Consider the following 54,826-nt stretch of genomic DNA (forward strand, 5'->3'; position numbering starts at 1 on the left):
CGCTGCCCATTTTCGCCAGTGACCCACTGTCGTCGGTCGCCTACGCCACGCAGGAGATCCTGCTCATTCTGACCCTGGGCGGTCTGGCCTACCTCCACTTCACCCCGGTGGTGGCCGCGGGCGTGGTGGTGCTGCTGGCGGTGGTGGCGCTGTCGTATCGGCAGGTGGTGCAGGCGTATCCGTCCGGCGGCGGCTCCTACGAGGTGGTGGCCGAGAACCTGGGAGCGCTGCCCGGCCTGGTCGTGGCGGCGGCACTGCTGGTCGACTATGTCATGACCGTCGCGGTATCGGTGGCCGCCGGAGTGGACAACATCATTTCCGCCATTCCGGATCTGAATCCGTACCGGGTGGCCGTCAATCTCGCATTCATCGTTTTCCTGACCGCGATGAATCTGCGCGGCGTCCGGGAATCCGGGCGGGCTTTCGCGATTCCCACCTACGGATTCGTGCTCGGCGTGTTCGCGCTCATCGTGGTAGGGCTGGGCCAGACACTGCTCGGGCACACGCCGGTGGCGGAGAGCGCGCACTATCAGATTCACGCCGAGCAGGTCGGGCTCTCGACCGCGGGCGTGGCGTTCCTGCTGTTACGGGCGTTCTCCTCCGGATGTACCGCGCTGACCGGCGCCGAGGCCATCTCGAACGGGGTGCCCGCGTTCCGGAAGCCCAAGGCGCTCAATGCCGCCCGCACCATGACCGCCATGGGCGTCATCGCCATCGCCATGTTCTCGGGCGTCACGGCGCTGGCCATGATCACCAAGACCCGGGTGGTCGAAAATACCTGCGATCTCATCGGATTCGAGGGCGACTGCCGGACCGACGCGCAGAAGACCGTCATCGCGCAGATCTCGGCCGCGGTGTTCGGCGGGCACAGCATCGCCTTCTACTACCTGATGGTGACCACGGCGCTGATCCTGGTCCTGGCCGCCAACACCGCCTACAACGGCTTCCCGCTGCTGAATTCGATCCTGGCGCAGCGGCGCTACATGCCGCGGCAGCTGCACACCCGCGGGGACCGGCTGGCCTTCTCCAACGGCATCATTCTGCTGGCGGTGGTGGCCGGCGGGCTCATCTACGCCTTCGACGGGTCCACCACGCGACTCATCCAGCTCTACATCATGGGCGTGTTCACGTCGTTCACACTGTGCCAGACGGGCATGGTCAGGCATTGGAACAAGGAGCTGCGCACCGTCGACAGCCGGGCCGAGCGCCTGCGAATCCACCGGGCGCGCTTCATCAATGCCTTCGGCGCCTGCTTCACCGGGGTGGTGCTGGTGGTCGTCATGATCACCAAATTCACCCATGGCGCGTACCTGGTGGTCATCGCCATGCCGGTGCTGGTGGCGATCATGTGGCTGATCCACCGGCACTACTCGTCGGTGCGGGTCGAACTGGAGATCGACCGGGACGATCTGGAGACGCTGCCGGGGCGGGTGCACGCGCTGGTACTGGTGTCGGGCTGGCACAAGGCGACCCAGCGTGCGGTGCAGTTCGCGCGCGCCACCAGGCCCGACACCTTGACCGCGGTGACCGTGAACGTGGACGACGCCGACACCCGCCACCTCGCCCAGGACTGGGAGACCTACCAGGTCGGGATTCCGCTGAAGGTCATCGAATCGCCGTATCGCGAAATCACCCGGCCGGTGCTGGAAGAGATCAAACGCCAGCGGAAGTCGCGGCCACGCGATGTGGTGAGCGTGTTCATCCCCGAGTACGTGGTCGGGCGCTGGTGGGAGAACCTGCTGCACAACCAGAGTTCGCTGCGGCTCAAGGCGCGGTTGCTGTTCGAGCCGGGGGTGATGGTGACCAGTGTGCCGTGGCAGTTGCGTTCCTCGCACGCGCGGGCCATGCCGCGGGAAGCGCACACGGCCGGTGAGATCCGGCGCGGTATCACCGGATCCGGCGACGCGGCCTGAGCGCTAGCGCGCGAGCAGCTGGGAGACCGTGACGAAGCGGTAGCCCTGATCCTGCAGCGCCCGGGCGATGCGGGGAATGGCGGCGAGCGAGGGACCGCCGGTCGCATACATGGTGTGCAGCAGGATGATCGAGCCCGGGCGCACCTTCGACAGGGTCTCCGCCACGATCTGGTCGGTGGTCGGCGCCTTGCCGGAGTCGGGCTCGACGTCCCAGGTGACCGTGGTGCGATCGTGGCGGGACAGATACCAGGGCAGGGCGAAGAGCTTCTTGCCGTTGGGCGGCCGGAACGTGATCGGGCCCCGGTAGCCGGTTTTCGCGATCTCGGCGTCGGTGCGCTCCACCTCGTCGCGGACGAAGCCGGGGGTCACGAAGACCATGCGCTGGTGGTGGTAGGTGTGATTGCCGATCTCGTTGCCGGAGGCGGCGATGGCCCGGCCCTGGTCGGGATGGGCGGCCAGTTCGCCGCCGATGAGGTAGAAGGTGGCCGGAATGCCCGCGTCGGCAAGGGTTTTCAGGATCTCGGGGGTGCGCTCGCCGGGGCCGTCGTCGAGGGTGAGGGCGACGATCTTGTCGGTGGTGTCGACGCGCGGCACGATGCGGCCGGTCACCTGGTAGGTGCGTGAGTTCATCAGGGTGTACAACCCGACGGAGATCAGGGCCAGCACCACCAGCGTGAGCGCGCCGCCGATGAGCAGCCTGCGTTTCATCCCGTTCCTACGCCTCGTCCTCGCCCCCCGCGCGCTCGAGGCTACCTGCCCAGCGCTCCGACCACCGCCAAACCCGTGCCAGGGCGTCGCCCAATTCCACTCCGGCAGTGGTCAATTCGTAGGACTTGTCCGGCTTCTTGTCCACCACACCGGCTTCCACCAGCCGCTGCAGTCGCACCGACAGCATGCTCGACGAGCAGTTGCCCATGCGCCGGCGCAGTTCCAGGAAACCGAGTGGGCCGGGCTCGAGTTCCCAGATCACGCGCAGCATCCAGCGCTGGCCGAGCAGGTCCATGGCGGCCAGTAGCGGGGTCGCGGAGGCGTCTGCGCGGCTGTTGGCGGGGGGTGGCTGACTTGCGCTTCTCATTTCGAAGTACCAATCTAGTGCTTCTGGATTAGAAGCAACTCACTGGATGGAGGTCGCTGATGGCGACAACGGATACCCGGCGGCGCATCGTCCTGGTCACCGGAGCCTCCCGGGGCATCGGTGCGGAAACCGCGAGGGTGCTGGCCGCCCGAGGCGACCACGTGGTGATCAACTACCGCGAGAAGCGCAAACGCGCGGAGACCCTGGCCGCCGAGATCGCCGCCGCGGGCGGCAGCGCGTCGGTGGCAGGGGCGGATATCGCCGACCCGGACAGCGCGCGGGCCCTCATCGACGGGGTGATCGCCGAGTTCGGGCGGGTGGATGTGCTGGTGCTCAACGCCTCCGGCGGATTGGAACGCGACGCCGCCCCCGGCTACGCCATGCTCCTCAACCGCGACGCCCAGACTCGCCTGACCCGGCTTGCGCTGCCGCACCTGCCCGAGGGCGGTCGCATCGTCTTCGTCACCAGCCACCAGGCCCACTTCTCCCCCACCCGCGAGGTCCCGCCCGGCTACGAGCCCATCGCCGCGAGCAAGCGCGCCGGCGAGGACGCCCTGCGGGCCATGACCGGCGAATTCACCAGCCGCGGTATCGGTTTCACCGTGGTGTCGGGCGACATGATCGACGGCACCATCATCGTGCGCCTGCTCGAACGCCGGGACCCCGATGCCGTCACCGCACGGCGTGACCAGGGCGACCTGCCGACCGTCGAGGACTTCGCCACCGCCGTCGCCAACGCGACCACCCTCGAAACCCCATCCGGCCACACGGTGTACGTCGGCGGACAGGACTATCTCTCCGAGGCAGTCAGCGCACAGGCCACCTCGCAAGGCTGACTCTTCGTCCGCGCCGCGGCGTGGCGATCCGCCCGCGCCCGAGGCGGCACAGCAGGCCTACATGTCCCGAAGCGGCGCATCAGGCCGGATGCTCGGAGGGACGAGGTGGCGCGCACCGGAGCATGGCAGACGGCGGCGAGGGTCGGGGTCCGGCAGGGCGAATGATGGCGTGTCGTGGCGAGACTCGCCGGTTGGGGTGCGAAGTCGGCTCGTGCGGCGGAATCCGCTGGCCCGGCCGGGGCGGCGGTGACAGCATCGACGGATGCCGCATTGGATCGAAGTACTTCCCGCCTTCACGCTCGCCTGTTTGATTCTGGCTGCGCTGCCGGGTCCGGCGACCGCGCTGTTCCTGCAGCGGTCGGTGCGGGACGGCCGGGCCGCCGGGCTGGCGGCGGTGGCGGGCAATGAGATCGGCATCTTCGGCTGGACACTGGCGGGCGGCGCGGGGCTGTCGGCGCTGCTGGTGGCCAACCGGGTGCTGAATGTGGGCATCCATCTGCTCGGAGCGGTCGTGCTGGTGTGGCTCGGCATCCAGGCCTGGCGCGGATCGCGGGGGGACGACGCCTTCGGCGCCGCGCTGACCTCGGCCCTGCCCGGCGGCCGCACCCCGGCCTCCGCCTTCCGGGCATCGCTGATCTCCATTGCCGCCAACCCGAAGGCCGCGGTCTTCGGCCTGACGATCCTCCCCCAATTCCTACCCGCGAGCGGACCGGTCCTCCCCACGGTCCTGATCCTGGCCGTCATCCAGCTGGCCATCGACACCACCTGGTGCATCGGCGTCGTCCTCGCCGCCGACCGAGCCGGAACCTGGCTGCGCCGCACCGGAATCCGCCGCCGCATCGAACGCACCCTCGCCGCCATCCTCGTCGGCCTGGGTCTCGGGCTGGCCGCCGACGCCCGCTGACCACGCACCCCGCCGGCGCGGCAGCATCCGGTGGAGCTCAGGGGGGCGAATCACACGGGACGAAGAGGTGGTGTTCGGCGTGGCAGGGGGTGGCGTGCAGGACGACCATGGTGGTATCGGCGGGTGCGGATCGGGCGCTGAGCGGAGGTGGTGTGGTCATGGTGAACGATGTGGAGAAGCGGTGGAATGATCCCTCGATGTTGCGGCATGCGACCACCTATGTGCTGGCCGTGCTCGGCGGGACCGCGGTTGTCGCGGTCGTCGTGCTGGTTTGGGCGGCGGCGCGGCCTGCGTGCCTGAATGCCGGGTCGAGTCTGTGTGATGGCACCTCGCGGGTGGTGGTGGGGCTGGGGCCGGGTGGGGTTTTGCTGTTCGGGGGGATCGGGGCGTTGGTGATCGCGTTCCGGGCGTGGCGGGCGGAGCGAGCGTGGCCGATCTGGCAGGGGGCGGCGTGGTTTTTGTTCACGATCATGGTCGTGTACCTGAGCATTGCCGGGACGCAGGGTTAGGGATCAGACGGGGCAGTGGGCGGCTTCGGCAGCGGTGTCGTGGTGGTCGAAGGGCGTGCCCCGGATGCCGACGCGGGCGGCGAGGTAGCGGGCCAAGCGCCCCACGTTCGCCGGAGCATCGCGCGGACCTGGGCGTGCATGAGCCGGACCCGGACGGTGTGGTCGGCCATCATCCGGGCGCGCGGGGTGTCGGCGGGCTCGGGGCGCACGTCGATCCACGGACCCAGCATGGCCTTTCGCGGTCGGAACCACAGCTCCGAGGGCACGGCGCGCGGCGGTGGCGGGCGCAGCGGCAGACCCGGGCGGTAGTAGTAGTCGCAGGGATGCGACGGTGTCGCTTCGAGACCCTCGGTCATGGCGTCAAAACCCTGTCAGCTGGCGGAATCTGGTGATCGAGTCGGCGCCGCGGTCGGCGTGGACCGGGCAGTAGTGCTTGCGGTCTGCGCGGTGTCCGGCGGCGGGCCATAGCATTTCGGGTGCTTCGGGCGGCGGCAGCCACGCGGGACGTTTCCCGGCCACGCGGCGGCGAGCGGCGTGGATGCGGGGGAAGAAGTATTTGACCGAGTCGGGTGTCACCCGGTTCATGGCCGACAGTGTCCGGCACAGCCGGTCGAAGCGGCGCTGGTCGCGGGCGGTCCAGGTGAACCCCATGGTGTGGCGGATCTCCGGATCGCACAGGCCGATGGTGACGAATCGGTAGAACTGTCCGCCGGCCGGGCGGATCAGGTGTTCCCACAGCGGTTTCGGCAGCCGCCGGACCAGCGGGAACGGCGGCACCGGCACGGTGTCCACGAGATGGAAGACATCCCGGGCGGCCTTGGTCGGTTCCAGGGTGTCGCGGCACATGTCGCGCCAATAACGTTGGAAGGCGGGCCAGCTCGGCGGCACCACCCGCATGCTCATGCCGTACAGCTCGTACCAGCGGTAGTGCTCGCGCCAGAGTTGTTCGCGGCCGGCCTCGCTCAGCCCGCCCATGAACAGGTCTGCGGCGCGCAGGTTCTGGACGAAGAACACCGCGTGCGCCCAGTAGAAGGTGCCGGGATCCAGGGCGTGATATCGGCGCCCGTGCGCGTCGACGCCCTTGATGTCACGGTGGTATCCGACGATCTCGCGTGCCGTGTCGCGGGCGCGGTCACCGTCGAACACCACCCCGTAGATCGGGTACAGCGAGCGCAGGATCCGCTGATAGAACTCGTCGTGGATCTCGGAGTGGAATTCCACGCCGGCCCCGAGTCCGGGATGCATGTTCTGCACCATGCCGACGAACAGGGCGCTGGGCAGAAAGTACAGCGACCCGAAGGTCTGCCAGGTCAGCGTTTCCGGCCCGAGCGGCAAAGGATCGCGTCGACGAGGGTGCGCCGGTTCCTTGCCCTGGTCCGACACCGCGCTGTGTGACACCATGTTTCCACGCTGACACGACTATTCACTCGCATTCAATTCGCATTCCGAATCTCGCCCCGAACGCCATGCCATCGAAGCGCCGCACCCCGAAAACGCCCGCGCCACCGCCGCGCCGCACCCCGCAGCAGGAACGCTCACGCGCCATGGTGGCCCGCATTGTCGACGCCGGGCAGCAGGTGCTGATCATCCACGGCTACGACGGCGCCTCCACCAATCGGATTGCCGCCGCGGCGAATATCAGCCCGGGCTCGCTGTATCAGTACTTCCCGAACAAGGACGCGGTGGTGGCGGCGGTGATCGAGCGCTACACCCGCGACGTGGCCGAGCGGGTCCGGGCGCGGGTGCTGTCGAATATCGGCAGACCGCCGGAAGTGTCGGTGCCGGAGACCATTTCGTATCTGATGGACGCCCTGGGCAATGACCGCGAGCTGCTGCGCGCAGTCGTCGAGCAGACTCCACGGCTGGGTGCGGACTGGCCGGTGGTGGCGTTCGAGCAGCAGATCGGTGAGCTGGCCCGGGTGGCGCTGTCCCTGCGGCCGTATCCGATTCCGGCCGAGGTGGACGCCGATGCAGCGGCCTGGATGCTGGTGCGCACGGTCGAGCATCTGACCATCCGCTACCTGCTCGACGCTCCGCCCATTCCCCGTGAGCGGTTCCTGGCCGACATCACGCGGCTGATCCTGAACTTCTTCCGGGAGCCGCCGGTGCGAGCAGAACGCGAGTAATCAAACCGCTTGGCCGACACGGCGGGCGGCGGGCAGGGCCAGCAGCAGATCCACGGCCTTCGCCGCGCTCTGGGCGGCACTCTCCATCGTTGCCGACCAGTCGGTTCGGGTCCAATCCCCCGCCAGCACCAGCGTCGGCACCGAGGTGCGCTGCCCCGGCCGCAGCCCATCGGTCCCGACCACCTGCGAGAACGTGGCCCGTGGCATCGGAACCACCTGTGCGTGCACCACTTTCGAGTCCGCGGCGTCGGGATAGTAGCGCCGCAGCAGCGCCATCTGCTCGTCCACCACCGCGTGGTGCGGCTTGTGGATCTGCTCGTAGGCGCCGCTGGTGGTCAGGCAGTACAGCCAGCCATCGAGGGTGCCGCGTCCGTGCATGCGCTGCCGGTCGAACACCTCGTCGATGATCCCCGCCCCGCCGATGAGCGCCTCCATGGCGGCCTTGGTGCCGAGTGGGCGATCGAGGTAGAGGTTGGTGCTGACGATCGGGGTGTAGCCGAGTTTGTCGGCGGCCGAATAGATCCGGTCGTGCTCGGGTAGCTCGTCGAGCAGGCCGCCGATGTAGGAGTTGGGCACGGCGCACACCACCGCGTCGGCGGGCTGCACCTCGCCGCCGGCCAGCACCACACCGGTCACCGCGCCGTCCGCAATGCGAATGCGCCGGGCCACCGCCCGGTGTCGCACCTGCACCCCGTGCCGGTCGAACACCCGCTGCGCGCCGGAGACGAGCAGGGTGTCGAGGTCGGTGGTGGGATAGCCGATGCCGACGGGCCGCAAATGCCTGACGCCCAGCCGGATTCCGGTGGCCAGTACGTCGGCGAACACCTTGGCCGATTCCTGCCGCACCGGTTCGGCGGCGATGCCCAGCGCCAGCCAATCCCACAGCGCCTCCCGCGCGGTGGCGGGCATGCCGAGCCGCCGGAACCACTGGTCGGTGGTGAGGTCGGCCAGATCACCGGGCTGACGCAGGCATTGCCACCCCATCCGGAGGGTGGCCGTGGCCGCGCGCAGCCGGTCGCCGGTGCTCGCGTCGGGATGCGCGCCGAACAGGGCCCGCAGCGCGGGAAAACCGGTGGTGCCCATGATCGCGGTGCGCCCGCCGGGCCAGCGCAGGACGCCCTGCTGCGGGAAGGTCACGTACTGGCGGGTGCCGACGCTGGTCAGGTATCGGAAAAGATGCTCGTAGCCGCTGGCGATCACATGCTGGCCGTTGTCGGGGATGTCGCGCAGCGGTGCGACCTCCAGCGCGTGGGTGCGGCCGCCGAGGCGTCCGCGCCGTTCCAGGAGCGTGACCTGCTTGCCGGCTTCGGCCAGCCAGACCGCCGACGCCAATCCCGCCAGTCCCCCGCCGATGACCACGTAGCGCCGCGGATCGTTCATGTTCGCCCCTCGAACCATAGCCTGCACCAAGAAAGCTACGCCCGCCGTGCCCGGGGCATGCGCGAATTCGATTACCTCACACAGGGAATGCCGCCGGTATCCATCTGCGACAGGTCGGTGGCCTCGGGCGCGTTGGCGCCGGGGGCGGTGGCCGCGACCGGGACGGGCGGGGTGGTGGAGGTGGCCGGTGTCCTGGTGCGGGTGGCCGAGGTGGTCGGATCGGTCTGGTCGACCGGCACATTCGCGAGGGGTCCGCTGCGGGCGTCGCTGCCGAGGGTGAGCTGGACGGACTGGGCTTCCACGACCGCCGAACCGGTGGCGGTGAGTCCGAGTTGGGCCGCGAGGGCGGTGGCGGCGGATTCGGCGCCCGCGCCGTAGGTGAGCGTGGTGGTGTCGCGGGCCGCGCCGGTGGTCGCGGCGCCCTGCGTGAAACCCCGTGTGGCCAGGGCCTGTTCGACCTTGGCGGCCAGGCCGTTCTCACCGGAGCTGTTGACGACGTTCAGCACGATGCCGGTGGCATCCGAGATGGTGGTGGTGGCGGGCGCGGGCGTGGTGGTCGTGGTGGTGCCGGAGTCGCCCGGGGACAGCAGGTTTCGCACGATGCCCTTGATCTCGTCCGTATCCACGATATTGATCGACTCCCCCGCGTCATCGGTGCCGAAGTCCTTGACCGGCAGCGTGTACAGCGACAGCCCGTCGTCGAGCAGCGCGGAGGCGCGTTGCGCGAACGACAGTGGGTCCAGGCCGCTGTCGATGGCGGTGTTCTGCTTGGCGATATCCAGCAGCGCGCGCAGCTTGCCGGGACTGCCGAGGGTGCCGCCGTCCTGCAGCTGCCGGGCCAGGGACACGATGAAGGCCTGCTGGCGGCGGGTGCGGTCCAGGTCGGTGAACAATGGCTGATCCGGGTCGCGACGCTGGCGCACGAAGGCCATGGCCTGCGCCGCGTCGATCTGCTGCTTGCCCTTCTTGAAGTTGGCGCCCGAGTAGCCGTCGGAGGTGTCCTCGTTGAGGCACACGGTGATCGGCTGTTCGGCCTCGGCGATCTGGAAGAAGGCGGCCAGGGTGATCTCGACGAAATGGTCGACGGGCACATTGCCGAGGAACTTGCCGACCGTATTGCTCTCGGCGAGGCGGCCCGCGTCGCGGGACTTCTGATCGAGTTCCAGTGGATCCTTGACCCCGGCGGCCGCGAGCTTGTCCTTGGCCCGCGCGTAGGCGAATCCGTACGCCTGCTTGATCTTTCCCTTACACGGGGAGGTGGCGCAGGACGCGGGATCGAGGGTGACGTAGTCGTCGCGGGGAATGGAGATGGCGGTGGATTTGGAGCCGTCGCCCGGAATGTGTACCAGGATCAGCACATTCGCATTGAAGCCGCCCTCGCTGTCGTCCCCCGCGTGCAGCGCGTCGTACATGTCCTGGGGCAGTGGATTGCCGTGCTCGTCGAGGCGGCTGTCCAGGCCCATGACGAGGATGTTCTGGGTCTTGCCGCTGGATTTGGGGCCGTCCGGAGTGACACCGGAGATGGTCAGCCCGCTCAATTCCTGATGGTATCTGCGCCAGGCCGCGCCGGTGGCGGTCAGCGCCGCGACCGCCAGCAGGGCCATTGCCACCCGCCCGGCCGCCAGCGCCCGGCGTGTTCGCTCGGGGCGTCCACGAGGGCGGCGGGCGGTGGGCGGGCGGGGTCTGGACCGGCTGGGTCTCGTCGACCTGCTGGGTCTCGTCGGGCGTAGTGGCACCGTGGCGGGGTCGTACGCCGCCGATTGCCTCCCCCGACGATCTCGAGCATGCGTCATGCCCACCGAGACTAGCTGTTAAACAGCGCTCGCCGAGTGCTTGCGGGAAAGCAGGGGGTACCCGGCGCAAACCAGGACGCCCCAGACCAGGCCGACTACGAGGGCGCTGCGGCCGTCCTCGGTGAAGAACAGCAGGACGACGACCACGGCCAGGAAGGCCAGGGCGAGCACCGTGGTGACGGGTGCGCCCGGCAGGCGGTAGTCGCTGCCCGGCAGCACGCCCTGCTTGACGCGGAGGCGGTAGAGCAGGTGGCAGACCAGGATCACGCCCCACACGAAGATGATGCCCATCGTGGACACCGACGTGATGTAGCCGAATGCCTTGTCGGGCGAGAAGTAGTTCACCGCCACGCCGATCACCATGACCGCCGCCGAGACCGCGATACCGGCCGCGGGCACCGATCGGCCGCTCAGCGAGCCCAGGGCGGCCGGGGCCTCCGCGCGCTGCGACAGGCTGCGCAACATGCGGCCGGTGGAGTAGATGCCGGAGTTGCAGGACGACAGCGCCGCGGTCAGCAGCACGAAATTGATGATGCCGGCCGCGCCCGGGATACCGATCTGCTCGAAGACCTCCACGAACGGGCTGCGGCCCGCGTGGAAGGTGCGCCAGCTCGACACCGACATGATGACCACGAGCGCGCCGACATAGAACAGGCCGATGCGCAGCGGCAGGCTGTTGATCGCCTTGCGCAGCGTGCGCTTGGGGTCACGCGCCTCACCCGCGGTGACGCCCACCAGTTCCACACCGACGTAGGCGAATACCACGATCTGCAGGGCCAGCAGCGCCTGCCCGAAGCCGTTGGGGAACACGCCGCCGTCGTTCCACAGGTTGGTGACGGTCGGGTTGGTGGCGTGGCCGAAGTGGAAGATCAGCACGCCGACGCCGATCACGATCATGGCCACGATGGCGGTCACCTTGATGGCGGAGAACCAGAATTCGCCCTCGCCGAACAGCCGCACCGACACCAGGTTGGCGATGAACATGATGCCCAGCACCACCAGTGCGGTCACCCACTGCGGGATGTCGAACCAGTACTGCACGTACTTGCCGGCCACGGTGATCTCGGCCATGCAGGTGGCCACCCAGACCGCCCAGTAGGTCCAGCCGGTGGCGAAACCCGCGAAGCGGCCCAGGAACTCATTGGCGTATTCGGCGAAGCTGCCGGTGACGGGCCGGTAGGTGAGCAGTTCGCCCAGGGCCCGCATGATCACGAAGATGGCCAGACCGGCGGCCAGATAGCAGAGAATGAGCGCCGGGCCGGCCTTCTGTATCGCGCCGCCCGCGCCGTAGAACAGGCCGGTGCCGATCGCGCCGCCGATGGCGATCATCTGAATGGTGCGCGGCGACAGGCCGCGGGAATACCCCTCGTCGTCCGTGCGTGCGGTACCGATGTCCGGTAGCTGCCTTTCCGAGGCTGTCAAATGCGGTTCCTCTCGCGTGCGTGCGGCCGGAACCCGCCGTTCGTGATCGGGAGCCACCGGCCGCGCCGAGCCTGTCGGCGGTTTGCCGGGCTCGGTCCAACGGCGTGTCACGCTACCGGAGCGGTATGCGCGGGGTCACAGTCACCACCGCACGTGGCGTGTGGTCAGCTGCCCTCGTCGATCAGCTCGAGGCCGGTGACGACCTCGGCCTCGATGCGGATGACATGATCCATCGGCAGGTTGATCCAGGGGTCGAGCAGCGTCTCGTAGCGCTGCACCTGCTCGGGATCCATCACCACCCGCGCGACCCCGGTGACGATCACGCTCCAGCCCTGCCGGGTGTGCTCGTCGAACGAGTCGGCCTCGTACGCCACCACCTGGCCGTCACCCCGCAGCAGGCTGGCGCCCAGCTGTGCCCGCACCACCACCACATCCTCTTCGACGATGTGATTGACCGGCCGGATGATCGGAAGTCCACGGCGCGAGTACACAATTCGCCCGAATTGCGCGCCGGCCAGCCGTTTCAGTGACTCGGCAGCCGGGAGCTCGCGTAGCTTTCGTGCCCCAACGCCACCCATTCCTTCAATTGTGGTCGATCGCTTGCGATTACGCCAATTGCCTTGTCGCATCTCATAGTTCACTCCCAGCATCGCCGCTGCCCCGGCACCGCGCCAGCGAACCGGCGGCACCGTTCCGGCGCGGGGGGCGACATCGCCCTCGCCGGTGCACATGTCGATGCGGACTCGCTGCTCGCAGAGCGGCAGCACGGACACCAGTTCTTGGTTTGATGGATCGGAGTCTCGGATCACCGGTCGAAAGTCGAGCTGAGGGAGGTATTCGTGACCTCGCCCGTGCGGCAGTCGCCCATCGACCCATCGCGCGTCCCGTGAAATCCGGACCATCGGCGGCTCGGCGAGCATCCGCGGCGCGCGCCCGGGCCGCTATCCGCTGGTTACGCGCCACACCTGTCGGCCGGACAGCATGGCGCGTGGCCGGAACCCTCGTCGAGATCGAGCTCGTCGATCGAGCACTGGCGTTGGCAGCGCAGATCTTCACCTCGGTGCTTCCGGTGATCATCGCCGCGTCGGCGTTCAGCGGCTGGCAACCGACCACCGACACCATTCGCGATCAGTTCGGCTTCGACCCCGCCGTCTTGCACACCGGGGATGCGGCCACGTCATCGGATCGGTCACTGACCGCGTTCGGTGTGGTCGGGCTGCTGATGATCATCCTCAGTGGCACCTCGTTCGCTCGGGCCCTCGGCCGGGTCTACGGGGCGGTGTGGCGGGTGCCGTCGATGGGGCCGCGGGATGCCTGGCGGTGGTTGACCGCGCTGCTCGCGGTGGCGTTGTCGACCGCACTCGTCGAGCAGACCCGTGATCTGACCCGGATTCGGGTCGCGGGGCAGCCGCTCGCGCTGCTCGGTGAGGTCGCGGTGTGGACCCTGGTGTGGGCGTTCGCACCGTTCCTGCTCACCAAGGGCGCGCTGACCGGGCGGGTGCTCTGGACGACCGGCGTCCTGACCGCGATCGGGCTGACCGCGGTGCACGTCGTCGCTCGTATCGTGCTGCCACGGATAACGGCGCAAGCCCAGCGGCACTTCGGGCCGTGGGGGCTCGCTTTCACCTCTGTCAGTTGGCTTTTCGTGATGTCGGTGGTGATCGTGGGGGCGGCAGCGATCGTCAAGGCCGTCGCATCGGACGACACAGCTGTCGGGCATTATCTGCGGCACCGGGCCCCGGCGGCCGGCGCGTGAGATCAGCGGTGAGCTCGGTCGCGTCGAACGGGCCTCGGTCCGGCCACCAGTTCCACGGCGAGCAGAGCGGCGATGGTGACGAGCACCGTCCCGATGACGACCAGCCCCGTCGGATATCGCCAGAAGACGAGGACGATCACCGCGACGGCGATGATGCCGCCCAGCAGCGGGCCGCGAAACCGGCCCACGGCGGATTCGATCGCCTGTGGATCTCGGCCGTCTCGCCGTGACCGCACCGCGGCGAGGGCCCGGTTGTAGCCTTCTCGCACCGCGACCGCGGATCTCGAGGGCCCGCTGAGGAACCCGGCGAGCGCGATCGCCACGGCGGCCGTGAACACCGCGCGCACGGTGGTCCGCAATGGCACGAGAAAGGCATCGATCACCGTCGCGGCCGCTTGCGGGGTCATCACCTCGGCGGGCACCGCGTCCAGGTACGCCGATCGTGCGATGCCGATGGCTACCGCCAGTGCCGCCATGGCCAGCGCCAGCGCCACCCCCACCCAGGAAAACGCTTGCCGGCGTGCGCCTTTCGGTGCGACCCAGACGGCGCAGGCCGCCAGGAGCACGGTGAGCCACGGCGCCACCCGGTCGACCCGGTCCAGGAACGACACCCACCACTGCGCCTTGACCAGCTCCGGCGAACGGAACAGCACCAAGGACCGGTCGATGGCCGGCACCTGCTCGACGAAGGTGAAGCCTTCTTCGCTCAGCACGGTCCGCACCCTGTCGATGATCGGCCCGAGCGACACGCTCACGGTGCCGTCCTCGCTCATGCCCACTGCCGCATGGGCGTGGCCGGTGAGAACCGCGGCAATGCCCGTGTGCGCCTGCCGGTTCGCCTGAATCCACAGGGCCTCGAACTCATTCGACGCGAGGACGGACGTCACCGTGTCCCGCACGAAGTCTCGTGCCTGCTTGCCGACCAGCGGGGCGACCCCGACAAACGCGGCGGGCACCCGGGGGTTGTTCTCGGTGATCGCCGCCAGCGCCTGGGCTGTGATGGCCTCGACGTCGACACGATCCATGATCGCGTCGGTGATCCGGTCGGCCAGCTCGCTCTGCAGTGCCGGATCGGCCCCCAGCGGCGTGACGATCCGGACGTAGCGGTCGGTGTCGAGCACTTCGCCGTGGGCGAATCGCGCGAGAACCGAGCCGATTGCCAGGACGGAGACGAGAGCCAGCAGCACGACCGTGGCCGCCCAGCGCAGTGCGCCGCGGTGTTCCCGGCCGTTCCGCCCACCGGCCGGGTCGCCGGTGCCGGGCGCATCACGATGCGCCGCGAGTTCCCGCAACCGCGTGAGCTCCTCGCGCTCGCTCTCGCCCAGTGGGCGATCGGATTCAGCGGCCTCCATGAGAATTTCCGCCTCGGTCCTGCGCTGGTCGATCCCGCACTCGATGGCATCGGCGATGTCGTGCCCTCCCGCGATGGTAGCGATCGCCCCGGCATCACGTCAGCGCATATGGTCGATCAGATATCCGATCCATCCCCTGGTTCACGGAATTGATACAACTCGCATTCGCCGCATCTACGGTGCGAATTCTCCGAGTTCGGGAAGTGACATGCGTACCCAGTCACACGGGGCGATCACAGCGTCGATGGTTTCGTCGGAGCCGTCCCTGAACAATGGTCCGTACAGTTTCCTGATCAGGGTATGCCGACCGGACACATGGGCCGCGGTGCGGACGGCCCGGAGGGAGCTTCGCACGTCCGATACCGCCCATCGCTGCCTATTCCACTCGGGCACAGGGACTTTCGCGCAACCGGTCAGCCAGTCCGATTCGGACAACAGCACTGCTTCGGGACGACCTCGCTGCAGGATCACGAACGCCTCCGTGCCCGCGCACGCCGCTGCGAACACATCACGCCAGGAAGCGCGAAGTATCGCCGTATCAATGGTTTTCACGTGCCCTGGAATTCTATCCGCGAGTCCCTGCCGGATCGGCGACATCCAGCGAGCCTGCCTTGAGTTTCACTGCTTTTCGCGCGCCCCGCACGAACGGATTCACCGTTCTTGTTCGCCGCGAACAGCATTCGGTGTCACGCCCGGGTCAGCCCGGTGGTGACACCGCGCGATACCACCGGCAGACACCGAGGGCGAACTGCAGATCGAAGGAGTCACCGGTCAGCGCTATGCCGTATCTGCCGGTGATCTGCCGCAGGCGGTACTGCACGGTGTTGCGATGGACCAGCAACCGCTGAACTGCCATGTGAGCGCTGCCAACACCATTGACGGTGGGCTACGCTGCCGCTAATGTTAGCGGTGAATACATTAGGTGGCGGCATTCGCCGCTTCGGCGGTGCGCGTCGAGTTGATCGATGCTTTCCCGACCTCGTCCCAACCCGGCCGCCGGTGCCCTATCCGTCTGCAGAACAACGCATCAGGAGGAACAAGCGTGACGAAGGTTCTGTTCGTTATCACGGCCGCTGACCGGTGGACATTGAACGACGGAACGCCACATCCGTCGGGATACTGGGCGGAGGAGGTGGCAGTTCCGCACCGGACCTTCAGCGAGGCCGGATGGGACATCACCGTCGCGACACCGGGCGGCAAGGCCCCGACGCTCGATCGGCTGAGCATCGGAATCGCCGGTGGGATGCCATGGAAGCGCCGCGAAGTGGAGCGCTACCTCGACAGCATCGCGGATGTCCTGGCCACGCCGGAGCCCCTCGATGCCGTCGATGTGGACGACTTCGACCTGGTGTTCTACCCGGGCGGGCACGGCCCGATGGAGGATCTCGCCTACGACAAGACCTCGGGTGCACTGCTGAGTCATCGGCTGACATCCGGTAGCCCGCTCGCACTGCTGTGCCATGCCCCCGCGGCCATCCTCGCCGCGACCGAGCCGGACGGAACGTCGCCCTTCGCCGGACGCCGGATGACCGGGTTGTCCAACCGGGAGGAGCTGCTCAACCGGTTCGCCCGGAAGGCCCCGTGGCTGCTCGAGGACAAACTGAAGGAACTGGGCGTCGACTACTCCAAGGCGAGGCTGCCGCTGCGGCCGTATGTCGTGGTCGACGGGAATCTGTACACCGGGCAGAACCCGCAGTCTTCGGCCGATCTGGCACAGCGACTCGTCGCCGACATCGGTGCGACGCAATCCTCGAGATGAGCTCATGACGGGTCGATACCCGTTGCCCCCGACGCGATTTCGGCCGTGGCATGCCGTTGAGGCGTGGCGCATCCGAGAGTCGTCCGGTCATGGAACACGGGGCGACGATCGGCCGCGCCGAGATCGTCCGGAATTCCGATACCCCAGTGTTGACACTGCTAACATTCACGGTTGACGTCGGTCCGCCCACATGCCAGCGAGCGAGAGAAGTACACCGATGTCACCGACTCAACTCAGCACCGTCGAGGTCGATCTGGGTGGCCGCCTGGTCACCGTGCCCGGAGGCGGTCTGTACGACCGGTTCCGGATGGACACCGACCTGGACGAAGTGGCGCGGGATCCCCGGGTGAGCAGTGTGGATTTCTTCCGGCAGCTACCCAAGGTCAAGGTCGACTCGCGGATCGGTGAGACTTTCACCCCGAACTTCTACTACCGCATGTCGAGTGCGCGGCTGACCATGCTGGCCCCGTCGCGCGCGATCCGTTCCCGCCTGCCGGAGGAGCTGGCGCCGCTGGAGATCACGCCCGGGATCGGCCTGATCTCGGTCATGTTCTTCCGATACGACGTGTGCGACATCGACTTCTACACCGAAGCCGCCGTCGGGGTCGCCGTCCGGCCGGCCCGGCGCTGACTGTCCCGGAACGCGGTACATCCGGAACCCGAGAACACCAGACCAGAAGGAGAGTGCGATGACGGAGATCAAGCCGGTGCTCGAAAACGAGGCGGTCGAGTTCTCGAAGGCCACCGACACCCCGCCGTTTCTGTTCCAGCTACCGCCGGCCGAAGGCCGCAAGGCGGTGGACGAGGTGCAGTCCGGGGAGATCGACAAGCCGGCGATCGACGAGGAATGGATCACGGTCGAAGGCGGACCGACCGGGTCGGTGAAGGTCCGCATCGTCAAACCCGCGGGCGCGACCGGCACGCTGCCGGTCGTCTTCTACATTCACGGCGCCGGTTGGGTTTTCGGCAATGCGCACACCCATGATCGGCTGGTCCGCGAACTCGCGGTCGGCGCCGACGCCGCCGTGGTGTTTCCCGAGTACGACCTGTCGCCGGAAGCCAAGTACCCGACCGCGATCGAGCAGAACTACGTCGCCGCGCAGTGGGTGTTCGCCCACGGCGCCGAAAAAGGGCTCGACGCTTCGCGATTCGCGGCCGTCGGAGATTCGGTGGGCGGCAATATGACCGCCGTTCTCACCCTGATGGCCAAGGAGCGCGGCGACGTGCGGATCCAGCAGCAGGTGCTGTTCTATCCGGTCACCGACGCGAACTTCGACACCGCGTCCTATCACCAGTTCGCCGAGCACTACTTCCTCGCCCGCGAGGGCATGAAGTGGTTCTGGGACCAGTACACCGAGAACGACGCCCAGCGTGACGAGATCCACGCGTCCCCGCTGCGCGCGTCGATCGAGCAGCTTCGCGGCCTCCCGCCGGCGTTGGTGATCACCGGCGAAGCCGATGTGCTGCGCGACGAGGGTGAGGCCTACGCGGCCAAACTCCGCGAGGCCGGTGTGCCGGTCACCCAGGTGCGGTTCGGCGGCATCATCCACGACTTCGTGATGCTGAACGCGCTGCGCTCGACCCAGGCGGCCAACGCCGCGATCAAGCTGGCGCAGGACACCCTGCGCGCGGCATTGCACTGAATCCGGAGCCGCTATGACCATCGACCACGCCACCAGATCCACCTCGGCCCGCACCTCGGGCCTGCCCGCTGCCCTGACCCCGGCCCTGCTCGCCCGGCTCGCCGCCCGCGTCGAGGCCGGACCGGACGCCGCGCACGTCACCACCACGGCCCCCTACACCGGTGACCCGCTCGCCACCCTTCCAGTCTTGACGCCCGCGGACGTCGAGGCGGCGTTCGCCCGCGCTCGCGGCGTCCGGCCGGCCTGGGCCGCCACACCCGCGCACGAGCGGAAAGCGATCCTGCTGCGTTTCCACGACCTGCTGCTCGAGCGGCAGCACGAGGTTCTGGACCTGATGCAGGCCGAGAACGGCAAGACCCGTCGCGATGCCTTCCTCGAGGTCACCGATATCGCGATCGCGTCCCGCTACTACGCGCGCAGCGCCGCGAAACTGCTTGCGCCCAAACGCCGCCGGGGCGCGATCCCGGTGCTGACCCACACCACGGAGCTGCGGCATCCCAAAGGTGTCGTCGCGGTCATCTCGCCGTGGAACTACCCGCTGAGCATGGGCGCCGGCGACGCCATGCCGGCGCTCATGGCCGACAATGCCGTCGTGCAGAAGCCGGACACCCAGACCGCGCTGACCGCGCTGTGGGCGCTGGATCTGATGCACGAGGCCGGCCTGCCCCGCGGGGTATGGCAGATGGTGGTGGGCCGGGGCAGTTCCCTCGGCACACCGCTGATGGACAACGCCGACTACATGATGTTCACCGGGTCCACCGCCAGTGGCCGGCAGATCGCCCGCGACGCCGGGGAGCGACTGATCGGCGCCTCGCTCGAACTGGGCGGCAAGAATCCGATGATCGTCCTCGACGACGCCGATATCGACCGTGCCGCCGAAGGCGCTGTCTCCGCGTGCTTTTCGTCGACGGGACAGCTGTGCGTCTCCATCGAACGCATGAATGTCGCCGAAGCCGTCCACGATGAATTCGTCGCCGCCTTCGTCCACCGGACCGAGCGGCTGAAGATCGGTGCCGCCTACGACTACAGCACCGATGTCGGGTGCCTGACCAACCGGTTCCAGCTCGACACGGTCACCGCCCATGTCGGGGACGCGGTCGCCAAGGGCGCGACCGTGTGAGCCGGCGGCCGGGCACGCCCCGATCTAGGGCCGCTCTTCTACGAACCGACCATCCTGACCGGTGTCACCCCGGACATGACGCTCTACGACCACGAGACCTTCGGCCCGGTCGTGTCGATCTACCCCTACCGGGACGTCAACGAGGCGATCGCGCTGGCCAACGCCACCGCCTACGGTCTCAATGCCAGTGTCTGGAGTGGTGACGGTGCGAAGGGCCGCGCGGTCGCGGCTCGCATCCACACCGGCACCGTCAATGTCAACGACGCCTACGCCGCCGCCTGGGGCAGCGTCGACGCGCCGATGGGTGGCATGGGCGATTCCGGACTCGGGCGCCGCCACGGGGCCGACGGCCTGCTGAAATACACGGAGCCGCAAACGGTTGCACACCAGCGCCTCCTCGGTTTCACAGCGCCGGCCGGGATCTCGGAGCGGGTCTGGGCAGCCACACTGACCGTCGTGCTGAAGGTACTGAAAAGGGTTGGAGCCCACTGAATCCCCCGCAAAAGTGCTGGCCGAGGCGTCGATCGACGTCTCGGCCAGCACTTTTCGGACCTGAGGGCCGAACGTCTTGCCGCGCGGGCAGCGGCCAGGCCCTGGCGATCGTCCACTGGCGGGGCGGGCCCACGCAGTGATGGACAGCCCATGACGATTGACACCGTGGATCGTGATCCACGGCTCGAATGTTGACGGCGCTAATTTCGAGAGTAATGTAAGCGGTGTACACATTATGGTGAAAGGGGATGACATGTTCGCTGTGACACTCGACGGCTACGGCGGTCCGGAGGTCATGAAGTGGTCGCAGGTGGACGACCTACCGGCCCCCGGCCCGGGGGAAGTGGCAGTGGACGTGGTGGCCGCGGGAGTGAACCGCGCCGACATCATGCAGCGCTACGGCCTCTACCCGCCGCCACCCGGGGCCAGCGACATCCTCGGCCTGGAGGTGTCCGGCATCGTCGCCGAGGTCGGCGCCGACGTGCAGGACTGGAAGCCGGACGACGCGGTCTGCGCACTGCTGTCCGGCGGCGGCTATGCCGAACGGGTCAACGTCCCCGCCACGCAGTTGCTGCCCGTGCCCGACGGAGCGAGCCTCACCGCGGCTGCCGCGCTCCCCGAGGCGGCCGCCACCGTGTGGTCGAATGTGGTGATGACCGCCGGTCTTCGCGCCGGCCAGACGCTGCTCGTCCACGGCGGCGGCAGCGGCATCGGCACGCACGCGATCCAGGTGGGCCGGGCGCTGGGCGCCCACGTCGCGGTGACCGCCGGTTCGCAGTTCAAGCTGGATCGCTGCCGGGAACTCGGCGCGAACACCCTGATCAACTACCGCGATCAGGATTTCGTCACCGTCGTGACCGAGGAGTACGGCGGCGCCGACGTGATCCTCGACATCATGGGCGCCGGGTACCTCCAACGCAATGTGGACGCCCTGGCCACCGACGGCGACCTCACGATCATCGGCCTCCAGGACGGGGCGGTCGCCGAGCTGAATCTCGGTGTGATGCTGGGCAAACGGGCCTCGGTCCACGTGACGAACCTGCGCCGTCGTCCCGAATACGGCCTCGGATCCAAGGCAGAGATCATTTCCGACCTGCGCCGGCGGCTGTGGCCGCTGATTTCCGCGGGCACCGTCGCGCCGGTCGTGTCCGCCGTGGTGCCCATCCACGATGTCTCCGAAGCGCACCCGCTGCTGGATTCCGCCGATACCGTGGGCAAGGTGTTGCTGCAGGTGCGCAAACCCTGAGGCGCCCCTCCCCCACCGGTGAGCCCAGTCGCCTCGGCACACCCGCGGCCCGGATCAGGCGCCCGAGGGCTCGCTGGACGTGATCGACGCGTCGAGCGCCGCGAAAACGGCGCTCCGGACTCGGCTTTCGACGGAATCGGCGTCGAACTTGCCGTGCAGGTACAAGAAGGCCAGGCCGTGGACCAACGCCCACAGCGCCGTCGCCAGGTCTTCCTCGTCGGCCGTGGGAAAGATCTGCCGCACAATCGATTTCACGTACTCGTGGATCGCGGTGGTCGCCGCCACCCGTTCCGGGCTGGTGGGATCGCACGGCTCGGAGAACATCACCCGGAAGAGCCCGGGCCGCGTCAGAGCGAACCGCACGTAGGCGACCGCGATCTCGGCGAGGTCCGCGGCATTGGCCGGCGCGGCGGCCGCCGCGACCAGTTGCGCGGTCAGCTCGCGATAACCCACGGCGGCGACGGCGGACAACAGGGCATCGCGATCGGCGAAGTGACGGTACGGCGCGGCGGTCGACACGCCCGCCCGCCGCGCGGCGGCGCGGAGCGAAAGCTCACCCGCACCACCTTCCTCGAGGAGTTCCACAGCCGCGCGCACCAGCGCGCTGGGCAGATCGCCGTGGTGATACGGCGCGTTCGACGTTGCCATGGAACCAATTTAACAAGTGTTGACAGCGCTTACATTTCATCCTAGCGTTAGCGTCCGCACACAAAGGTAAGCAGTGCATATATCAGAGGCCGGAAGAGGTGCGGGTTGTTCCCGCCCCTGCGGCTGCGGGCCGCCGGCTCGAACCCGGCGGTCCATGTCAGCCCGACGCCGGCTTTGGTCGCCGCGGGTGAGCAGGCCGGCGCATTGCGTCGCTGCACCCGGTGGCTCGAAGCACGGCGCGAGAATCAGCCCACCGCACCCGCAACGTCGCCGGTCAGACCTCGAAGGTGACGCCGGTCAGCTGTTCGGAGACAGCCCACAGCCGCTGCTGTGCGGCCAGATCGTGAGATCGGTTGCTGGAAGCCACGACTCGCGGATATCCACGGATCTCTGCGAAGCCATCCGGGCCGTAGTACTGACCTCCGAGCACACCCGGATCGGTCGCGGCACGCAGTGTGGGCAGGGCGCCCTTCGCCGGGCTCTGTGCGACCAGCGGGGCCACCGCCGGTGCGAGCCACCGAATAACGGACGGGGAGTTGCGCATCAGTTCCGTGTTCGAACCGCCCGGATGTGCGGCGACCGCAATGGTATTGGCGCCGTGCGCGGTCAGTCGGCGCTGCAGTTCGTAGGTGAACATCAGGTTCGCCAGCTTGGACTGGCCGTAGGCGGCGACCCGGTCGTAGGACCGCTCCCACTGCAGGTCGTCGAAATGGATCTTGCCGCGGAAGCGGTGCGCGAGGCTTGCCACCGTGACCACCCGGGAGTTCGGGGTCTTCAGCAACAGGTCGAGGACCAATCCGGTCAGGGCGAAGTGCCCGAGATGGTTGGTGCCGAACTGCAGCTCGAATCCGTCCGCCGTGTTCTGCCGTGGCGGGTACATCAGGCCGGCATTGTTGATCAGGAGATCGATCCTCGGATGCGCGGTGCGCAGCTCGGCGGCGGCCGCGCGGACCGATTCGAGCGAGGCCAGGTCGAGGGCGACCACGCTCAGGCGCGCGCCGGGCGCGATCTCGGTGATCCGGGCAACGGCCTGTTTGCCCTTCTCGACGTCACGGACCGCCAGCACCACCGACGCTCCGTGCGCCGCCAGCACGCGGGCGGTTTCGAAGCCCAGTCCGGTATTGGCTCCGGTGACGACCGCGAGCCGGTCGTGCTGTTCGGGGACATCGTTCTCGGTCCACTTGTGCGCCATGGTTCCTCCGCTGCGGAATCAATCGAAATTGAGGACCACCGGTCTCTTAACCGGTTTGGACCCACAGTAAGAGACCGCCGGTCTCTAGTCAATGAACCGGCCCTCGGTACCATCGGTGCGTGGGATTCCAGAGAGCGCGCACCCAGGAGCAGCGGGAGGTGCGCCGCAGCACGATTCTGGAAGCCGCCGCGGCCATGCTCGATGACATGCCGGTCGCCGATCTGACCCTCAACGCGCTCAGCCGCCGCGTCGGGTTGGCGAAATCGAATGTGTTGCGCTACTTCGAATCTCGCGAGGAGATTCTGCTCGAACTGCTCGATCGGGGATTCCGCCAGTGGCTTGCCGAGTTGGCGGATGAATTGCCGGACGCCATCGATCCGCACTTGCCGGTGGAGGAACGGATCGATCGACTCGCGGCCGTCCTCAGTTGTTCGCTGCAGGACCACACCGCGTTCTCGGATCTGGTAAGCGCCCAGGCGGGCGTGCTCGAGCACAATGTGTCGGTCGACGTGGTCGTTCGGTACAAGCGCTCCACCCTCGAGAACCTCACCATCCTTGCCGACCGTGTCCGCCAAGCGGTGCCGGAACTCGGCGACAAGGCATTGACGATCTGTCTGATGGGCGTGGCCATGGTCGCAGGGCTGTACGCCCATGGCCGGCCGTCGGCGAGCACGGTGGCGGCCTACGATGCCGACCCCGGCCTGGCCGCACTGCGCATCGACGTGTGCGCCGCGCTCGAAGAATCCCTGGCGACACTGATGACCGGTGTTCTGCATCGTCCGAACGGCTCGAAATATCGCCCGCGCGAATCGAAATGAGGACTCCGGGCGTTATGCGCCCATGCCCGATTCGCTGTTCCGGCGGTAAGTGAGCAGCCACCAGGCCACGATCAGATCGTCGGTGCGGTCGAGGTTCAGGCCGGTGATCTCGGCGAAGCGCAGCAACCGGTTTCGGACGGTATTGCGATGGAGGTAGAGCTTGGCGGCGGTTTCGTCGATACGGCGGTCGCAGTCGAGGTACGCCTCGACCGTGGCAGCCACCTCGGCGCCGGCGCTGTGACGCAACAGCGGCGCGAGGTGCTTCGCGGCGAGGACGTCCACGGCCTCGTCGGGATACGCGAGCAACGGTAGTGGTCCCAACGTCGCCAGATCGACCAGCCCGGTCCGATCGTTGCGGGCGGCGAGGTCGAAGGCCTGGCGGGCGTGGCGATAGGACAGCGGAGCCTCGGTCAGCGGCACCGAGGGCCCCAGGGCCACGGTTCCTATCGGCGGCCGGTCGTCCGGTGTGTGCGGGAGCAGGGCGACCAGGTGGCGGTCGATGACGGTGTCGACGACCGGCAGTTTCGATGTCGATCCGCGTGCGCGCAGGTATGCGAGCAGTTCGGAGGCGGCTTTCGTCTCATCCCAGGCGACATAGGCGACGTGGTAGCGGTGATCCGGATCCACCCTGTGGTGCCCGGCCTCGGCGGCGATCGCCGCCGGGGACAGGCTGCCGTCGACCAGACGGCGTAGAAAGTCCGCGCGCCGGGTGGCACCGTCGATGGCCCGGTCCTGCAGGACCATGTGCACCGCGGTGGCCGAGGCGGTGGCCCACTCCCACATGAGGTCCTGCATGGCGTCGATCTCGGCCGCCGGTATCTCGGCGGCGACCGCGCGTTCACGGACGATCGCGAATATCCGGCGTGCCCCGATCTGGATGCTGTGTGCGACGAGTTCGAGCGGGATCTGCTGGTCGGCCCACACGCGAGCGAGGGCGGCCAGCTCATCGAAACTCGATTGCGCCAGGTCTGCGCGCAGATGACGGACCGCGATCTCGAGCACGGCACGCGTGTTCTGCTCGATCGAGTCGGGGTCGACCTGGTCATAGACGGGAAGGCTGTCGCGGTACAGGCGGGTGAGGTCCGCCGAGATCTGGCGCAGTTCCGGGTCGGCCGCGGAGATCATCGTCGCTATCCGGGCGGCGGTTTCCCTCCGGCCCGGCCCGAGCGGAACCGCCGGCCGGTCTGTGTTCGTCACCATCGTGAGTTCCTCGTCAGCTCACCCATATGCATATGCACACCCAATGGGGTTCTCATGCCCATTCAATCGATGTTCGGACCCCACCAGAATGGCATATGCACATCTTGCCTCAGGAAATCGAGGAGTCATGGACTTTGCACCCAGCGCTCGCGCTGCCGATCTTGTCGAGCGCGTACGCCGTTTCGTGGACGACGAGATCCTCCCCGTCGAACCCGGGTATCACCGGGAGCTTGCCGCGGTGCGCGACGCGGGTGGGGATCCGTGGCAGCCATTGCCGATGCTGGCCCAGTTGCGGGCCAAGGCCCGTTCGGAGGGCCTGTGGAATCTGTTCCTGCCGGCCGCGCACGCGGGTGAGTACGCCGCACGATTCGGCACCGACGGTGGGGCGGGCCTGACCAACACCGACTACGCGCCGATCGCCGAGGTCACCGGACGATCGTTCCTGGCCCCGCATGTATTCAATTGCAACGCACCCGATTCGGGAAACATGGAAGTCCTGTTGCAGTACGGGGATCAGGCTCAGCGCGATCGCTGGCTGGAGCCCCTGCTCGACGGCAGGATTCGCTCCGCGTTCGCCATGACCGAACCCGGCGTCGCGTCCTCGGACGCGACGAACATGGCGGCCACCGCGGTGCTCGACGGCGACGAGGTCGTCCTCAACGGCCGGAAATGGTGGACTACCGGCATCGGCCATCCGGACTGCGAGGTCATTCTGTTCATGGGTTTGACCGATCCGGACGCCGGCAAGCACCGCCGCCACACCATGGTGATCGTCCCCCGCGACACCCCCGGCGTCCGTGTGGAGCGGATGCTGCCCACGATGGGCCGATACGACGAGCCCTTCGGGCACGGCGAAGTCTCGTTCACCGATGTTCGTGTGCCGTCGTCCCATATCCTGCTCGGCCCCGGCCGGGCCTTCGAGATCGCGCAGGGACGGCTGGGTCCCGGCCGCGTGCACCACTGCATGCGTCTGATCGGACTCGCCGAGTACGCCCTCGAGGCGGCCTGCCGTCGAGCTCTCGATCGCACCGCATTCGGAAAGCCCTTGGCGAACCTCGGCGGCAACCGCGAGCGGATCGCCAAGGCGCGCATCGCCATCGACTCCGCGCGGCTGCTGGTGCTCAATGCCGCATGGAAGCTCGACACGGTCGGTGCGTTCGGTGCGCTCAGTGAAATCAGCCAGATCAAGGCGCATGTGCCGACGGTGGCACAGGACGTCATCGACTTCGCCATGCAAATCCACGGCGGCGCAGGCATATCCGACGATTTCCCACTCTCCGCGGCGTGGACGGCCGCGCGAGCGATCCGGCTGGCCGACGGCCCCGACGAGGTGCACCTGGACCTCGTCGGACGTGTCGAACTCGCCAAGTATGCCGAGCGCCGGTGAGAGAACCCGAGAAAGCGAGACCGCATTCCATGAGCAAGGGCACGATCATCATCACCGGAGCCAGTTCCGGTCTGGGCGAGGAGATGGCGCGACAGTTCGCCGCGCGCGGGTATGACCTCGGGCTGTGCGCACGGCGTATCGATCGGCTCACCGCACTGAAAGATGAACTCGCCGAGGCCCATCCGGGCGTCCGGGTCGAGATCGCCGCCCTCGATGTCACCGATGACGACGCCGTGCGGGCTACTTTCGGAGTCTTCCGCGCGGCCTTCGGGACCATTGATCGGGTCATCGTCAATGCCGGCAGTGGTCTGGGCGCGGCGCTGGGCACGGGCGGCGCCGCAGCCAACCGCACCACGGCGATGACCAACTTCGTCGGCGCGCTGTCGCAGAGCGAGCACGCGCTGGAGATCTTCCGTGCACAGCAGCGCGGCCATCTGGTGCTGATCTCGTCGTTCTCGGCGGTGCGGGGAATGCGGCGCTCGATGACCGTCTATGCGGCCAGCAAGGCCGGGGTGGCCGCGCTGGCCGAGGGGCTGCGTTCCGAACGCATTCCCGGCGTGGATATTTCGCTGATCCTGCCGGGATACATCCGCTCCGAGATCAATGCCGCGGCCGCGGACCGCACCAAATTCATGGTCGACACGGTGCCCGGTGTCGCGTCCATGGTCGCCGCCATCGAGGCTCGCCGAGCCGTCGCGTATGTCCCCAGCTGGCCGTGGGTTCCGCTCGCGGTGGCCATGAAGGTGCTGCCCCTGTCGATCGTGAGGAAGCTGACGTGATATCGACCCCCGGCCCGACGCGAACGGAGGCCCGGCAGGTGCGGTCCGAGGACGCCTTCGACGTGGACGCACTGGCGGCCTGGCTACGTACTCAGGTCGCCGACGAAACGCTGACCGGTATCCCCTCGGTCCGTCAGTTCTCCGGTGGCGCTTCGAATCTGACGTACCTGCTGGAGTACCCGGGCCGTGACCTCATTCTGCGGCGGCCCCCGGCCGGGCGGCACGGCGAAGGGGCGCACGACATGGCCCGGGAGTACCGCGTGCAGACCGCGCTCGGGCCGGTGTTCGACTACGCACCGTCGACCGTCGCGCTGTGCGAGGACCCCGAAATCCTCGGGGCCCCTTTCTATCTGATGGAACGGCTCGACGGCATCATCCCCCGCAAGGAGTTCCCCCCGGACCTGGAGCTCACCACGCTGCAAGTCGGCAAGCTGTGTACGAACGTTCTCGACATACTGGTCGATCTGCACACGATCGATCCCGAGGCGGCGGGGCTGAGCTGGATGTCGAAGGGGCCCGGCTATGTCGCCCGTCAGGTGGCGGGCTGGTCGAAGCGCTACCGACGGGCCAGGACCTGGAATGTGGGCTCGTTCGAATCGGTGATGGCGTGGCTGGCCGCCAATCAGCCGCCCGATCGCGGGGCCGTGCTCATCCACAACGACTTTCGTTTCGACAACATCGTCCTCGACCGCTCCGATCCGACCCGGCCCATCGGGCTGCTCGACTGGGAGATGGCCACCATCGGGGATCCGCTGATGGACCTCGGCAGCGCGCTCGCGTACTGGGTCCAGCAGGACGACGGCCGGGCGTTCAAGTTCTTCCGCCGCCAGCCCACCCACACCCCCGGCATGCTGACGCGCCGTGGGGTCGTCGAATACTACTGCCGGCGAACAGGAATCGGTCTCACCGATCGCGAATGGGCCTTCTACGAGGTCTTCGGCCTGTTCCGGCTGGCGGTCATCTGCCAGCAGATCTATTTCCGGTACCACCACAGGCAGACGACCAATCCGGCTTTCCGGTTCTTCGGGCTCGCCGTCGTCCTGCTGGAACGCCGCTGCCGCAAGATCATTCACAGGAACAGGTGACATGACCGTCGACTTTCCCGAGGCGTCCGGCGCACGCCCCACCACCCCGACCCTGACCCGGATCCTGGCCGATGCCGCGCACCCCGCCGCACCTGAGCTGGTACCGCGGATTCGTCGAAACCGGGCGTGGCGCACCGACTATGCCGCGCTGCTCGCCGAACTGACCAGTGCCTCGGCCGGAAGTACGGAGGTCGCGCATGCGGTCGCGGCACGCGGACTCACGTCGGCCCGTCGACACATGGTCTGGCGCAAGGGCACGGTCGACATTCCGCTGACCGACCTCGATCTCACGACCGGCGCGGTCTGGCAAGCCGATACGGCTACCGTCACCGGCTGCAACCGCCCGGTGACGCAGCTACAGATTCCCTACCGCGGCCGACAGCTGAGCGGGGCCGATCTGCTCGAGCAACTCGACACCTGGGTTGCCGAGGGTGTCGCCGAACCCTCGTTCCGCGCGGCCATCGGCCGGGTGGTGGCCAATCCGCAGTGGCTGTCGGTGCCCGGCCGCAGCATCGTGCTGCTGGGTGCCGGGGCCGAGCTCAGCCCGCTGACCATGCTGTCCGCGTGGGGTGCCGACATCCTCGCCGTCGATGTGGCCGGCCGCGATCTGTGGCAGCGGATCGGTGAAACCGCCCGCAGCGGCGCGGGCACGGTCCAGTGGCCGCTGCGCCCCGACGGCACACCGGGCTTGGACCTGGCCATCGAGCTGCCCGAGCTGAGCGCCTGGCTGACCGCCGAAAGCCATGAGCTGCCACTGGTTCTCGGCATGTACGCCTACGCCGATCGCGGCGCGCACGTCCGTATCACGATGGCCGCCGACCTCCTGGCCACCTATCTGTCCGGGCTCGATGCACGGACCGCGCTCGCCTACCTCGCCACCCCCACCGACGCCTTCGTCGTACCCCGCGAGGTCGTGAACGCCGGAGTAAGCGCATGGCGCGGGCGCGGGTGGCCGAAATACCTGGACAGCGTGACCCGCTCGGTATCGCGAGGCACGCTCTTCCGGCCGCCGTACACCACGACGGACGAAGACGGGACCGGCCTCGCCGATGTTCTCGTGCCCCAGCAGGGACCCAGTTATGCGCTGGCCAAACGCCTCCAGCGCTGGCGCGGCATCACCGCGGAACACGACGGTCAGCTCGTCTCGTTCAATGTCGCGCCCGCGTCGTGGACCCGTTCGGTCACCAAGAATCGCGCACTGGCTGCCGCCTACGGGGGTGCGCACCACTTCCGGGTCGAGGTATTCGAACCCGACACCTGCCGCGTACTGATGGCCGCCCTGCTGGTCCACGACCTGCACCGGCCGCCGACACCGCGGCCGCACCCGGAAGCGCTGTTCAGCGACCAGGCCCTGCACGGCGGATTGTGGCGCGCCGCCTTGAACCGAGGTCCGCACTCGGGTTCGCCGCCTTGCTGGGAATGCTGCGCCCGGGCGCGCCGCGCTGACCCCCGCGCGGCGCTACGGCTCTCGGCGGATTTCGCGGGGGTTCTTGTCGAACCGCAATCCACGCCACGATGGATGCCTGAGTCGGGCGTCGCTGGTCCAGCCGGTGAAGGTCACCTCGCCGACGAGTTCGGGTTCGACCCAAACCGCGTCGGGCACGGGAGCCGCGACTGAGGGTGTGTTGCGTTGCAGCGGTTGGAGTTTCGCACTCAGGTCGTCGAGCGTTGCCTGAGTGAAGCCCGTGCCGACGTTACCGATGTAGGTGAGTTCGCCCGTGTCGTCGTGGACTGCCATCAGTAGTGAGCCGATGTGACCGGCTCGCTGGCCGGCGCCCGGGCGCCAGCCGACGATGACGACTTCCTGATCACGGACGTTCTTGACCTTGATCCAGAGCGGGCTGCGCCGCCCGGGCAGATAGGGACCGTCGAGGCGTTTGCAGACGATGCCTTCCAGCCGTAGGCGTCGTGATTCGTCGAGCACCGCCTCACCGGGACCCTTCAGGCGGGGTGGTGTCTGCCAGTGCGGTCCGCGGAGGTCGAGTTGTTCGAGTAATTCCCGCCGCTGCCGGTAGGGCAGGTCGATCAGCGAGCGATCACCGACGTGGAGCAGGTCGAAGATCATGTAGGTGGCCGGGGTCGTGGTGGCCAGGGATCGGATCATGGCAGGGTTGCGCTGATGCATCCGCGGCTGAAGAGCTTCGAACGAGGATCGTCCGTCCTCGCCGAGCGCAACGATTTCGCCGTCCAGGACGAAGGCGGGGCTCGAGGGTCCGAGCGCGGCGAGTTCCGGCCAGGCCGCGGTGATGTTCTTGTCGTTGCGGGACATCAGCCGCAGACCATCGCTGACGTAGCAGATGGCGCGAATGCCGTCGAACTTGACCTCGTAGTTCCATTTCGCGTCGTCGTGGGGAACCACGCCGGCCGTGGCCAGCATCGGCGCGTAGCGCGGCAGCCCGGTCACATCCGTCTCACTGCCATCGCCGGTCCTCTCGCGAACTCGAACGGTGTGTCCTGACAGCTGCTCGAATAATACCGACCGGTATGCCATATCGAGGCCGCGGCGCTCATTCGAGTTCGACCACACCGCGCGTGGGTGACACCCCCGAGGCTGTCGCCGATCAGCGATCCCAATTCAGCCGGGCAGGTGCCGCCCAGCCTGCGACACACCGCGAGTGCCCCCGGCGAATCCGAAAGTGTTCTTCAGCCTGGAATACCCGAATTGCTATGCGACCGAATGTCTTCCGGCGTGCTGTGAGCCCAATGCGGGTTGTCAATTGCTGGTGGTGGCGCGGCCGATCAGCTGTCCGAACATGATGGTCTGTATGCGGCGCGGGGTGAGGTATTTGCCCATGAAGTCGCTGATCTTGTTCATGCGGCCGGGGATGAGCAGGGGTTTGCGGCCCAGGTCCCGCAGTGCCTTCGTGACGACCGCGCTGGCGGGGGCCATGGGCAGCGGCAGCTTGGTGAAGTCGATGCCTTCGGCGGTTTCCACGCCCTCGGTGTGCGTGGGGCCGGGGGCGAGGGTGAGGACGTCGACGCCGGTGCGGCGCAGTTCGTACTGCAATGCCTGGCCGAAAGAGGCGATATAGGCCTTCGCAGCCGCGTAATTGGCCAGATAGGGGGCGGGTGCGAACGCGATGGTCGAGGCGACCAGGATCAGCGCGCCGCCGCCTCGTGCACTGAACCGGCGGCCGTAGGCGTGGGCGAGTTGCATGGGGACGACCAGGTTGAGCTCTACCAGCGCGGTCTCGGCGGCGAGCGGGTTGTCCAGGAACCGGCCCGCGGTGACCACGCCGGCGGCGGCGACCACCAGGCCGACGTCGAGGGGCTGGGTGCGCCGGGTCAGCTCGTCGACGGCGCCGGGGCTGCCCAGGTCCAGCTCGATGATCTCCGCGACGGTGCCGTGCTCGGCGTGCAGGCGGTCGGCCAGCGCGGACAAGCGTTGCTTGCGGCGGGCTACCAGCACGAGATTGAACCCGGCGGCAGCGAGCTGGGCGGCGAATTCGGCGCCGATGCCCGCCGATGCTCCGGTCACCAGCGCATAGGGCCCGTACCGCGTCTGCAGGTTCTTCATGACGATCTCCCTCGATGGAAGAATTTGGCTCTATCAGGCCAATCGTGTGCTGACTAAAATGGAATGTCAATTCCAGAAATCGCGATATCGTGAAGGTTATGAGCAGCACGAAGCCGCGGCGCTTGACACCGAAGGGCGAGCAGACGCGGCAACGGATCGTGGTGGCGGCAGCGCAGTTGATGTTCGAGCACGGTGTCGCCGCGACCACCGTCGAGGACGTACGCGATGCAGCCGGGGTGAGCAACTCGCAGGTCTACCACTACTTCACCGACAAGAACGCGCTGATCCGCGCGGTGATCGCCTACCAGAGCGACACCGTCGTCGGCGGGCAGGAACCCATGTTCGCCCGACTGGACACCGTCGACGGTTTCCGGGCCTGGCGGGACTTCCTCGTCGCGCACCAGCGACGGATGCATTGCCGGGGCGGCTGCCCCCTGGGTTCGCTGGGAAGTGAACTGGCCGAGATCAATTCCACTGCCCGCGCCGATGTCGCCACCGCGTTCCGCCGCTGGGAATCCGGGGTTCGGTCCGGGCTGCGATCCATGGCCGAGGCCGGTCGCCTCGACCCCGCCGCCGACCCGGACAAACTCGCCACCACCACCCTGGCCGCGCTGCAGGGAGCGCTGCTGCTGACCCAGCTGCAACGCGACACCGCGCCACTGGAAATCGCCCTGGACACGATGATCGACCACATCACGTCCCGCACCCGGCCCGCCTCGGACAACGCCCAGAAAAGTGGCATTGATAGTCCAATTTCTTCTCGGTAGGACTGGAGTAGCGAATCCATTTTCGCCGAGCACCGGGCCGAATGGGTCGGGTGCTTGTCTCCTCACTTCCACTGCCTGGAAAGGGACGGATATGACCAGCACGAACACCACCATCGCCCAGCGCGTTGAGCTCATGCACCAGTCCATGGCCGACCAGATCCCCGAGAGCGCATTGGCCGCCTTCGGCGCCGAGCAGGCCGGCCTCGCCAGTGACGGGATCCCCGAGGGCGTCGCGCAGGCGGGAACTGCGATGCCGGACGCCGACCTCCTCGACGTGCATGGCAACCCCACCAGCCTGTACGCTGCCCTCGCCGGGAAGCCGGCGGTCCTCGTCATCTACCGCGGTGCCTGGTGCCCCTACTGCAACCTGGCGCTGCGGGCATACGAAGAGCAGCTGGCGCCGACCCTGACCGAGCGCGGCATCGGTTTGATCGCGCTCAGTCCGCAGAAGCCCGACGGCTCGCTGACCATGGCGGAGAAGAACGATCTGACCTTCACCGTGCTCTCCGATCCCGGGAACCAGATCGCCCGAGCACTCGGCGTCCTCACCGCACCCACCGACCAGGTCCGCGAAGCCCAGCGAAGCCTGGGCCTGGATCTGCCAACATTCAACGCCGACAACGGATACGGCCTGCCGATGCCAACCGTGCTGGTCATCGGCAGCGACAAAACAATTCGCTGGATCGATGTTCACCCCAACTACGCCACCCGCACCGAAACCACCGATATCCTCACCGCCGTCGACATTCTCGACTGACCGCCCGCGGGATGCCGAACCGATCCTGCGCGGGATCGGTCTGCACGCGTCAATCCCGTAGGCAGCAGACCGCAGCGGCCAGCGGCGAATCATGCTGTGGGACTTTCTCTCCGGCCGCCGTCGCTGCGCAGCCGATAGCCCGCGCCGCGTACGGTCTCCAGTGAGATCACGCCGAACGGACGGTCGATCTTTTCCCGTAGTCCGCGGATGTGGACGTCCACGACATTGGAGCGCGATTCGTATGCGAAATCCCAGCAGTGCTCGGTGAGCAGTTCCCGGGTCAGCACCGCGCCGGGCTGCCGCGCGAACATCTCCAGCAGTGCGTATTCCTTTGCAGTGAGCACGATTTCATCGTCACCGCGCCAGCATCGTCGTGCCGCGGTATCGATGCGGAGATCGCCGACCCGCAGCACGGCCGGCCGCGGGACCGGGCCGCGCCGGAGCAGAGCCCGCAACCGGACGAACAGCTCGTCGAGATGAAACGGTTTGGTGAGGAAGTCGTCGGCACCGTCGTCGAGCCCCGTGAGCCGGTCGCGCACCGCGCCGCGCGCGGTCAGCATCAGCACCGGCACCCAGACGCCCTCGTTCCGCAATCGCCGGCACACCTCGAACCCCGAGAATCCGGGCAGCATCACATCCAGCACGACCGCGTCGTATGCGCGGCTGGCGGCCGCACCGTAACCATCGGGTCCATCCGCCGCGACGTCGACGGCGTACCCCTCCGCGGTCAGCCCACGCCGCAGCAGCCGCGCCATCTTCGGCTCGTCCTCGACCACCAGCACCCGCATATGGATCAACCTCCCGCCCACACTCTCGGCATCGGCAACGCCGGGCAACCCCGACGCGAAAGTCCATCCCGTTCATGACCACACCTACGCCGCGCCTCCGGAACGCAGCGAGTTGATCTTCATGAATTCTTCATCTTCGCGGCGTACACCAAGATCGACAAGGCGTGATGTCACGCTCTGCCGGGTGACGCCACCCGGCATGCCGAAGGAGACCGGTCATGGCACGGATCCGACGCCACACATCCGCCCTCGCCGTCCAGGCCAACGCGGCCGACGAGCGCTATCGCCTCGCGGCTTTCATCAAACGGTCGATCAACAAGGTCTTCCCTACGCACTGGTCGTTCCTGCTCGGTGAGATCGCCCTCTACAGCTTCATCATCCTGGTGCTGACCGGCGTATATCTGACGCTGTACTTCGATCCGTCGATGACCGACGTGGTCTACAACGGGCCGTATCAGCCGCTGCGCGGAGTGACGATGTCCCGGGCCTACGAATCCACCCTGAACATCTCCTTCGAAGTCCGTGGCGGCCTGTTCATCCGTCAGGTCCACCACTGGGCCGCACTGCTGTTCGTCGCCTCGATGATCGTGCACCTGTTCCGCGTCTTCTTCACCGGCGGGTTCCGCAAACCACGCGAGGCCAACTGGGTGATCGGCGCCATCCTGTTGATCCTGGCCATGTTCGAGGGCTTCTTCGGCTATTCGCTGCCCGACGATCTGCTCTCGGGCACCGGGCTGCGACTGGCCTTCGGCGGCATCACGATGGGCCTGCCCGTCGTCGGCACCTGGCTGCACTGGCTGCTCTTCGGCGGCGACTTCCCCGGCGACATCATCGTGCCCCGCATGTTCATCACCCACGTGCTGCTGATCCCCGGCATCATGCTCGCCCTGATCGCCGCTCACATCGCCCTGGTCTGGTACCAGAAGCACACGCAATACCCCGGTCCGGCGCGAACCGAACGCAACGTGATCGGCACTCGGATCGTGCCGGTCTTCTCCCTGGATCAGGGCGCGTTCTTCGCGTTCACGCTGGCCGCGCTGGCGCTCATGGGCGGCCTGCTGCAGATCAATCCGATCTGGAACCTCGGCCCCTACAACCCCTCCCAGGTGTCGGCAGGATCGCAACCGGACTTCTACATGATGTGGACCGAGGGCCTGGCCCGCACCATGCCACCGTGGGAACTGTATCTGGGCCGTTACACCATTCCCGCCGCATTCTGGGTCGCCCTGATCATGGGCCTGATCTTCGCGGTGCTGATCGTCTATCCGTGGATCGAGAAGCGCCTCACCGGCGACACCGCCCGCCACAACCTGCTCCAACGTCCCCGGGATGTGCCGGTGCGCACCGGCATCGGCGCCATGTCCATCACCACCTATGTGATCCTGACCTTGATGGGCGCCAACGACATCATCGCGTACAAGTTCCACATCTCCCTCAACGCCACCACCTGGGCGGGCCGCATCGGCATCCTGCTGCTGCCGCCGCTGGCCTACTTCATCGCCTACCGGATCTGCGTCGGATTGCAGCGAGCCGACCGGACCGTACTCGAGCACGGCATCGAAACCGGCGTTATTCGTCGCCTCCCCCACGGCGAATACATCGAGCTGCACCAATCACTCGGCCCCGTCGACGACCACGGCCACCCAGTCCCATTGGACTACCAGGGCGCACCAGTGCCGAAGAAGATGAACCGACTCGGGATCGCCGGCAAACCCGGCAGCGGCAGCTTCTTCATCGCCGACCCACCCGACCAAGTCGCGGCCCTCCGCCAGGCCGACCACGCCGCCGAATCGGCCCAGCTGACAGTCCTACGGACCTACCAGCAGCGCATCACGGGACAGGAACAGTCCGCGAACGGGACACCGGATGGCCGTGAGCCGACAGACTCCGCGGACGGGACTCGCCGGACAACCCACCGGTCCGGGGTTTGACCAGCGGACGAACGGGCATTGCCCCACTATGTTCACAATCATCGGGCTCATCGCTCTGCTGGGTGCTGTGACCGTGGGCGTGGCCGGGATCCAGGCCAACAGCGGTGGCGCACATGCGCTTCCGAATGGCTTCACCGTTTTCGACCACACCTATCACGGATCCGCCGGGCTGCTGTTCGCCTACGGAATCCTGATCGGCGCGATCGGCACGGCGGGATTCATCCTCACGCTGGCCGGAATCTGGACCACGTCGCGACGCGGCACGGTCGCGCGGCGCGAGCTGCGCCAGTCGCGGCGCGAGATGGCCGCGGCGCGAAAGGAACTCGCGAAACCGGCGCCGGCGGCCACGGCGGCGCGTAACGTGGAGCAGCCCCGAAAGCAGGCGGTTCCCATGCCCAAGACGACGCCGAAACGTGTATTCGCGAAGCCGAATTGGTCGGTCAACCGCTTCCTCAACCGTCCGGGGACACCCGCGAAAACCGAATCCGCCGCCAAATAGGACTCCGGTCCGCAGAGGACAATCGAATGCTCGCCGTGCTCGGCCTCGCATTGCTCGACGCGGGCTGGCTCATCGCCACCCCGGCCCTCACCGCCCTCGGCATCATCGTGCTGACCGTGGCCCTGATCCGCTGGCTGCTGGGCGCGCCCGCCCGCTACCTCGCCCATCCCCGGTACTGATCGGAACCGACCGCGCCGACCGGGATTCGGCCGGTCGGCTAGCGTCGCTGACATGACGGTGACGGTGCTGGTTCCCGACGACCATGGTTATGCGGCGATCTCCCGGCTCGAGGGGGCGCGGCCAATGCGCTACACCCTCGGCAAGCCGCCGCCCGCCGGGGCGGATGCGGCGGAGGTGCTGGTGCCCGCCTTCCTGGCCGGCCGGCCGGAGAGCATGGCGCTGGCCCGGTCGCTGCCGAAGCTGCGGCTGGTGCAGCTGCTGACCGCGGGCGCCGAGGCCTGGGTGGGCGAGCTGCCGGATCGGGTGATGATCTCGACGGCCCGGGGTGCGCACGGGGCGAGCACCGCCGAGTGGACGATCACCGGATTGCTCACGGTCTACCGGGAATTCGTCGAATTCGCCGTTGCCCAGCGCGAGCACCGCTGGATCCAGCACCGCACGGACACCTTGCACGGCAAGCGAATCCTGATCATCGGTGCGGGTGATCTGGCGACGGAATTGCGGCGCATGCTGCTGCCGTTCGACACCACAGTCGAACTGGTCGGTACGCAGGCCCGGGAGGGCGTGCACGGCGTCGGCGAAATCCCCGACCTGCTCCCGCATTTCGATGCGGTCGTGCTCATGGTTCCGGTCACCACGGCCACCATCGGCATGGTCGACGCGGCGTTCCTGGCCCGCATGCCCGACCGCGCGATTCTCGTCAATGCCGCCCGCGGCCCCGTGGTGCGCACCGACGACCTGCTGGCCGAACTGCAATCCGGCCGGCTGCGCGCCATCCTCGACGTCACCGATCCGGAACCACTGCCCGCCGGCCACCCACTGTGGGACGCACCGGGCCTGCTGCTCACCCCGCACGTCGGTGGCAGCAGCAGCGGAAACCTGCAGCGCGGCTGGGCCATCGCCACCGCGGAGATCGCACGCTACCTGGCGGGCGAGCCACCACAGAACCTGATCGACGGCGAATACTGAACCGGCACAGACGATCCCACCCGCTACAGGGTGTCCTTCCCGATCGGCCGATTGATGCCACGCCACTCACGCTCCCAGCGCGCATAACGCCTGGCATCGAACACCGTGCCCGTGAACCACACGGTCGCGGCGGCCGCACACCACGTCTCGACCAGCACCGCGAGCCCGGTCCCGATCCCCTCGGCGGCCGCGGCTCCCGGCCGTGCGGGCGCCTGCGTCGGCTGCCCGTTCTTGATCCACACCGTCACCGTGGCCCCCGCGACCTGCGGCCCGGGCACGTCCACGGTGGCGGTCTCGGTCTTGCCGTCGCTGTTCCACTGCACGGGCGCCTGATACCGCGCCTGATTGCCCGCGTAATGATCCGAATCCGGCAACCGCACGGCATCCGCGGTCTCCGTGGCCGTCACCCTGACTTTCCCCGCATCCTGCGCCGCGATCCGATCCTGCGCGCCGGTATAGCTCACGCTCCCCACCGCCCCCGCCACCGGCACCGCCGCGACCACGACCACCACGGCCACCGCCCGCAGCACCACCTCGGCCCGATCCGAGACACGCAGCAGCGGATTCCGGTTCCACGGCCGCACCCGCCAGAGCCGAGTCGGCAACGAAGGACGCATCGACACCTGGACCGCCTCTCTCCACGCGTCGTCGTACCGCTTACATAGGTAGCTCTACCCCATTCGATACGCCACCAACCTGCCGAACGTCAAGGTCACAGCGTCGCTCCCGCTTCACGCGGCCTCCAGATTCACACTTTGCTCACGTTTTGAGGGTCGCAGCGACTCCATTGCCACCACGTTGTCCACCGCTGGACGGGTGTACCCCTCCGGGTCGATGTAGTGCACAGTCACGATCGTGGACGCCTCTCTGTGCCCCAGCTGAGCGCTGGCCCGCAGCGGATCGTTCGTCTTGCCTGTTACGTGTGTCGCGGCAGTGTCTCGCAGGTTGCCGTACTGCACCCATTCCAGGGCTGTGCCCCGAACCACCTTCTGCAGCAGTTGATCCGCGGCGGCCGTCGACACCAGGCACGCCCGCTTGCTGACCAGTACATGAGTGGTCTCATCGACATCGCCGGCCAGTCGACGCCACTCCCGCAACTCGACCGTCAGCCACATTGGCAGCGTCAGGTAATAGAAGCGCCCATTGTTCTTGCGCTTCTCCTGGCGGAAGGAACCGTGCTCGCCCTTGATGACCCTGCCGCAGAGATGGATGACAGCGCACTCGTCACCAGCCCGCAGCGATACTTCGTCTACTGCGCCCGAGCGATGAAAGGTCATACAGCGCTTCACGTTCCGCCAGCCTCAACGCCCGCTGCTGTCCCCCGCGTGCGGACGGGTTCGACACGGGCAGCATCGGGCTGTACTCGAACGGACCGCTCAGCACGAGCCGCTGGAAGATCGCCGAGAGGACTGTGTAGTGCTGGTGCGCTATCCCCGGCGCTACGGTTGCGATGTCCTCCAGATAGTCGGCGAGGTAGCCCGAATCCCCCACTTCGCGGAGAGTCAAGTCGCCCATCTCCGTTTCCAGCCGAATCGCATCGTCTTTGGATCTCGGCCCATCGGAGACGTAGATCATCCGACGATAGATGTTCACCGTTTGCGGCTTGATCTCTCCCTTCGCCACCGCTTCTCACACAGGTCGATGAACCAATCGAAGACATCGATCATCTTGTCGTCGAGCACGAACTTTCTCGACGCATTGTTGTTGCGGCGCTGGCGAACCGAACCCTTGTTTCGGTTGACCTCGAACCGTTCCTCCCAGTCCTCGAGGCACTCGTCGCGGGTGTACCCAGACCCGCCCGTGGTGGTATAGCCGCCGCCGAACGTCCGATGCCGGATGCGGTCCAATCGCCAGACACCGTCAAGTCCCTTCTTAGGGGTCAGCTGGGCCTTTGTCGGCGGTCCGCCTGGTACCAGCTTGTCCCTGGCCAAGGCAATCTCCCCTTCCTCTGCGCTACGGATCGGTTTGCGCCCGCTCCCACTCGAAGTAGTCCTCGCTGGGATATCGGACTCGTCACCTGCGAGCCGAATACACTTCGGCCCCTGGCCAATTGACGCCCAGTTTGCGAGCGTCTTCGGGGCCAGCCTCAACCGGTGCGCCACTTGCGCCCTGGTTAGATATGCATCGGTGGTGGACTCGAATCTCCTTGCCGAGGTCCGGGAGTTCAAGATCGCCAGAGTCCGCGGGCGGCAACCCCGCCGCCGTATGCCTGCACCTGCGCGAATTCGCGCACAGGTAGCGGTCAACCGGTTTCGACCGCCTCGCGCAGCGCGCGAAATTCCGAGGCGAGGGCGTCGAGTGTGTAGTGGGCGTTGAGCCCGCTGGGGTTGGGCAGAACCCAGACCGCGGTGTCACCGATCCGCTCGGGTTGGGGGCCGATCGTGGTGCGCGGACGACCGAAGGCCGTGCGGTAAGCGCCGATACCGAGTACGGCCAGTACCCGGGGTCGGTACTGCTCGACCCGATCAACCAGGGCGCGTCCGCCGGCGCGCAGTTCGTCGGCGGTCAGTTGCTCGGCTTTGGCGGTCGTGCGTGCAGCCACATTCGTGATCCCCAAGCCGAGCCCGAGCAGTTCTTGCTGCTCGTCGGGCCGCAGTTGGCGCGGCGTGAAGCCGGACCGATGCAATGCAGGCCAGAACCGATTTCCGGGACGAGCAAAGTGATTTCCGGTGGCCCCGGACCACAGGCCCGGATTGATTCCGCAGAACAGCACATGCAAGCCGAGCCCGATCACATCGGGAATGGTCTTGTCTTGCGCCGCGGCCAGATCCGCAGGCGACGGCCGAGCTGACGAACCAGAACCCATTCCCTCAGTCTGCCGGGTGCCCTGCCTCCCCACTGCGCACGGGTACCGACAGGTGCGCACCGACCCGGTCTACGACTCTGTTGACCTCGTAGGCCGCCATACCGAGGTCGGCGGTCTCGTCGGCGAGCAGGGCCAGGCAGGCGTTGGGCCCGCAGCGGTGATGAAGAGGACGGCGTGATCGAGTTCGATCATGGTCTGGCAGACGTCGCCCGCCTGGAAATGCAGACCAGCGCCGCGGGCGAGGCCGTGCACCGCGGAGGCCATGGCGCAGAAGCGTTCTGCGTCATCGCGGGTGAGAGCGGCCGAGCGGCCGAGGAGCAGGCCGCCGGTGGACAGGACTACCGAGTAGCGAACGCCGGGTAGGCGAGCGATCATGTCGTCGAGCAACCAGTCGAGGGTGTTGGCGGCGGTCATCGTCACCTTTCGTGGGGAGGCGTGTCGTGTGGGTCTGGGTCTCGCCGACCAGGAGCGGCGGCGGGCCCTGCGGCTGGCGTCCATCACTGCCGAGATTCGGTCACGTGCCTCGTCCGCGGTCCGTTGCCTCGGTGGCGCGGGCTGGTGACGGACCGGTTCGACGGGACCGGAGCGGCGGATGCGCTGCGGCAGCGGTGGGCGATGGTCGGACGGCTGTGGCGAGGCGGTTTCGAGCGGCGGCGAGCTCGAAACCGGGTGCGGGCGGGCGGATTCAGCGATCCGAGGCGAGACGGCCACGCCCAGCGTGGTTCGCGCCGCCTGCACGAGAGCGGGTTTCGCTGGAACTCGTGTCGGAACGACTGCGCCGAGATGATGCTCGTCGAAGTCGGTGATCACGCTGGACGGAATCAGCACTACAGCTCGGATGCCGCTGTAGACGGACTCGGCCAAGCGAACCTAAATCCCGTGCTTCACAGCGAGCTTCGCGACCACGAACAGTCCCAGTGCCAAATCCGTTGCCAAGAACCTCGACCAAAATTCAGGGCGGTCCCGAAACCTACTGGTCAGGACCGCCCTCGTTGGTAGCGGGGACAGAATTTGAACCTGCGACCGCTGGGTTATGAGCCAACGAGGACCCGTCCTACGCGGGCATTCTGGTCCGGCTCTTCGACCAGCACATGACCCACGCCTGCGGGGACAACTGCCCACAGTGAGCCAAGCACCGTAGGGGACGATATCCGGTCGGTCCTAGCGCGGCGGGTTCGCCATCGATGTCGATGGAACTCCCCCCGGTTTGGCGGTGCGCGCCGGGACATGGGGTCGGTGTACAACCGCCGCACCGGGGCTGACGGAATCCACGGTCTCGGTCTCGATGATGATCGCGGTCCGGTTCGCCGGTGCCGCTACCTTGTCCGTTCTCGAGTGGCGGTGAATGAGGCAACGTCCTCGGCGAATCGAGCGTGTCGGATCACTCCCATATGGGTCGCTCCGGGATAGATGATCAACCGCGCGCCGGGGATGCCCGCCGCAGTCCTGCGGAAGGTCTCGACGGGGTAGCCGGTGTCGCGGTCGCCGCCGATCACCAATGTCGGCGCGGTGATGTCACCGAGCCGGGCACCGATGTCGAATACGTCTTCCGCACGCAGAAAGGCCACGGCGTCGGCAGCGCAGGCCGGCCTCAGCAACGGGTCCGCGAGCCACATCACGACGCTCGCGAATCCGGCGAGGATTCGAGAGCCGGATACGGCGGGCGCGAGATGATGCAGTCCTCGGCGGCCTGCCGCCAGCGCTGATGCGTAGTTCATCTGGGCTGTCCGGGCGGCTTCGGACAGCGTGTCGCCGGAGGACGCAACCGTCAGCGTCCGCACCGCATCCGGGTGATCCGCGGCCATCTGGAGGGCGATCGAGCCACCCGACGAGATTCCGAGAACGTCGACGGCCGTGCCGAACTCGGCGCTGATCGCGTCGGCGTGCTCGGCCGCGATCTCGGCCATGGTGGTGCCTGCCGCCATCCCCGGTGCCCTCGACACCGCATACACCCGGAAGCACCGGGCGAGCGGCTCGAGCATCGCGGTCTCCGAGATGCGTAACAGCCCTGTGGGATTGGCGTGATCTGGAGCAAACCATCGCAGCAGCAGCAACGGCCGCCCCGACCCGAATGCGCGATACGGCAGACCGTGCGTCAGCACGCCCTCGGTCACGTCCGGTCCGGAACGCCCGTTCACGATGCCTTCTCCCCGACGACGGGCAGCGGATCAGCGTTGGGAGAGTGGATCATTCGAACTCTCCGTGGCTCGCGGCCCGTCCGGTGTTCGGGTGCGCCCGCTCACGCCAGGCGCGTTCCCATTGTCGCGTCAGTGCCGGATAGACCAGCAGATACCGAAACGGCGCGATCCCAGCCATGTACAGCCGCCCGAAGAGTCCGTTCGGTTTGACCAGGGCCGCCATGTGCAGCTCGTAATCACCCGAGTCGCCCTGGACCCACCCGAGGTGCATGATCGTGTGCACGGTTTTGTTCGCTAGTTCGTCGGCGGATTCATCGTGCAGCTCGTACACGGTAGTGAACGGGGTGTCGCCTGCCGGTCCCCCGGATTCGGCCGACCGCAGGTCATCCGGCAGGCGGTCGCGCAGCGACCCGACCCGACCCGCCAGACCGGTCTCGGCCTTGTCCCAGCCGAAGATCGCGCCGAGCTTCCATCGCACCGCGAACACCAACGCGACCAGCGGAGGATTCTGGGACAGCCCGCCGCTCGCCCGCAGCGCGGCGCGCATCACGGGGAAATCGTCCGGCCCGGCCCCGGGGGTGCGAAACGCCCACACATCCTCGATCCGGAAGTCGGGGGCGATCTCGTGGATGCGCCACGGGCGGGCGGTGTGCTCTATTTCGGGGAGTTTCCTGGACATCGGGGCCTCCTGTCCTGTTATACGGTTGCGTATAACAGGACGTTAGACCCGTTATACGAGTGCGTACAACCAATAGAGAGGCACGCCACAGGACGGTGACGTTCAGTGCGACTTGGTCGCCGACAGAATGACGTTCGTGCCGAATAACATTGTGCCCCAACTGATGTCGCGAAACCCCAGGCGCCTCAACAGATCCGCGACCTCCTGAGGCGACCCGAAAGCTCGCGTGCTGGATTCGAGATAGGCATAGGACGACCGGTCTCCGGACACGACCCGACCGAGCAGCGGGACGACCGTACGCATTCCCCATTCCACGATCGGCTCTCGGCGACTTCACGGCACCATCGGCGGTGCCGACCGAGGGTCATGATGGCATTCATCCGATCGTAGTACCCGGCGACCTTCTGGAAGATCCCGTGCACCTCAACGCTTTTGCCGTGCGGCGTTCGTTCGATTGTCATTTCACGGACCCCTTCGATCGGTTCCCACCCGCCGTGCGGTTCAGGATCAGATCACCCGCGCGGGCGATCACCTCTTCGCGAGTGCGGCCAGGATGGTCGGCGGCGAGGAAGTGGCTACCGATGGCCGTGCAGAAGGCGAGCAGACTACGAGCCTCGATCTCGTCGGGATCCGAGCAGACCGTTGCGAGCGCGTCGCGGAGCAGGTCCATGCGCCGGTTGTCCACTCGACGTAGACATTCGGCGACGGCCCCGTCGCGCCGGGCCCAGTCGCGGATGGCCAGGTCGATGGGGAGCAACCGATCGTCGGAGAAGGTGAGCCGACCGGCCAGCTGAGCCTTGTCCAATGCGCTGCCGCCGGTCTGCTCGAGCTGCTCGAGCACATTGTCGACCGCCTCGCGTTCCCAGGTATCCAGCATTGCCGCCAGGAGCGCTTCGCGGTCGGCGAAGTAGCCGTAGAACCCGCCTTTGGTCACCCCTAGCGCCTTGGCCAGTACCTCGACGCGCACGGCATCGACGCCCTTCGCGGCCAGCACCCGCAGCCCTTCGTCGATCCATGTTTCGCGTGGTGTGCGCAGCGCGCCCATGCCGTGATCCACCTCACCCGTATCCAGCGTTGTACGGAACCGTATAACTGCCCTGGCCTCCAATTATACGCAACCGTATAACCAAAGAGGACGATGCCATGCCATTCGCAGCTGTGCTGCCCAATCGACTCCCCCACGCCGAGCACACCGACCGGCCATGGAGCATCCACGAGCTCGCGCCGGACTTCCGGGTGCAGGATGTGTGGACATTTCGCGCGCCGGGCGCCGGACCGGACGACTTTCCGGTCGTCCTCGCCGCGATCCGTGCGGGCGCTGGCCCGGCGACCGCTTCCGCGCCGGTGCGATTCCTGTTCGCGGTGCGCCGGCGGCTCGGTGCCCTGCTGGGCTGGAACGAACCCGCGATGATGCGGCGGTGGGATCACGCGTGGCGCCAGCATGATTCGGTCAGGTCCGTCGGGGCCGTGCGCGAAACCGAGGAGGTCCGGTGATCGCGTGGGCAGGCCGATTGATCGTGTTGTTCGGTGCCGCACATACGATCCTGGCCCTGACCTGGATGCGCGCCGCGCGCTATGCCGGCGATTGGTTCAGTGGGGCGCTGTGGCATGACGACTTGGCCGTGATGAGCCCGGCCAACAGCGCACTGTGGCTGTCGCTGGACAGTTTCGGAATTCCGCTGGTCCTGGTCGGGCTGACCGCGCTGTGGCTGGACCGTCGCGGCATCACGCCACCGCTTTTCATCGTGTGGGTGCTGGGACTGTGGACCGTGTTCGGCGCGGTGGTCCTGGGGAGGTTTCGTCGGTATCGGTTCGCATCGACCGTCGACACATTCACGGATGACCAGCGGCGCCCGGGCCGACAGCGGTGTGTGACCCCGCGAAACATTGCTGTCGGCGAGACGTTTTCGCAGGTAGCGGTGGCGCGCGCAATGCCGATTCCGGCGTAACTCAGCATTAACTCGATACTCCGCCGCGTAACGGCGTGAGCACGCAACCTGGCGTCATGCACGATCATCGACAGCACCGGGTTCCAGGTGCGAACGTCGGCGACCGATCTGGCCGCCTGACGCTCCGCCGTCGGTTCGATCAGTTGTTGCCCGGCTCCATCCAATTGGCGGCACGGCGGGTGCGCGACCTGTTGCGGGCCGAGATTCGCCGAGGCGCTTTCGTCGATGGCCGGCTTCCGGCCGAATCCGAGCTCATGGCGCAGCATCAGGCGTCACGGGAGACGGTGCGTGAAGCGCTCGACCTGCTGCGCCGCGACGGACTCGTCGAACGACGACGGGGAGTCGGCACCATGACGATCCGCGAGGAGTACGTGGTGCCGGGTGTCCTTCCGCCACAAGGCAACTTGTTCGAGACGTATCTGGCCGACGGCCACATCACGCCGCGTCTACTGCGCTGGAACTGGATACCCGCGCCGAGCGCGGTAGCTGCTCAGCTCGACGGTGTCGCGGTCGACGACGACTGCCTGTGCATCGACTACGTGTTGCTCATCGACGACCGGCCGATGGCGGTTTTCACCAACTACCTCCGTTCCACGGAGGCGTCGCGAGTCGACCAGCAGGAGTTTCGGACCGACTTCTACTCGCTGCTGCACTCCAGCGATGTCACTGTCGCGGGCTTCGATCTGGCCGTACAGGCCGCCGCTGCCGACGATTGCTCCGCCACACTGCTCCACATCGCGCAGGGTGATCCGATCCTGCTGTGGGAACAGACGATTCGCAATCCAGACGGTGAGGCGGTCGACTACGCACTCGGCGCTCTTCGCGGTGATGTCGTCATGAAGTTCGGTGACATACCCCGCATCGATTTGACCCGCTCCCTGCCCCCGCGACCCTGCTGATGAGGACACCCGTGACCACGACCACCCGGATCACCACCGTCACCGATGCCACGGCAGCACTGCGCCATGGCGAGATCACCGCGAGTGAACTACTCGAACAATGCCTGGCCACCGCCGACGCCCTCGACGACCGCGTCGGCGTGTACCTGACCCGGTTCGACGATATCGCCCGCGAGCGGGCCGCCCGGGTCGATGCAAAGATCGCGGCCGGGCGTCCCCTGGCGCCGTTGGACGGAATCCCGTTGGGCATCAAAGATATTCTCGTCAGCCGGCACGGACCGACCACCGCACAGAGCCTGGTGCTCGACCCCGCCTGGGCCCTGGCCACCGGTGATGCCGCGGTGGTGAAGCGGCTCGAGCAAGCCGGTGCGATCATCACCGGCAAGACCACCACCATGGAATTCGCTGTCGGCGTGCCGGATCCGGACAAGCCCTTCCCGATTCCGCGCAACGCCTGGGACACCGACCGCTGGGCCGGCGGGTCGAGCTCCGGATCCGCCAGTGGCGTCGCGACCGGCATGTGCTTGGCGGCGATCGGCACCGACACCGCCGGAAGCATCCGAATCCCCGCCGCGTTCAACGGAATCACCGGACTCAAACCCACTTTCGGCCGCGTGCCCAAGTCCGGCGTGGTGCCACTGGGCTACACCCTCGATCATGTGGGGCCGGTGGCCCGCAGCGCCGCCGATTGCGCACTGCTGCTGTCGATCATCGCCGGGCACGAGCCGGCCGATTCCTACAGCGCGACAACACCTGTCGACGATTACCCGGGCGTGCTCACCGGTGATCTCGAGGGCCTCACCATCGGAGTCGACAACCTGGACCGCTACGCCGACGCGGGCATCGACCCGGCCCAGCCCGAGCGGTTCACCGCGGCACTAGATGTCCTCGCCGCGGCCGGGGCCCGCATCGTCCCCGTCGAAGTGCCGATGTATCCCGAGGTGGTGGCCATCGATGTCGTTGTCATGCTGGCCGAGGCTCATTCGTACCACCGTCCGGCATTGCGCAATCGCTGGGAGGATTACGGACAGGCCACCCGCATCATCCTGGCGTCCGGGTCGGCCGTCTCTGCATCGGATTACGTGCAGGCACAACGTGTCCGGCGGATCGCCGCGGCCCGCATGGCCGAACTGCTCACCGCCGTCGATCTGGTCGTCACTCCGACCGGGCACCTCGGCGCACCCCGGCTGGACGCCATCGATCAGTTGCAGCCGCTGAATGTGCTGGCTTCCCTGCACACCCCGTACTGGAATCCGCTCGGCAACCCCACTCTCACCCTCCCGATCGGGCTGTCGGCGGACGGCATGCCGCTGTCGATGTCGATCAGCGGCAAGCACTTCGACGAGGCCACCGTGCTGCGCGCCGGCGACGCCTACCAGCGCCGCACCATTCACCATCTGGCCACCCCCACCATCCGGTGACACACGATTCGGAGCCGACGATGACCGAGCCGACCACCTGGTCCACCGACCCCGCCGAGAACACCGCGATCGAAGCCCTCGGCGGTGCCCTGCACGCGATGACGGAACTTCTGCACAGCGTCGCCGACGCTCAATACCTCGACCCTGCGGGGAGTTTCGACAGTCTTCGCTGATAGCCGCGGTGACGCGTACTAGCTGCTCGCGGAGCCATCGGGCAGCGTGACATTTCCACCGACCGCGCCGCGGACGATCCGGTCGACAGCCTCGGCAGCGTCGGCCAGGTCGGCGTCGGCATTGCGCGCGCAGCGGCGTACGGCCGCATGAGGCAACTCGATGATCAGCAAGGCCAACCGCTGTCGGTCGGCCGGGCTGCGATAGCCCAGCCGGTCGCCGAGTTCGCGCATGGCGTCGTCCAGCCGGGCCTGCTGCGCCGCTGCCATGTCTCGGGATTCCGCGCTCCACTGTGCGAACCCGAAGGATTCGCGGCCCCAGAGCAAGACCGCCGCGTCCGTCGGATGCTGTCGCGACCAGTTGGTCACGTGATGCGCGGCCCGCATGGCGGCCTGCTGCGGCGGATCGACCCGCAGTGCCGCGAAAAACCCGCTCTGGAATCGATCAATGGTGCGCAACCACAGGGCTGCCAGCAGCGCGGCTCGATCGGGAAAGCGGTAGTAGACCGAGCCGCTCGGGGCGCCCGTGGCTGCGGCGACCGCGCTCATGGTGACCGCGGCCGCGCCGTCGGCCGCGGCGAGGTCGGCGGCCGCGTCCAGTAGCGAGTCCGGGGTGTGGGCGGGCATTCTTGACATGTATTAGAGAGTAGCCTCTAATTGAAATTAGAGATTATTCGCTAAATGAAAGGTCCAGCTCATGGTGCGCAATGTCCACAGCCGGGTGATCGCAGCCGATGCCCGGGCGGTCGGCCGACTGCTCGATACGCTGTCCACCGACGACGACCGACTGTGGCCGGTCGGACAGTGGCCCGCGATGCGGTTCGATCGGCCGCTGAGCGTCGATGCCACGGGCGGCCACGGACCGATCCGCTACACCTGCGTGAAATACGTTCCGGGACGGGAGGTCCTGTTCCGTTTCCATCGCCCGCTCGGCTTCGACGGGACACACGGATTCATCGTGGAGGAACTGGACGCCACCCATACCCGCCTGACCCACGAGCTGGTCATGCGCACACACGGCAAGGACCGCTTCACCTGGGCACTCATGTGGCGATGGCTACATGACGCCGCACTGGAGGACTCACTCGATCTCGCCGAGACAGCCCTGGTTCCGGGGACGGCCCCCAGGAGCCGCCACAGCCGATACGTGCGCTTTCTGCGCGGGCCGATTCACCGCGATCAGGTCCACAAGAACAAGGTCCACCAGTAGCGCCGCCGGTTGATTCGGCACGACTTCATGCTGCAGCAGGCACCGCGCCCGCTGTGGAGACGAAAGGCTCGATGTGAATTTCACGATGACTCGGCTGGGCAGATCGTTGACCCGCCTCGCGATCGCGGGTGCAGTAGCCGCGGTCCCGCTCGCGGCCTCGACGGTCTCGGCCGTTGCAGAACCACCGACACAGGTGGCGCCTTCCGATCCGCGGACCTACGACGTGGCCGACTGCGATCGACCAGAACTCAAAGCCGACAGAGCTTTCCAGGACTGGTGCGTCAACGTTTGCTGGGCGAACGACCCTGGCAACCCGGCCAATCCGAACAGCCCGCTCAACCCGAACAGCCCGTTGAATCAAGCACTGACGCCGAAACGCGATCGGCATGAACGTGAATGCCATTCGAATCCGAGCAGAGGAGCCCCTGTCCCCTCGAGCCAGGGCAGGGGCTCCGATCTCGCGGCAACCGACAAAGCGGCAGCACAACGACATCGCGTCTAGACCTCGATACCGTTGTGCTGCCGTCAATCCTGCGGCGGCAGCCCGATGAGTTTGCAGTAGGCATCGGCGATCGACGCGGGATCGAGCGAGCCGTCCTGCTGATACCAGCGATGGCTTTCGCTGACCATATTCAGAATCGCGAAGGTCAGCACCGACGACGGCGCGTCCGGTAGCTGTCTCAGTGCCTGCACCTTCTCGACGACACCGCGGACAGTGGCGACGAATTCGCGTTCGTGGAGTTGCACCTCCTCGGCCACCGCCGGCTCCAGCCAGCGCTGCTCGCTGCGATAAACAGCGAAGGTGAGGTGGTTCGCGATCACCGCGTGGGTGAATCGGGTGACGATGGCGCGCAGTTGGGTGACCGGGTCGCTGCCCGCCGCCAAGCCGTCGTGCAGCGCGGTCGTCATGTCCCGATCGACCTGTAATGCGATCTCGCGCAACAGATCTGCCTTCGACCCGACGTAGTGGTAGATGGACGGCTGGCTGAGGTCGAGCTGGGCCGCGATCTCCCTGGTAGTGCCCTTGCTGTACCCGCGGGACGAGAAGACGGCCGCGGCACCGTCGAGAATGCGCCGCCGCTTGTCCTCCCAGGCCGATTCCCCCTCGACCGCCGTGTGCGCAGCCACGCGTGGGCCTCCCAAGTAGTTTCGCCGAAGTAGAAAATGTCAGCTTAGCCCGTGGAAGGATCCGGGAAACCCGCTGGACCAGGTGCCCGAGGGCCGGCTCAGGTGTCTGCCGCCATCTTGCGCAGCGCGAGCCGATCTATCTTGTTCGCGGCGGTTTTCGGCAAGTGCCCCACCACCCGGATGTCCCGGGGTTGTTTGTAGTGCGCCAGATTCGTCGCGCAGTAGTCGGCCAGCGCCGCCCAATCCAGAATCGCGTCGCGGTCGATGACGATGAACGACACCGGACGCTCGCCTCGTCGTTCGTCGGGCACGCCCACGGTGGTGGCATCGACGATTCCCGGAAAGTGGCACAACGTCTCGTCGATCTCGCGCGGATAGACATTGAATCCGCCGACGATGAGCATGTCCTTCTTGCGATCGACGATGAACAGGTAGCCGTCGTCGTCGAGATAGCCGATATCCCCGGTATTGAGCCAGCCGTCGACGAAGGCCCCGTCGCCGTGCGCCGGGTCGTGGTACCCGACAGTCATGTGCGGCGCTCGAACCCGGATCTCCCCCGCCTCCCGGCTGGGAGCCGATCGGCTCGGGTCCTCGAGATCGACCACCCGGACCTCGACCGATACCGCGGGCAGACCGACCGAACCCGGCCGTGGGTCGGTATCCCACCGATTGCAGGTGATCGGCGCGAGCTCGGTCATCCCGTAGGCCTCGCGAATTTCCACGCCGGTCCGGCGCATCCAGCGCTCGTGCAGTAGGGCGGAGAACCTCGATCCGCCGCCAGGACAGACGCGAAGGGTGGACAGATTCGCGCGATTGGTGTGCTCACTCGCCAGCAGACCGGCGTAGATCTCGGCCGGACCTCCGCTGAACACGGTGACCCCGTGCTCGCGAATGGCCAAGGCGACCGCATCGGGCTTGAATCCCTGACAGATCACCACGGTGGCGTGGCCGTAGAGCGGGTTGAGGATGCCCATCAGCAATCCCCAAATATGAAACGACGGCGCCACATTCAGCCATACCTCGACGCCGAGCCGAGTCGGCCAGCACGACTCCATGCCGCCGACGGTCAGCATCAGGGTGTGGTGGGTGTGATCGACCCCTTTGGGCACACCGGTGGTACCACCGGTGAACATCATGGTGGCCAACTGATCCGGCGCGGGTAGCTGGTCGTCGGCAATAGTGAGTGTCTCGTCGCGGCACCAGGATTCGAGAGGCAGGTCGGCCCCGCCGACCACGAGGACCTCGAGACCGAACGACTCGGCCGCGGTGGCGACCGGCCCGGCGACGCCCGCCGCGGCGAGAACCACACTCGCCCCGGATCGTTCGAGCAGCAGGCGCAGCTCACGACCGGTGAAGCCGGGGTTCATCAGGGCCACCTGCGCACCCGCCAGCCAGGCGGCGAAGATCGCGGCCGACAGCTCGAGGCCATTCGGCATGACGACCGCGACCGGGCGCCCAGCCACCACCGCCCCGGATAGTCGGCGGGCCAAACCCACGGCCGCCCGGCCCAGTTCGGCGTAGGACAGTGTCCGGTCGCCGCACACGATCGCGGTCCGATCGGGCGCCTCGGCCATTGCCCGGCGCAGGCATTCGACCATGCTGGCGGACGGCTCGCGTTCCGGGCGGGCCGTCATCTCCTCGGTAGTCACAGCGGCCACCACAACCTCCAGTAGAGCGAATTCAATCTTGTCGAGTTCTTGCGGGGTGATCAATCGGCACGGTGCGCGGCGAACCGCGTGAACTCGGGAATCGAGTCCGCTCGCACGCGCGCCAGCGCCGCGTCGTATTCGGCGCTGAGTGCGGACACCACCTCGGCGATCGATTCCCGCCCGCGCACCGCGCCGACGCCTTCCCCGGCCGACCACACGTCGCGCCAGGCTTTGGAATCGGCGATGGCGCCGGAGAAGTCGATGCCGGTCGGGCCGCCGGTCCTCGACCCGTGCCGGTCCAGGCTCGCGGTGAGCCAGTTCGCGGGTACGCCGGTCACACTGTCGGAGGTGATGATGTCCGCGATCGTCGCGTCGATCACCATCCGGCGATGCCCCTCGGCCGCACGGCTCTCCGCGGTCGCGAGCAACCGCGTGCCAACGGTGACGAGGTCGGCCCCAAGGACGCGCATGGCGAGGACGCCCGCGCCCGAGGACACCGCGCCGCCGGCGATCAGCGGTCCGTCCCAGAACTCACGGATCGCGGCGATCAGCGCGAATGGACTGTACCTGCCGGTGTGTCCCCCGGCTCCCGAGCAGACGGCGGAGAGACCATCGGCGCCTGCGGCAATGGCCCGGCGGGCCTGGTCGGGTGCGCTGATATCGGCGAAAACCAATCCGCCCCAGCGATGTACGGCATCGAGCGCACGCTGGGGAGTCCCCAGCGCGGTGATCACCAGCGCGGGTGCGGCCTCGCTCAGGAGGGCGAGTTCGGCGTCGAGCCGGTCATAGGTGCGGTGCACGATGAGATTGACTCCCCACGCGCCCCCGTCGGCTCCGGCGGTGATGCCCTCGAGCATGACGCGCAGGTCGTCGATGGTGCGCGCGTTGGCGGCAGGAAAGGTGCCGATGATCCCGGATCGCGCTGCGGCAGTGACCATGTCGGTCCCCGACACCAGAAACATCGGAGCCGCCAGCACCGGAATCCGCAGCGATTCGGCGAGCTCGCCGAATCGTCGATTCGTGGATTTCATCTCCGCATCCCAATTCGTCATTGCGCCACACCGATTTCCGGTCGGCCCGCCGACTGGAGCGCGGTGCGGGCACGACGGACGAGATGTGGTGCGTCCAGGGCCAGTACGGCCGTCGGCTGTCCGCCGCGGGTCCAGGTCACCGCCCGCCCGGAGCGGGCATCCGGGCGGATCTCGGCGGTATCCGCCCGGCCGTGGCGGCCGAGGTAGTGCAGGCTGTGGCCGAGCTGGTGCGACCAGAAGTACGGCAGCGGATCGTAGGATTCGGCTGCGCCGAGGATGTTCCGGGCCGCGGTCTGGGCCGAGTCGGCCCCGTGATGCCAGTGCTCGAGATGCATGTCGCAGCCGTATCGGGCCGAGCGCCAGGCGATCGCGTCGCCCGCGGCGTAGACGCCGGGCAGACCGGTGCACAGATATTCATCCGTGCTGATGAACCCCGCCGGAGTCCGGGCTATCGGGCTGCCGTCCAGCCACGATGTCGCGGGTAACCCGCCGATCGCGGCGACCACCAGGTCGGCGGCGCGACGGCTGGAATCGCTGAGCAGCACTCCGGCGGGCGTGGTTTCGAGGACCTGAACCCCGATCGTGAGACGAATGCCGCACTCGTCGTACCACCCCCGGATCTCGTCGAGGACCGAATCGGGCACCGCGGCCAGGGCCGGGCCGAAGTCCGGTCCGACCACCGAGACCCGGCAACCGGCCGCAGCGGCGGCGGTCGCGACCTCCGCCCCGATCAGGCCCGCGCCGACGATCAGCACCCTTTGCCCCGCAGCCATTTCAGCGCGCAGCCCGACGGCGTCCTCAAGAGTTCGCAGCACCCGGGCTGGTTGCGCGCCGGTGCCGCTCCGCAGCGGCCGTGACCGCAGCCCAGGGGCCAAAACGGCGGCGTCGAACGGGAATGCCCCTGCGGTGGTGAGGATTTCACCGGGCTTGACCCCGACCGCGATGGTTTCGGTCCGCAGTTCGACCTCGAGATCGGCGAGGCCGGGGCTCAGTTGGGGCTGAATCGCGGTTCCCGCCAACAGTTCCTTCGACAGTGGTGGACGATCGTAGGGCTCGGTCGACTCCTGCGTGATCAGAGTGAGTCGCCCCTGGAAGCCGTACGAGCGCAGTGTCACCGCCGCCGTGTGCCCGGCCAGACCGCCGCCCACGACGACCACCCGTTCCGGCCGCGTCATGATTGTTCCTCGGCTCGGCCCGCGCGCGCGGCTCGCCGCCCGCGCACCTCGAGTCCCCCGTCACTGGGAAAGACCGCGCCGGTGACGAATCCGGTGTCCTCGGGGCAGGCCAGCGACACGTAAAGACCGGTGTGCTGTTCCGGCTCGCTGACGAATCCCAGCGGGATCGTCCTGGCGATGTTCTCGAGCAGTCGAGTCTCCTCGCGCAGGTGGCGGTCGCCGCCGAGTCCGCCCACGCCGGTCAGGCCGGTGCGGGTGACCCCTGGCGCTATGCCGTTGACTCGCACGTCCGGTGCGAATTCGTAGGCGAGCTGCCGTATCAGCCCCACGACAGCGTGTTTCGAGGCCACATACAGTGCGCCGCCGCCACCCGCGTAGGACCCACTCGACGAGCTGGTGAGAATGATCGAGCCCCGGCTCTTGCGCAATGCCGCGCTCGCGGCCCGGACGCCGAGCAGGTAGCCCAGCACATTGGTGGCGAACAACTCGTGGAAATTGCCGGGCAGTTCCGCGAGTTCCGCGTCGTCGAGCTTCGCGCCGTAGTCGTACACGCCGACATTACCGACGTAGATATCCACTCGGCCGAACACATCGAGACCGCACGCGGTGGCCGCGAGGTGCGCGGCGGGATCGCGGACATCACCGACGACGGCGGCGACCCGGTCGGCATGCGCCTCTTCGAGCGCGTCGGCCAGCTGCTTGTCCCGTTCCAGCACAACGACGTTCGC

58 protein-coding genes and 3 pseudogenes (2 of these 61 only partly in view) are annotated in these 54,826 nt (G+C 67.4%); 27 read left to right on the forward strand and 34 right to left on the reverse strand.

What is annotated here, in order from left to right:
* A protein-coding gene (locus tag ACFXHE_RS19565) for an APC family permease (RefSeq protein ID WP_379384869.1) crosses the window boundary here: on the forward strand, positions 1-1,913 show its 3' portion. 94 nt of this gene lie to the left of the window's left edge; only the last 1,913 of its 2,007 coding nucleotides appear in the window; the start codon falls outside the window, past its left edge; its stop codon occupies positions 1,911-1,913.
* A gap of 3 nt (positions 1,914-1,916) precedes the next feature.
* Here the strand turns inward: ACFXHE_RS19565 and ACFXHE_RS19570 are convergent, their stop codons facing one another.
* Positions 1,917-2,621 carry a polysaccharide deacetylase family protein gene (locus ACFXHE_RS19570; protein WP_379384871.1) on the reverse strand — a complete coding sequence of 235 codons (705 nt, stop codon included), beginning with the start codon at positions 2,619-2,621 and terminating at the stop codon, positions 1,917-1,919.
* A gap of 7 nt (positions 2,622-2,628) precedes the next feature.
* On the reverse strand, positions 2,629-2,988 hold the full coding sequence (locus ACFXHE_RS19575) for a winged helix-turn-helix transcriptional regulator (protein ID WP_379384872.1): 360 nt from the start codon (positions 2,986-2,988) through the stop codon (positions 2,629-2,631).
* Positions 2,989-3,047: 59 nt separating this feature from the next.
* Between ACFXHE_RS19575 and ACFXHE_RS19580 the strand changes: the two genes are divergently transcribed.
* A complete protein-coding gene (locus ACFXHE_RS19580; RefSeq protein WP_379384874.1) occupies positions 3,048-3,824 on the forward strand; it encodes an SDR family oxidoreductase in 777 nt (258 codons plus the stop codon).
* Positions 3,825-4,086: 262 nt separating this feature from the next.
* Positions 4,087-4,728, forward strand: a complete 642-nt coding sequence (locus ACFXHE_RS19585) for a LysE family translocator (protein WP_379384876.1) — start codon at positions 4,087-4,089, stop codon at positions 4,726-4,728.
* 37 nt (positions 4,729-4,765) lie between these two features.
* Here the strand turns inward: ACFXHE_RS19585 and ACFXHE_RS19590 are convergent, their stop codons facing one another.
* Positions 4,766-4,888: a hypothetical protein gene (locus tag ACFXHE_RS19590; RefSeq protein WP_379384878.1), complete on the reverse strand. Its 123-nt coding sequence runs from the start codon at positions 4,886-4,888 to the stop codon at positions 4,766-4,768.
* Here ACFXHE_RS19590 and ACFXHE_RS19595 point away from each other — a divergent pair.
* Positions 4,887-5,237, forward strand: a complete 351-nt coding sequence (locus ACFXHE_RS19595; protein ID WP_354849816.1) for a hypothetical protein — start codon at positions 4,887-4,889, stop codon at positions 5,235-5,237. The genes ACFXHE_RS19590 and ACFXHE_RS19595 overlap by 2 nt on opposite strands.
* Here ACFXHE_RS19595 and ACFXHE_RS19600 read toward each other — a convergent pair.
* Both ACFXHE_RS19600 and ACFXHE_RS19605 read right to left on the reverse strand, forming a co-directional pair.
* On the reverse strand, positions 5,234-5,593 hold the full coding sequence (locus tag ACFXHE_RS19600) for a hypothetical protein (protein ID WP_379384880.1): 360 nt from the start codon (positions 5,591-5,593) through the stop codon (positions 5,234-5,236). The genes ACFXHE_RS19595 and ACFXHE_RS19600 overlap by 4 nt on opposite strands.
* Positions 5,594-5,597: 4 nt before the next feature.
* Positions 5,598-6,638, reverse strand: coding sequence for an oxygenase MpaB family protein (locus ACFXHE_RS19605; protein ID WP_379384882.1), 1,041 nt, complete (start codon positions 6,636-6,638; stop codon positions 5,598-5,600).
* Between the two features lie 65 nt (positions 6,639-6,703).
* On the opposite strand from ACFXHE_RS19605, the gene ACFXHE_RS19610 reads away from it, so the two are divergent.
* Positions 6,704-7,363, forward strand: a complete 660-nt coding sequence (locus tag ACFXHE_RS19610; RefSeq protein ID WP_379384884.1) for a TetR/AcrR family transcriptional regulator — start codon at positions 6,704-6,706, stop codon at positions 7,361-7,363.
* Here the strand turns inward: ACFXHE_RS19610 and ACFXHE_RS19615 are convergent, their stop codons facing one another.
* The 4 genes from ACFXHE_RS19615 to ACFXHE_RS19630 all read right to left on the reverse strand — a co-directional run bounded on the left by ACFXHE_RS19615 (position 7,364) and on the right by ACFXHE_RS19630 (position 12,536).
* Entirely contained in the window at positions 7,364-8,743 is a 1,380-nt protein-coding gene (locus ACFXHE_RS19615) for an FAD-dependent oxidoreductase (protein ID WP_379384886.1), read from the reverse strand.
* Positions 8,744-8,814: 71 nt separating this feature from the next.
* Positions 8,815-10,347 carry an LCP family protein gene (locus tag ACFXHE_RS19620; RefSeq protein WP_379384888.1) on the reverse strand — a complete coding sequence of 511 codons (1,533 nt, stop codon included), beginning with the start codon at positions 10,345-10,347 and terminating at the stop codon, positions 8,815-8,817.
* 207 nt (positions 10,348-10,554) lie between these two features.
* Entirely contained in the window at positions 10,555-11,958 is a 1,404-nt protein-coding gene (locus tag ACFXHE_RS19625) for an amino acid permease (protein WP_379384890.1), read from the reverse strand.
* Between the two features lie 164 nt (positions 11,959-12,122).
* Positions 12,123-12,536 carry a pyridoxamine 5'-phosphate oxidase family protein gene (locus ACFXHE_RS19630; RefSeq protein WP_379384892.1) on the reverse strand — a complete coding sequence of 138 codons (414 nt, stop codon included), beginning with the start codon at positions 12,534-12,536 and terminating at the stop codon, positions 12,123-12,125.
* Between the two features lie 410 nt (positions 12,537-12,946).
* Between ACFXHE_RS19630 and ACFXHE_RS19635 the strand changes: the two genes are divergently transcribed.
* Complete coding sequence (locus tag ACFXHE_RS19635; protein WP_379384894.1) at positions 12,947-13,714, forward strand: hypothetical protein; 768 nt, start codon at positions 12,947-12,949, stop codon at positions 13,712-13,714.
* 2 nt (positions 13,715-13,716) lie between these two features.
* On the opposite strand, the gene ACFXHE_RS19640 is transcribed toward ACFXHE_RS19635, so the two are convergent.
* Positions 13,717-15,066 carry a hypothetical protein gene (locus ACFXHE_RS19640; RefSeq protein ID WP_379384896.1) on the reverse strand — a complete coding sequence of 450 codons (1,350 nt, stop codon included), beginning with the start codon at positions 15,064-15,066 and terminating at the stop codon, positions 13,717-13,719.
* 697 nt (positions 15,067-15,763) lie between these two features.
* Positions 15,764-15,922 (reverse strand): helix-turn-helix domain-containing protein, encoded by a 159-nt coding sequence (locus ACFXHE_RS19645; protein ID WP_379384898.1) that lies wholly within the window; start codon positions 15,920-15,922, stop codon positions 15,764-15,766.
* A 186-nt stretch (positions 15,923-16,108) separates the two neighbouring features.
* On the opposite strand from ACFXHE_RS19645, the gene ACFXHE_RS19650 reads away from it, so the two are divergent.
* The 5 genes and pseudogenes from ACFXHE_RS19650 (at position 16,109) to ACFXHE_RS19670 (ending at position 21,326) form a co-directional block, all read left to right on the forward strand.
* On the forward strand, positions 16,109-16,825 hold the full coding sequence (locus ACFXHE_RS19650; protein WP_379384900.1) for a type 1 glutamine amidotransferase domain-containing protein: 717 nt from the start codon (positions 16,109-16,111) through the stop codon (positions 16,823-16,825).
* A 217-nt stretch (positions 16,826-17,042) separates the two neighbouring features.
* A pseudogene (locus tag ACFXHE_RS19655) lies at positions 17,043-17,450 on the forward strand (acetoacetate decarboxylase); the annotation flags it as partial.
* Positions 17,451-17,514: 64 nt separating this feature from the next.
* Entirely contained in the window at positions 17,515-18,468 is a 954-nt protein-coding gene (locus ACFXHE_RS19660; protein WP_379384902.1) for an alpha/beta hydrolase, read from the forward strand.
* Positions 18,469-18,481: 13 nt separating this feature from the next.
* A pseudogene (locus ACFXHE_RS19665) lies at positions 18,482-20,080 on the forward strand (succinic semialdehyde dehydrogenase).
* A 253-nt stretch (positions 20,081-20,333) separates the two neighbouring features.
* Positions 20,334-21,326, forward strand: a complete 993-nt coding sequence (locus tag ACFXHE_RS19670) for an NAD(P)H-quinone oxidoreductase (RefSeq protein ID WP_379384904.1) — start codon at positions 20,334-20,336, stop codon at positions 21,324-21,326.
* A gap of 54 nt (positions 21,327-21,380) precedes the next feature.
* Here ACFXHE_RS19670 and ACFXHE_RS19675 read toward each other — a convergent pair whose 3' ends face one another.
* Positions 21,381-21,974: a TetR/AcrR family transcriptional regulator gene (locus ACFXHE_RS19675; protein WP_379384906.1), complete on the reverse strand. Its 594-nt coding sequence runs from the start codon at positions 21,972-21,974 to the stop codon at positions 21,381-21,383.
* Between the two features lie 274 nt (positions 21,975-22,248).
* Positions 22,249-23,166 (reverse strand): SDR family NAD(P)-dependent oxidoreductase, encoded by a 918-nt coding sequence (locus ACFXHE_RS19680; RefSeq protein ID WP_379384908.1) that lies wholly within the window; start codon positions 23,164-23,166, stop codon positions 22,249-22,251.
* A 119-nt stretch (positions 23,167-23,285) separates the two neighbouring features.
* Here ACFXHE_RS19680 and ACFXHE_RS19685 point away from each other — a divergent pair, with 119 nt between their 5' ends.
* Positions 23,286-23,984 carry a TetR family transcriptional regulator gene (locus ACFXHE_RS19685; protein ID WP_379384910.1) on the forward strand — a complete coding sequence of 233 codons (699 nt, stop codon included), beginning with the start codon at positions 23,286-23,288 and terminating at the stop codon, positions 23,982-23,984.
* Between the two features lie 12 nt (positions 23,985-23,996).
* Here ACFXHE_RS19685 and ACFXHE_RS19690 read toward each other — a convergent pair whose 3' ends face one another.
* Positions 23,997-25,184: a PucR family transcriptional regulator gene (locus ACFXHE_RS19690; protein ID WP_379384912.1), complete on the reverse strand. Its 1,188-nt coding sequence runs from the start codon at positions 25,182-25,184 to the stop codon at positions 23,997-23,999.
* Between the two features lie 127 nt (positions 25,185-25,311).
* Between ACFXHE_RS19690 and ACFXHE_RS19695 the strand changes: the two genes are divergently transcribed.
* From ACFXHE_RS19695 to ACFXHE_RS19705, 3 genes are read left to right on the forward strand one after another with little or no spacing between them, the layout of a single operon-like run.
* The gene (locus ACFXHE_RS19695) at positions 25,312-26,571 is read left to right on the forward strand and encodes an acyl-CoA dehydrogenase family protein (protein ID WP_379384914.1); all 1,260 of its coding nucleotides are present in this window, start codon (positions 25,312-25,314) and stop codon (positions 26,569-26,571) included.
* A gap of 29 nt (positions 26,572-26,600) precedes the next feature.
* A complete protein-coding gene (locus ACFXHE_RS19700; protein ID WP_379384916.1) occupies positions 26,601-27,350 on the forward strand; it encodes an SDR family oxidoreductase in 750 nt (249 codons plus the stop codon).
* Complete coding sequence (locus ACFXHE_RS19705; protein ID WP_379384918.1) at positions 27,347-28,435, forward strand: phosphotransferase family protein; 1,089 nt, start codon at positions 27,347-27,349, stop codon at positions 28,433-28,435. Before ACFXHE_RS19700 ends, ACFXHE_RS19705 begins: the two co-directional genes overlap by 4 nt.
* 1,459 nt (positions 28,436-29,894) lie before the next feature.
* Here ACFXHE_RS19705 and ligD read toward each other — a convergent pair.
* Together ligD and ACFXHE_RS19715 are read right to left on the reverse strand one after the other, a co-directional pair.
* On the reverse strand, positions 29,895-30,962 hold the full coding sequence (gene ligD, locus ACFXHE_RS19710; protein ID WP_379384920.1) for a non-homologous end-joining DNA ligase: 1,068 nt from the start codon (positions 30,960-30,962) through the stop codon (positions 29,895-29,897).
* Positions 30,963-31,148: 186 nt separating this feature from the next.
* Positions 31,149-31,952: an SDR family NAD(P)-dependent oxidoreductase gene (locus ACFXHE_RS19715; RefSeq protein WP_379384922.1), complete on the reverse strand. Its 804-nt coding sequence runs from the start codon at positions 31,950-31,952 to the stop codon at positions 31,149-31,151.
* Positions 31,953-32,050: 98 nt separating this feature from the next.
* On the opposite strand from ACFXHE_RS19715, the gene ACFXHE_RS19720 reads away from it, so the two are divergent.
* Together ACFXHE_RS19720 and ACFXHE_RS19725 are read left to right on the forward strand one after the other, a co-directional pair.
* On the forward strand, positions 32,051-32,719 hold the full coding sequence (locus tag ACFXHE_RS19720) for a TetR/AcrR family transcriptional regulator (RefSeq protein WP_379384924.1): 669 nt from the start codon (positions 32,051-32,053) through the stop codon (positions 32,717-32,719).
* Positions 32,720-32,810: 91 nt separating this feature from the next.
* The gene (locus ACFXHE_RS19725; protein WP_379384926.1) at positions 32,811-33,476 is read left to right on the forward strand and encodes a peroxiredoxin-like family protein; all 666 of its coding nucleotides are present in this window, start codon (positions 32,811-32,813) and stop codon (positions 33,474-33,476) included.
* 89 nt (positions 33,477-33,565) lie between these two features.
* Here ACFXHE_RS19725 and ACFXHE_RS19730 read toward each other — a convergent pair whose 3' ends face one another.
* A complete protein-coding gene (locus tag ACFXHE_RS19730; RefSeq protein ID WP_379384928.1) occupies positions 33,566-34,264 on the reverse strand; it encodes a response regulator transcription factor in 699 nt (232 codons plus the stop codon).
* A gap of 218 nt (positions 34,265-34,482) precedes the next feature.
* Here ACFXHE_RS19730 and ACFXHE_RS19735 point away from each other — a divergent pair, with 218 nt between their 5' ends.
* From ACFXHE_RS19735 to ACFXHE_RS19750, 4 genes are read left to right on the forward strand one after another with little or no spacing between them, the layout of a single operon-like run.
* Positions 34,483-36,195 carry a cytochrome bc complex cytochrome b subunit gene (locus tag ACFXHE_RS19735; RefSeq protein ID WP_379384929.1) on the forward strand — a complete coding sequence of 571 codons (1,713 nt, stop codon included), beginning with the start codon at positions 34,483-34,485 and terminating at the stop codon, positions 36,193-36,195.
* A 28-nt stretch (positions 36,196-36,223) separates the two neighbouring features.
* Entirely contained in the window at positions 36,224-36,694 is a 471-nt protein-coding gene (locus ACFXHE_RS19740) for a hypothetical protein (RefSeq protein ID WP_379384930.1), read from the forward strand.
* 26 nt (positions 36,695-36,720) lie between these two features.
* Positions 36,721-36,873: a hypothetical protein gene (locus tag ACFXHE_RS19745; protein ID WP_354850676.1), complete on the forward strand. Its 153-nt coding sequence runs from the start codon at positions 36,721-36,723 to the stop codon at positions 36,871-36,873.
* A gap of 52 nt (positions 36,874-36,925) precedes the next feature.
* Positions 36,926-37,843, forward strand: a complete 918-nt coding sequence (locus ACFXHE_RS19750) for a 2-hydroxyacid dehydrogenase (protein WP_379384932.1) — start codon at positions 36,926-36,928, stop codon at positions 37,841-37,843.
* 23 nt (positions 37,844-37,866) lie between these two features.
* Here the strand turns inward: ACFXHE_RS19750 and ACFXHE_RS19755 are convergent, their stop codons facing one another.
* From ACFXHE_RS19755 to ACFXHE_RS19805, 11 genes and pseudogenes are all read right to left on the reverse strand, one after another.
* On the reverse strand, positions 37,867-38,460 hold the full coding sequence (locus ACFXHE_RS19755) for a hypothetical protein (protein WP_379384934.1): 594 nt from the start codon (positions 38,458-38,460) through the stop codon (positions 37,867-37,869).
* 114 nt (positions 38,461-38,574) lie between these two features.
* Positions 38,575-39,120: a hypothetical protein gene (locus tag ACFXHE_RS19760; protein WP_379384936.1), complete on the reverse strand. Its 546-nt coding sequence runs from the start codon at positions 39,118-39,120 to the stop codon at positions 38,575-38,577.
* On the reverse strand, positions 39,068-39,466 hold the full coding sequence (locus ACFXHE_RS19765; RefSeq protein ID WP_379384938.1) for a hypothetical protein: 399 nt from the start codon (positions 39,464-39,466) through the stop codon (positions 39,068-39,070). Before ACFXHE_RS19765 ends, ACFXHE_RS19760 begins: the two co-directional genes overlap by 53 nt.
* The gene (locus ACFXHE_RS19770) at positions 39,433-39,774 is read right to left on the reverse strand and encodes a hypothetical protein (RefSeq protein WP_379384940.1); all 342 of its coding nucleotides are present in this window, start codon (positions 39,772-39,774) and stop codon (positions 39,433-39,435) included. Before ACFXHE_RS19770 ends, ACFXHE_RS19765 begins: the two co-directional genes overlap by 34 nt.
* Before the next feature lie 311 nt (positions 39,775-40,085).
* Positions 40,086-40,649, reverse strand: coding sequence for a G/U mismatch-specific DNA glycosylase (gene mug, locus ACFXHE_RS19775; protein ID WP_379384941.1), 564 nt, complete (start codon positions 40,647-40,649; stop codon positions 40,086-40,088).
* Between the two features lie 69 nt (positions 40,650-40,718).
* Positions 40,719-41,063, reverse strand: a complete 345-nt coding sequence (locus ACFXHE_RS19780) for a roadblock/LC7 domain-containing protein (RefSeq protein ID WP_379384943.1) — start codon at positions 41,061-41,063, stop codon at positions 40,719-40,721.
* 902 nt (positions 41,064-41,965) lie between these two features.
* Complete coding sequence (locus ACFXHE_RS19785; RefSeq protein ID WP_379384945.1) at positions 41,966-42,787, reverse strand: alpha/beta fold hydrolase; 822 nt, start codon at positions 42,785-42,787, stop codon at positions 41,966-41,968.
* Between the two features lie 49 nt (positions 42,788-42,836).
* Positions 42,837-43,466 carry a DUF2867 domain-containing protein gene (locus ACFXHE_RS19790; protein WP_379384947.1) on the reverse strand — a complete coding sequence of 210 codons (630 nt, stop codon included), beginning with the start codon at positions 43,464-43,466 and terminating at the stop codon, positions 42,837-42,839.
* 102 nt (positions 43,467-43,568) lie between these two features.
* Complete coding sequence (locus tag ACFXHE_RS19795) at positions 43,569-43,769, reverse strand: class I SAM-dependent methyltransferase (protein ID WP_379384949.1); 201 nt, start codon at positions 43,767-43,769, stop codon at positions 43,569-43,571.
* A 32-nt stretch (positions 43,770-43,801) separates the two neighbouring features.
* Positions 43,802-43,927, reverse strand: a pseudogene (locus ACFXHE_RS19800) (class I SAM-dependent methyltransferase); the annotation flags it as partial.
* Positions 43,924-44,511: a TetR/AcrR family transcriptional regulator gene (locus ACFXHE_RS19805; protein WP_379384951.1), complete on the reverse strand. Its 588-nt coding sequence runs from the start codon at positions 44,509-44,511 to the stop codon at positions 43,924-43,926. The pseudogene ACFXHE_RS19800 and the gene ACFXHE_RS19805, both read right to left, overlap by 4 nt.
* Before the next feature lie 98 nt (positions 44,512-44,609).
* Between ACFXHE_RS19805 and ACFXHE_RS19810 the strand changes: the two genes are divergently transcribed.
* The 5 genes from ACFXHE_RS19810 to ACFXHE_RS19830 are packed head-to-tail and all read left to right on the forward strand — an operon-like array spanning position 44,610 to position 47,908.
* A complete protein-coding gene (locus ACFXHE_RS19810; protein WP_379384953.1) occupies positions 44,610-44,960 on the forward strand; it encodes a DUF2867 domain-containing protein in 351 nt (116 codons plus the stop codon).
* Positions 44,957-45,415 (forward strand): DUF6463 family protein, encoded by a 459-nt coding sequence (locus ACFXHE_RS19815; protein ID WP_379384954.1) that lies wholly within the window; start codon positions 44,957-44,959, stop codon positions 45,413-45,415. The genes ACFXHE_RS19810 and ACFXHE_RS19815 overlap by 4 nt, the downstream gene beginning before the upstream one ends.
* Positions 45,416-45,471: 56 nt before the next feature.
* On the forward strand, positions 45,472-46,314 hold the full coding sequence (locus ACFXHE_RS19820) for a GntR family transcriptional regulator (protein WP_379384955.1): 843 nt from the start codon (positions 45,472-45,474) through the stop codon (positions 46,312-46,314).
* 11 nt (positions 46,315-46,325) lie between these two features.
* Entirely contained in the window at positions 46,326-47,735 is a 1,410-nt protein-coding gene (locus tag ACFXHE_RS19825; RefSeq protein WP_379384957.1) for an amidase, read from the forward strand.
* Positions 47,736-47,755: 20 nt separating this feature from the next.
* Positions 47,756-47,908, forward strand: a complete 153-nt coding sequence (locus ACFXHE_RS19830; RefSeq protein WP_379384959.1) for a hypothetical protein — start codon at positions 47,756-47,758, stop codon at positions 47,906-47,908.
* Between the two features lie 18 nt (positions 47,909-47,926).
* On the opposite strand, the gene ACFXHE_RS19835 is transcribed toward ACFXHE_RS19830, so the two are convergent.
* The gene (locus ACFXHE_RS19835; RefSeq protein WP_379384960.1) at positions 47,927-48,541 is read right to left on the reverse strand and encodes a TetR/AcrR family transcriptional regulator; all 615 of its coding nucleotides are present in this window, start codon (positions 48,539-48,541) and stop codon (positions 47,927-47,929) included.
* A gap of 61 nt (positions 48,542-48,602) precedes the next feature.
* Here ACFXHE_RS19835 and ACFXHE_RS19840 point away from each other — a divergent pair, with 61 nt between their 5' ends.
* Entirely contained in the window at positions 48,603-49,115 is a 513-nt protein-coding gene (locus tag ACFXHE_RS19840; RefSeq protein WP_379384962.1) for an SRPBCC family protein, read from the forward strand.
* Between the two features lie 525 nt (positions 49,116-49,640).
* On the opposite strand, the gene ACFXHE_RS19845 is transcribed toward ACFXHE_RS19840, so the two are convergent.
* The 5 genes from ACFXHE_RS19845 to ACFXHE_RS19865 all read right to left on the reverse strand — a co-directional run.
* Positions 49,641-50,243: a TetR/AcrR family transcriptional regulator gene (locus tag ACFXHE_RS19845; protein ID WP_379384964.1), complete on the reverse strand. Its 603-nt coding sequence runs from the start codon at positions 50,241-50,243 to the stop codon at positions 49,641-49,643.
* 98 nt (positions 50,244-50,341) lie between these two features.
* Positions 50,342-51,901 (reverse strand): class I adenylate-forming enzyme family protein, encoded by a 1,560-nt coding sequence (locus ACFXHE_RS19850; protein WP_379384966.1) that lies wholly within the window; start codon positions 51,899-51,901, stop codon positions 50,342-50,344.
* Positions 51,902-51,951: 50 nt separating this feature from the next.
* Positions 51,952-52,923, reverse strand: a complete 972-nt coding sequence (locus ACFXHE_RS19855; RefSeq protein ID WP_379384967.1) for an NAD(P)H-dependent flavin oxidoreductase — start codon at positions 52,921-52,923, stop codon at positions 51,952-51,954.
* Positions 52,924-52,940: 17 nt separating this feature from the next.
* Complete coding sequence (locus ACFXHE_RS19860; protein ID WP_379384969.1) at positions 52,941-54,098, reverse strand: NAD(P)/FAD-dependent oxidoreductase; 1,158 nt, start codon at positions 54,096-54,098, stop codon at positions 52,941-52,943.
* Positions 54,095-54,826, reverse strand: partial view of an SDR family NAD(P)-dependent oxidoreductase gene (locus ACFXHE_RS19865; protein WP_379384971.1) — the 3' portion only. The gene runs 90 nt beyond the window's last position; only the last 732 of its 822 coding nucleotides appear in the window; its start codon lies beyond the right edge, outside the window; the stop codon is at positions 54,095-54,097. Before ACFXHE_RS19865 ends, ACFXHE_RS19860 begins: the two co-directional genes overlap by 4 nt.

Source organism: Nocardia sp. NPDC059229, assembly GCF_042754165.1.
Classification (GTDB): Bacteria; Actinomycetota; Actinomycetes; order Mycobacteriales; family Mycobacteriaceae; genus Nocardia.

Excerpts from the sequence above, each read along its gene's own strand:
- mug (WP_379384941.1), bottom strand. The coding sequence starts at position 40,649 with ATGGGTTCTGGTTCGTCAGCTCGGCCGTCGCCTGCGGATCTGGCCGCG.
- ACFXHE_RS19595 (WP_354849816.1), top strand. The coding sequence starts at position 4,887 with ATGGTGAACGATGTGGAGAAGCGGTGGAATGATCCCTCGATGTTGCGG.
- ACFXHE_RS19695 (WP_379384914.1), top strand. The coding sequence starts at position 25,312 with ATGGACTTTGCACCCAGCGCTCGCGCTGCCGATCTTGTCGAGCGCGTA.
- ACFXHE_RS19855 (WP_379384967.1), bottom strand. The coding sequence starts at position 52,923 with ATGAAATCCACGAATCGACGATTCGGCGAGCTCGCCGAATCGCTGCGG.
- ACFXHE_RS19730 (WP_379384928.1), bottom strand. The coding sequence starts at position 34,264 with ATGCGGGTGCTGGTGGTCGAGGACGAGCCGAAGATGGCGCGGCTGCTG.
- ACFXHE_RS19740 (WP_379384930.1), top strand. The coding sequence starts at position 36,224 with ATGTTCACAATCATCGGGCTCATCGCTCTGCTGGGTGCTGTGACCGTG.
- ACFXHE_RS19820 (WP_379384955.1), top strand. The coding sequence starts at position 45,472 with ATGCACGATCATCGACAGCACCGGGTTCCAGGTGCGAACGTCGGCGAC.
- ACFXHE_RS19755 (WP_379384934.1), bottom strand. The coding sequence starts at position 38,460 with ATGCGTCCTTCGTTGCCGACTCGGCTCTGGCGGGTGCGGCCGTGGAAC.
- ACFXHE_RS19630 (WP_379384892.1), bottom strand. The coding sequence starts at position 12,536 with ATGGGTGGCGTTGGGGCACGAAAGCTACGCGAGCTCCCGGCTGCCGAG.
- ACFXHE_RS19575 (WP_379384872.1), bottom strand. The coding sequence starts at position 2,988 with ATGAGAAGCGCAAGTCAGCCACCCCCCGCCAACAGCCGCGCAGACGCC.
- ACFXHE_RS19600 (WP_379384880.1), bottom strand. The coding sequence starts at position 5,593 with ATGACCGAGGGTCTCGAAGCGACACCGTCGCATCCCTGCGACTACTAC.
- ACFXHE_RS19750 (WP_379384932.1), top strand. The coding sequence starts at position 36,926 with ATGACGGTGACGGTGCTGGTTCCCGACGACCATGGTTATGCGGCGATC.
- ACFXHE_RS19720 (WP_379384924.1), top strand. The coding sequence starts at position 32,051 with ATGAGCAGCACGAAGCCGCGGCGCTTGACACCGAAGGGCGAGCAGACG.
- ACFXHE_RS19675 (WP_379384906.1), bottom strand. The coding sequence starts at position 21,974 with ATGGCAACGTCGAACGCGCCGTATCACCACGGCGATCTGCCCAGCGCG.
- ACFXHE_RS19735 (WP_379384929.1), top strand. The coding sequence starts at position 34,483 with ATGGCACGGATCCGACGCCACACATCCGCCCTCGCCGTCCAGGCCAAC.
- ACFXHE_RS19790 (WP_379384947.1), bottom strand. The coding sequence starts at position 43,466 with ATGTCCAGGAAACTCCCCGAAATAGAGCACACCGCCCGCCCGTGGCGC.
- ACFXHE_RS19645 (WP_379384898.1), bottom strand. The coding sequence starts at position 15,922 with ATGGCAGTTCAGCGGTTGCTGGTCCATCGCAACACCGTGCAGTACCGC.
- ACFXHE_RS19810 (WP_379384953.1), top strand. The coding sequence starts at position 44,610 with ATGCCATTCGCAGCTGTGCTGCCCAATCGACTCCCCCACGCCGAGCAC.
- ACFXHE_RS19610 (WP_379384884.1), top strand. The coding sequence starts at position 6,704 with ATGCCATCGAAGCGCCGCACCCCGAAAACGCCCGCGCCACCGCCGCGC.
- ACFXHE_RS19840 (WP_379384962.1), top strand. The coding sequence starts at position 48,603 with ATGGTGCGCAATGTCCACAGCCGGGTGATCGCAGCCGATGCCCGGGCG.
- ACFXHE_RS19745 (WP_354850676.1), top strand. The coding sequence starts at position 36,721 with ATGCTCGCCGTGCTCGGCCTCGCATTGCTCGACGCGGGCTGGCTCATC.
- ACFXHE_RS19660 (WP_379384902.1), top strand. The coding sequence starts at position 17,515 with ATGACGGAGATCAAGCCGGTGCTCGAAAACGAGGCGGTCGAGTTCTCG.
- ACFXHE_RS19680 (WP_379384908.1), bottom strand. The coding sequence starts at position 23,166 with ATGGCGCACAAGTGGACCGAGAACGATGTCCCCGAACAGCACGACCGG.
- ACFXHE_RS19580 (WP_379384874.1), top strand. The coding sequence starts at position 3,048 with ATGGCGACAACGGATACCCGGCGGCGCATCGTCCTGGTCACCGGAGCC.
- ACFXHE_RS19700 (WP_379384916.1), top strand. The coding sequence starts at position 26,601 with ATGAGCAAGGGCACGATCATCATCACCGGAGCCAGTTCCGGTCTGGGC.
- ACFXHE_RS19640 (WP_379384896.1), bottom strand. The coding sequence starts at position 15,066 with ATGGAGGCCGCTGAATCCGATCGCCCACTGGGCGAGAGCGAGCGCGAG.
- ACFXHE_RS19830 (WP_379384959.1), top strand. The coding sequence starts at position 47,756 with ATGACCGAGCCGACCACCTGGTCCACCGACCCCGCCGAGAACACCGCG.
- ACFXHE_RS19585 (WP_379384876.1), top strand. The coding sequence starts at position 4,087 with ATGCCGCATTGGATCGAAGTACTTCCCGCCTTCACGCTCGCCTGTTTG.
- ACFXHE_RS19860 (WP_379384969.1), bottom strand. The coding sequence starts at position 54,098 with ATGACGCGGCCGGAACGGGTGGTCGTCGTGGGCGGCGGTCTGGCCGGG.
- ACFXHE_RS19805 (WP_379384951.1), bottom strand. The coding sequence starts at position 44,511 with ATGGGCGCGCTGCGCACACCACGCGAAACATGGATCGACGAAGGGCTG.
- ACFXHE_RS19780 (WP_379384943.1), bottom strand. The coding sequence starts at position 41,063 with ATGACCGCCGCCAACACCCTCGACTGGTTGCTCGACGACATGATCGCT.
- ACFXHE_RS19605 (WP_379384882.1), bottom strand. The coding sequence starts at position 6,638 with ATGGTGTCACACAGCGCGGTGTCGGACCAGGGCAAGGAACCGGCGCAC.
- ACFXHE_RS19795 (WP_379384949.1), bottom strand. The coding sequence starts at position 43,769 with ATGCGTACGGTCGTCCCGCTGCTCGGTCGGGTCGTGTCCGGAGACCGG.
- ACFXHE_RS19615 (WP_379384886.1), bottom strand. The coding sequence starts at position 8,743 with ATGAACGATCCGCGGCGCTACGTGGTCATCGGCGGGGGACTGGCGGGA.
- ACFXHE_RS19760 (WP_379384936.1), bottom strand. The coding sequence starts at position 39,120 with ATGACCTTTCATCGCTCGGGCGCAGTAGACGAAGTATCGCTGCGGGCT.
- ACFXHE_RS19725 (WP_379384926.1), top strand. The coding sequence starts at position 32,811 with ATGACCAGCACGAACACCACCATCGCCCAGCGCGTTGAGCTCATGCAC.
- ACFXHE_RS19590 (WP_379384878.1), bottom strand. The coding sequence starts at position 4,888 with ATGACCACACCACCTCCGCTCAGCGCCCGATCCGCACCCGCCGATACC.
- ACFXHE_RS19690 (WP_379384912.1), bottom strand. The coding sequence starts at position 25,184 with ATGGTGACGAACACAGACCGGCCGGCGGTTCCGCTCGGGCCGGGCCGG.
- ACFXHE_RS19715 (WP_379384922.1), bottom strand. The coding sequence starts at position 31,952 with ATGAAGAACCTGCAGACGCGGTACGGGCCCTATGCGCTGGTGACCGGA.
- ACFXHE_RS19835 (WP_379384960.1), bottom strand. The coding sequence starts at position 48,541 with ATGTCAAGAATGCCCGCCCACACCCCGGACTCGCTACTGGACGCGGCC.
- ACFXHE_RS19620 (WP_379384888.1), bottom strand. The coding sequence starts at position 10,347 with ATGGCCCTGCTGGCGGTCGCGGCGCTGACCGCCACCGGCGCGGCCTGG.
- ACFXHE_RS19670 (WP_379384904.1), top strand. The coding sequence starts at position 20,334 with ATGTTCGCTGTGACACTCGACGGCTACGGCGGTCCGGAGGTCATGAAG.
- ACFXHE_RS19570 (WP_379384871.1), bottom strand. The coding sequence starts at position 2,621 with ATGAAACGCAGGCTGCTCATCGGCGGCGCGCTCACGCTGGTGGTGCTG.